This window comes from Streptomyces sp. NPDC058620, from assembly GCF_042717135.1.
Lineage (GTDB): Bacteria > Actinomycetota > Actinomycetes > Streptomycetales > Streptomycetaceae > Streptomyces.
This window is the reverse complement of sequence record NZ_JBHXQO010000049.1, coordinates 1-44,085: the sequence shown is the minus strand read 5'-3', so window position 1 is coordinate 44,085 and position 44,085 is coordinate 1. Positions and strand designations below refer to the sequence as shown.

The following is a 44,085-nucleotide window of genomic DNA, read 5'->3' as shown; positions in this document are numbered from 1 at the left end:
TCCAGTACCGCAGCAACCTAATCGACGGCTGCCTAGCCGAGACCGGCCTGACCATCAGATCTGCGTAACGACACCACGAGTTAAACCTCAGTAACAACGCGGCCACGGTGCTTTACGACGCCTCCGAAGGCGATAAAGTACTCGGCCTCGCGCTCGTAGCGGCAATACAGACAGCGGCATCCACTGAAAACGGTCATCGGCGTACCGATGCAGAGATCGACGAAGCCGGCGGAAAGGAAATCCGCTGCGAAATCCCGATCTCACCGAACACGAGCGGTCCATGGACACGAGGACGCACACCGCCGTCGACGACAGCCCCTCACCGGCATGCTGTCGCGAACAGTCCCGGCTCTCACTGAACCTCGGCCGCAGCAGACCCGGACACTCCGCAGCTGGACCACACTCGTCAGCCCAGAACAGTCCGGCAGGCATCGCCAGCTCCTACGTTGGTGTCACACGCCTGTCACCAACCCCCTGGACGCTCTCCCACCGCAGGACCCTGAACTGCACATACACGATTATCCTGGACCAGCTGGACCCTCATGGACGGTTTCTACGACATGTGCCATGTGGTACCCAGCGACGGGCCTATGACCAGGACCGGGGCATCTTCTGGCCCGTCAAAGCGGTATTTCAGGGTGTTCGGGGGTGTCTCGCTCACCCGTCCGACCCTCTCATCTGTCACGACAGCCCCTATGAGCGGGGTCCTGGTTGCAGCTGTCCGACCAGGTGAACGACCTCCCGGGCGGCCCAGCGTTTGAGGCAAGGACGATTTCGCGCCGGGGCCTGCCCTCCTTGATTCGGAGCTCGTGGTGGCCTTAAGCGCGTGGGTCGACCATCAGGCGCGTGTACACAATGCGGTGGAGTGCAGCATTTGCCTGACCGCCGCCGCCGCGGTTGAGGCGACGGGACTGCCGGCGCCCTGAGAAACGATCAAGGGGCTGACCCCGCACAGCGCGCGAAGGACGCCTCGCTGTCCAGCCGTGCAACCCCGATGCGGGTCTACTCCCAAACCGCCTCCCCCACAGGTCGACGACGGAGCGGCTTCGGAGCAGGCGACGCACCGGACATGAGCGTCCCCCTTCCGATCCGATGACGTGTCGTGTTGCCGGCACCGGGCCGCGTCGGTGTCGGCGGCGGCTGAATCCTGACCCAGTTTGGGCGGTCGAACTTTGCCCCACTGGGTCTGGTTGCTGTTGTTCAGTCTGTGTCGTGCCGGGGCCTTCATCGCCCGGGTCAGGAAGGACAGGTCGGCGGCGGTCTGACGGCCGGTTCGGGGCTTGTCGGGGCCGGCCTTGGTGGTAGTGGGTGACATCAGGAGACCTCCGGCTCGTCGTGTCCGCCGCCGCACTCGATGAGAGTGAACATACGTTCATGGGAGTCGAGTTGCCGTTGCTCGACCTCGACGAGGTCAGCAGCGGTGGCGTCGCCTGCCTGGCGGGCTGTCAGGGCCCGGGAGGCTTGCTGATGCCGGTAGTCACCGCGCAGGAGGGCCGCGGCGCGGGCATGGACGGGGTCGGTGATCGTCTGCTGTTTCGCCCAGCACCGCGGGTGGCGGGCGACTTCTGCTCCGCCGGGGGTGAGGGTGACGATGACCTCGTCGGTGTCCGTACGGACCTGGACTTTCTTGCCGATGGCCAGGAGGTGCACGGAGAAGTCGCAGGTGTCGACGCGAACGTAGTGGTCGCGGCCGATGCGGGTGGCGAAGCGCCACCAGCGCGGCGGATCGACGGGTGGCAGGGTGAGCATCTGGGCCCGGTCGGCTTCCCACCGGTCGATCGGGCGGGCGCCCAGGGTGCGGTGCTGGCGCCGGTTGGCGATGTTCAGCCAGGCGGTCACTGGGTGTTGAAGTCGTCCGGTCCGGTGAAGGTACGGCCGGGCAGCCAGGCACCGCGAATGACCCAACGGTCGAGCCCGCAGGGCGCGGGCACGTCCATGTCTGACCGAAGGGTCTCGCCCGCCCGCGTCAGACGCAGGACCGGCCGCCGAGAGCACGGGGGCTCCAGTGTGTCGACGACCGGTTCGCGGGGCTGCTCCCCTTCGCAACCGCCGACACTACCCCGCCTGGCCGGGGACCCTGGACGGCTCCGGTTCATGTGTGGAGTGTTGCCTCGCCCTTGACGAGGATGCCGGTGCGCTGGCCCGGGCGTACGGCGACGGGCCCGGCGACCCGGATGCCGACCGGGCTCTCCAGGCCGTCGACGGAGACGGTGACCATGGCGTCGTGGCCGTAGAAGGTCACGTCGGTGACGGTGCCCTGGGCGGCTGTCGCGGTTTCGGTGAGCTGGAGTTGCTCGGGTCGTAGCAGGACGGTGCCCTCGTTCCGGCCGACAGGGGGTGCCGCGAGGGGAAGGCGGCCGAGTGCGGTCGTTGCGGTGTCGTGGTCGGCGGTGCCGGGGATGAGTACGGCGTCGCCGACGAAGCGGGCCACCCAGGGGTCGGCGGGGCGGCGGTAGACCTCTTGCGGTGTGTCGCAGTGAGCCACGCGGCCGTCCCGTACGACGGCGACGAGGTCGGCCGTGGAGAGGGCTTCCTGCTGGTCGTGGGTGACCAGCAGGGCGGTGGCTCCGGTGGCGCGCAGGGCGGCTCGGACATCCGCCCTGACCCCGGCGCGCAGGGCGCTGTCGAGGGCGTTGAACGGTTCGTCCAGCAGGACCAGGGCCGGCTCCGGTGCCAAAGCGCGGGCCAGGGCGATGCGTTGTTGCTGGCCGCCGGAGAGCTCGTGCGGCATCCGGTCGCCGTAGCCGCCGAGGCCGACGAGTTCGAGCATCTCCTCCGTGCGGCTCCGGCGTTCGGCACGGTCGAGGCCGGTCAGCCCGAAGGCGACGTTGTGGGCGACGCTCAAGTGCGGGAAGAGAGCGCCCTCCTGGGGGACGATGCCGATGCGGCGGCGCTCTGGGGGAAGGTGCACTCCCGGACCCGCCAGGATGCGTCCGCCGACGGTGACGGTGCCCGTATCGGCGCGCAGGAAGCCGGCGACGACGCGGAGCAGGGTGGTCTTGCCGCAGCCGGAGGGGCCGAGGAGAGCGGCCAGGGTGCCGGCGGGGACGGTGAGGTCGAGTCCGCGCAGGACGGGCGCGTCCGGGCCGTAGGACTTCGACACGCCGGTGATCTGTACGTCGGTCATGTGCGGTGCCGCCCGAGGAGGTAGGAGGGGATGGCCGCCAACAGGATCAGCGCCGCGGCATAGGGGGCCGCCGCGGCGAACGAGCCGGTCCCGGTCTCCGTCCAGAGGCGGGTGGCGAGGGTGTCCATGCCGGTGGGACGCAGCAGGAGCGTTGCAGGGAGTTCCTTCATGCACACGACGAAGGTGAGGGCAGCTCCGGCGGCGACCCCGGGCGCGGCCAGCGGCACGGTGATCTCGCGCAGTACGCGCAGGGGGCTGCGGCCGAGTGAGCGGGCTACATCCTCCAGGACCGGCGGGGACTGGAGGACGGCGGCGCGGGTGGCGGCCACCGCGACGGGCAGGAAGAGCACGGCGTACGCGCAGACGAGCAGCGGTAGTTCCTGGTAGAGGGGTTCGGCGTAGCGGACCGCGAAGAAGACCAGGGACAGGGCAACGGTGATGCCGGGCAGGGCGTGCCCCGCGTAGGCGGACTGCTCCAGGAGGTGAGCGGTGCGGCCGCGGTGGCGGGCGGCGATGACCCCGACGGGCAGGGCGAGGAGCGTGGTGAGGGCGGCGCCCGCGGCGGCGACGCCGAGGGTGGTGCCGGCGGTGTCGAGGAGCCGGGCGGGGTCCCAGGTCGCGGAATTGCCCACGGTGAGCCAGTACCCGAGCGTGGCCAGCGGCATGAGGACGGCGATGGCGGTGACCGCCGTGCACCAGGCCAGGGCGGGTATCCGCCACTGGCCCAGCGTTGCGGGGACGGCTGGGCGTGCGGTGCCGGTCCCGGTCCTGGCGTGGCCCGCGCGGCCGCGGGTACGGGCCTCGGCGGCGACGAGCAGGATCGTCATCACGACCAGGACGACGCTCAGTGCGGCGGCCGGGGTGCGGTCGAAGCTGGCCCGGTACGAGGTGTAGATGCCGCGAGTGAATGTGTCGTAGCGCATCAGGGAGACGGCGCCGAAGTCGGAGAACACGTACAGCGCGACCAGTACGGCTCCCCCGGCCGCGGCGGGGCGCAACTGCGGCAGCGTGACGCGCAGGAAGGTCCGCAGCGGCCCGTGGCCGAGCGAGCGCGAGACCTCCTCTTGTGCCGGATCGGCCCCGCGCAGTGCGGCGGTGACGGGCAGGTAGACGTAGGGGAAGCTCACCAGCGTCAGCGCGAGGGCGGCGCCTTTGAAGCCCGCGAGGCCGGGGAACGCGGACAGCCAGGTGAAGGCGGCGACGTAGCTCGGCACGGCCAGGGGCAGGGTCACCAGAACCGACCAGGTCCGGGCGCCGGGCAGCGCGGTCCGTACGGTGAGCCAGGCCAGGGACACGCCCAGCAGGAGGGAGGCCGATACGACGACGGCGGCCAGTCCGAGACTGCGGCCGAGCAGCAGGGCCGTGCGCTCGTTGGCGATGACGTCCCAGGCGAACGCGGGACCTCGTTCCAGGGAACGTACGGCGAGGTAGCCGAGCGGCAGCAGCGCGAACAGCGCGGCGAGGGCCGCGGGAACGAGCAGGTCGGCGGGCGGGCGGCGCCCGGCACGCAGCCACCCGGCCGGCGCGGTGGCGCCTGCCGGGCAGGCTGCGGGATCCGCCGGTGCGACGGGATCCGTGGAGTGCATGAGGGTCAGACCATCCCGGCTTCCTGGAGCATCTTCAGGGTCTCCTGAAGCGATTCCAGCTTGCCGAGGTCGATCTTGGGCGCGTCGAGAGAGGCCAGCGGCGGCAGTTCCTTGACGGTACTGGTCACTCCGGCGGCCAGCGGGTACTCCTTGGTGTCCTCGGCGAAGTACTTCTGCGCCTTCTCCGAGAGCAGGAAGTCGACGGCCTTCTGCGCCACCGGCGCCTGGTCGCTGCCCTTGAGGATCCCCACTCCGGCCGAGTTGACGAGGGCGCCCGGGTCGCCGCCCGGCAGGAAGTGGATCTTCGCCTTGACCTCGCTCTCGCCCTTCTCGGCGACCTGCTCGTACCAGTAGTAGTGGTTGACCAGGCCGAGCGAGACCTCGCCCTTGCCGACACCTTCGAGGACCTTGAGGTTGTTGTCGTAGACCTTCGGCTCGTTGGCCTTGAGCCCCTTGAGCCAGGTGCGAGTGGCGTCGTCGCCCTCGAGGACGCGCATGCCGGTGACGAAAGCCTGGAAGGACGCGTTGGTCGGGACATAGCCGACCTTGCCCTTCCACTCCGGCTTGACCAGGTCGTGCACGGTGTCGGGAACCTTGGACACCTGGCCGGGGTTGTACGCGAGGACGCGGACACGCCCGGAGGTACCGACCCAGTCACCCGCGCCGCCGCGGAACGCCGGGTCGACCTTGTCGAGCGACGCCTGGGGCAGCTTCGCCAGCAAGCCCTTGGTGGAGAGGGCGCCGAGGGCGCCGGCGTCCTGGGAGAAGAACAGGCCCGCCTTGGTCTTGTCGCCCTCTTCCTGGATCTGGGCGGCGAGTTCGGCGCTCTCGCCGTAGCGGACGGCGATCGTGGTGCCGACGGCCTTCTCGAGCTCGTCGAGAAGCGGCTCGACCAGCTTCTCGTTCCGCCCGGAGTAGATCACGAGCCCGGCATCGTCCTCGTCGACGCCGCAGCCCGCGACGACGGGAAGGAGGAGCGCCGCCGTGGAGAGCGCGGCGAGACGATGGGCCAAGGGGCGTCGCATGGAAAGCCTTCCTGCACGTGCAGCGAGAACCTGTGTACGCCCAATAAGTAAGGTAAAGCTAACCTAAAGGTCAAGGGTGACGAACGCAACGTTTTGGCCGCATCGGGGTTCGGCGGAGCCGACCCTACCTGTGAATTCCCTATGGATCTTCCATGCCTCACCTGTGACTTCCCCGTGACTTTCCATGAGGTAAGGCTTTCCTAAGATGCGCTCATGACAGCCCCTTCCGCCCCGCTGCCAGGCACCAAGAACGTCCCCTTCGCCACCGAGCTCGCGACCCACGGCGACCGCACCGCGGTCATCACCGCCGACGGCCCCGTGAGCTACCGCGAGCTCGCCGCCCGAGTGGAAGCGACAGCCCATCGCCTGGGTCGCGAGCGCCGACTCGTCCTGGTGGTCGGCGCCAACACCGTCGAGGCACTCGTCGTCCATCTGGCGGCACTCTCGGCCGGACACCCGGTCCTGCTCGTGCCGGGTGACCACCCAGAAGCAGTGCAGTCCCTCATCGGCGCGTACAACCCGGACGTCGTGGCACGCCCCGATGCCGGCGGGGAGTGGCTGCTCGACGAGCGGCGTCCCGTCTCCGCGCACGACCTGCACCCGGACCTCGCCCTCCTTCTGAGCACGTCCGGCTCGACAGGGTCGCCGAAGCTGGTCCGGCTTTCACACGAGAACCTTCAGGCCAACGCGGAGTCCATAGCGGAGTACCTGGGAATCCGGGACACCGACCGTGCCGCCACGACCTTGCCCATGCACTACTGCTACGGCCTCTCCGTCATCCACAGCCATCTGCTGCACGGCGCCGCAGTGATCCTCACCGGCCTTTCGGTCGCCGACAGTTGCTTCTGGGACCTGTTCCGGACCGCCCACGGGACGACCTTCGCCGGTGTCCCGTACACCTTCGACCTACTCGACCGCGTCGGCTTCGCCGCGATGGACCTGCCCCACCTGCGCTACGTCACCCAGGCGGGCGGACGGCTCGCGCCCGACAGGGTCCGGCACTACGCGGCTCTCGGCCGCGCCGCCGGCTGGGAGCTGTTCGCGATGTACGGGCAGACCGAGGCCACGGCCCGCATGTCCTACCTGCCGCCCGGCCTCGCGGAAACCCACCCCGAGGCAGCCGGTGTTCCGATCCCCGGTGGATCCTTCCGCCTCGAACCGCTGGCCGACTGGCCCGAGGGCACCGGGGAGCTCGTGTACGCGGGGCCGAATGTCATGCTCGGCTACGCACAGACCCCCCACGACCTCGCCCTCGGGCGGACCCTGGACGAACTACACACGGGTGACATCGCGCGGCGCACTCCTGACGGACTGTACGAGATCGTCGGCCGACGCAGCCGGTTCGCGAAGATCCTCGGCCTGCGCATCGACCCCGCGCAGGTCGAGACGATGCTCGTACGGCACGGCGTCACCGCGCTGTGCGCCGCCGACGACGACGAGGCACTCGCGATCGCCGCTGTCGGCACACGTGCGGCCGACGCCCGCCGGATACGTGGCCTGGTGACGAGCGAGTGCGGCCTGCCGGCCCGCGCGGTCCGTGTCCACGTGCTGGCCGACCTCCCCCGTCTGCCCACGGGCAAGCCCGACTACCGCGCGGTGCGCGAACTTACCCGTCCGGCCGACTCCGCCCCATCGACGCCCAAGCAGATTCCGGGCAGCGGCCCTGAGGACCTGTGCCTGCTCTACGCACGCATCCTCGACCGGCCCGAAGTGACGCCGGAGAGCACCTTCGTCAGCCTGGGCGGTGACTCCCTCTCGTACGTCGAGATGTCACTCCACCTCGAGGAACGGCTCGGCCACCTGCCGACCGACTGGCACATCACGCCGATCCGGGAACTCAGGCCGCCGGAGGGACGGATCCCCGCGCGCAGGCGGGCGCTGGAGAGCAGTGTCGCCCTGCGCGCCATGGCGATCTTCTGCATCGTCGGCTCGCACATCCCCGTCTTCGGTATCAAGGGGGGAGCACACCTGCTCCTCGCCATCGCGGGCTACAACTTCGCCCGCTTCCACCTCACCACCGCCGAACGCGGCGAACGCATCCGGCGCGCCTGTCTCAGCATCGCGCGGGTCGCGGTGCCGACCATGATCTGGATCGGCTTCGTACTCCTCCTCAACGACGACTACACCCTGGCCAACCTCGCTCTCCTCGACAGCGTGTTCGGGCCCGAGGACAGCAAGACAGGCATGCACTTCTGGTTCATCGAGGCGCTGGTCTACATCCTCATCGTCGCCGTAGCCCTCCTGACGCTCCCTCTCGCGGACCGGGCAGAGCGCCGGTTCCCCTACGGCCTGCCCCTGACGCTCGCCGCTCTCGGCCTGCTCACCCGCTATGAACTGCTCGGCCTCCCCGACCGCGCCCAAATACCCGACGCGGTCACCGTCTTCTGGCTGTTCGCGCTCGGCTGGGCGGCGGCGAAGGCCAGCACCAAGGCACAGCGGGTCATTGTCACGGCCGCCGCTCTGGCCACGGTGCCCGGCTTCTTCCCCGGCGACCTCGGACGAGAAGCGATCATCATCACCACGTTCGCCGTGCTCGTGTGGGCGCCGTCCCTCCCCAGCCGCGAACGCGTCAACCAGGTCGCCGGCGTCCTGGCCACCAACTCCCTGTACATCTACCTGACCCACTGGCAGATCTTCCCGCTGATCGACGGGTTCTCCAGGCACTTGGCCTTCCTCGCCTCCCTGATCTTCGGCATCGCCTACGGCACCGCAGCAACCCGCCTGATGCGCGGACTGCCCTCGCGGCTTTCGCCGAACGGGCGCGCACGTCGCTCGACGGGGCAATCGCCACCAACAACGCGGCGGTGGCCGCCGCAGCTCAGCTCCTCGCGGAACGTTGCCAAGGAAGGGCTTTGAGCTGCTTGCGGAGTGTCCGCGGTCACGTCCCTGCGAACATCCCGAACACGGCTAAACCCGGCCTGAAAACTGGACCAGGACGGCGTCGACGTGCCGGGTACCGACCCCCTCGGCCGCACTGTTGATGCGCTCGGCCAGTAGCGGCCAGCGACGGTTCGGGTCCCCCGACCTGGTACGGAGTCCACAGAGCCAAAGGTTCTCGCCACGATCGTCGGCTCCGCGCGCTCTCCCCGCATCTGTTGCGTGTGCCGTCCGGAAGATCGCTTGGACGGCCCTTGCGCCGTAGCCACTACGCGCCTGCCCCATGGGCCGATCACTCCAAGACGGGTGGAGGTGACCTGCCGCAGCCTGGCTGAGCATCGCTCACCGAAGTTGGATCGTTGGACAGCGAATGGCGGAGCGGCAGGGACAGCAACGCAGAGTTACCTTGGGTGTCGCATAGTGCGCCTACGGAAATCGGGAGCTGTCATGAGCTAAGCGGTGTTCTTCTCCGACACCAACCACCAGGGCAAGAGCAAGGCGTTGGGCCCGGGCAAGTACGTCCTTGCCGAGGACTTCAACGACATCATCTCTTCCGTGCGCGTTCCCCCCGCCTGGACCGTCACGCTGTTCGACGGCCGTGACTTCAGCGGCGAAAAGCTCGAGCTCATCAAGGACGCACCCAGCCTCGGCGGCCGGATCAACGACCGCACCTCCTCTATCCTCATCACCGCCCCGGAGCCCCTCGGACACCTCTCCCCAGGAGAGGGGACGGTCCGAACGACCGTCCACGTCGTGTACTCATTGGCCTGAGTACCAAGGTACTCAAGTCAGTTGCGGTTGATGATCTGTACGCAGGCCGTACGGCTGGAGCCCTGGTAGCGGGCGCACAGATTGCCGCTGTCCATGAGGCGGCCGGGGACGACCGCGGCAACGAGCTGACCGTCGCGGCGGCGGGCGGTGATCGTGTGCTTGAGGCAGCGGCCGATTTCGCGGCGGGTCTTGCCCTCCTTGATCCGGCGCTCGTAGTAGTCCTGCGTGCGCGGGTCGACCCGCAGGCGAGTGAAGACGATCCGGTGGAGCGCGGCATTTGCCTGACGGTCCCCGCCGCGGTTGAGGCGACGGTACTGCCGGCGTCCCGAGGAACGCTCGACCGGGCTGACCCCGCACAGCGCGGCGAAGGATGCCTCGCTGGCCAGCCGTTCCGGGTTGTCTCCCACCGTGATCAGCAAGGTGACGGACGGCAGCCAGGCCGACAGGAGCCCGGCCCACGCGGCGCGGGTTTCCGTGGCCCGCAGGCCGTGGTCCGGTTCGTTGTCGAAGTCGGGGGCGGCGGCGTCCCAGTAGGCGGTGATGGCAGCGGAGTTCGTCATCCGTGGACCCTTTCAGCCGGCACTGACATCGCCCCGGTTCGATCGGCGTGGTGGGCGAGTGCGGCATGCGGGTCGGTGCTGGTGGTGGGGGCGTGGTCGGTGTGGACGGTCGCGGCGGTCAGCCGGGGTACGGCGTGGATGAGTGCGTGTTCGACGGCGACGGCCAGTTCGTGGGCCTGGACGACCGTGAGGTGTGCATCGACGACGATGTCGGCCTCGGCGCGCAGGGCGTGGCCGATCCACCGCATCCGTACCGGTCCGATGTCCAGCACTCCGCTCACCGCGCGCAGTGCGTGTTCCGCGGTGGTGACGAGGGTGGGGTCGACGGAGTCCATCAGGCGTCGGTAGACCTCGCGGGTGGCGTCCTTGAGGACGAACAGGATCGCGGCGGTGATGAGGAGTCCGACGACCGGGTCGGCTGCCTGCCAGCCGAGTGCCGCGCCGCCGGAGCCGAGGAGGACGGCGAGGGAGGTGAAACCGTCTGTGCGAGCGTGCAGGCCGTCGGCGACGAGGGCGGCGGAGCCGATCTTCCTTCCGGTGCGGATGCGGTAGCGGGCTACCCACTCGTTGCCGATGAACCCGGTCAGCGCCGCGGCGGAGACCGCCCAGAGATGGGTGATGTCGCGGGGGTTGAGGAGGCGGTCGACGGCAGCCCAGGCGGCCAGGGCGGCGGAGGCGGCGATGGTCGCCACGATGAGGATGCCGGCGAGGTCCTCGGCGCGGCCGTATCCGTACGTGTAGCGGCGGTTCGCCGCCCTGCGCCCGAGCAGGAACGCGATGCCCAGCGGGATCGCGGTCAGCGCGTCGGCGGCATTGTGGATCGTGTCGCCGAGCAGTGCCACCGACCCGGACAGGGCGACGATCACGGCCTGAACGACGGTGGTTGCGCCCAGGACGACGAGTGAGATCCACAGGGTGCGCATTCCCTCGCGGGAGGTCTCCATCGCCGTATCGATCTTGTCGGCGGCCTCGTGACTGTGCGGCGTGACCGCGTGCGCGAGCTGGTGGCGCAGCCGCCCGAGCCGGGAGCTCGTCGGCCCGTGCCGGTGGTCCTCACCCGTGTGACCGGGCTCGTGAGCCGCTACGGGTTCGTGGTGGTGGCCGTGTGCGTGGGTGTGCTGATTACCCTCCATGCCCGCCACCGTGGCACACGGATTCGCTTGCGGCTATGGCCGTCGTACCCGCTGTGACCAGGTGCGATGTGCTCGCAACAGCACGCCTGGGGCAGCAGGTCGACAACGTCGAGCTCAGCGAGCTCCCTCCTGACTGAGTGAGGCGGGAACGCTGGCTGGGGTGGTTGAGAAGTGGGCGAAAAATGTGCTGGGCGCCCCCGGACGGGGACGGATGACAGGGTTCGTATCATCGGTCGGCCGGGCATCGCTCATGATGGACCCGCCATGCCGTGGACGGTCTCATCTGCTCGTGCTGCGCACCGGACCGGCCAAGGGGCCAGGGACGGTGCGCCGCTCGTAGCTGTCCGCGCGGCGGTCTTCGCCGTGTCCGGCACCGCGCTCGGGGCCAGCTCTCACCACCTGGTCTCAGGCCAGGGACTGTCCTGGCGTTCCGGGCTGTTCGCTGCCGTGGCGCTGTTCCTGCTGGTCCTGCCCGTGGTGCGCCGGACGCGGTCGCTGGCCGTGGTGTGGGCTGCCACCGGGGCGGCCCAGGGCGGTATGCACTGGTGGTTGCAGTACGCCGCGCCGCACCCGGCTCCTGCCGCGCACGCCGTGCACCATGCGGCTCACCACTCCATGCCGCAGGCTCATCAGCTGGGGAACACCGGCCAGCACACCACCACGACCATGACGGCCTCCCACCTGGCAGTCGCGCTCCTGGTGGCCTGGGCCGTGCAGCACGCCGAAAGGGCATGCAGGGCAGCCGCTGCGGCCGGTGTTCTCCTGAAAGACCTGCTGTGCAGGATCCAGCCATCCGCCGAGCCACTCCCGATGAGAGTGCGGCAGGTTCCTCCTGCGGGATGCACGCGGGCACCGTTCCTGCCCGGCCACTGGGTCCTGCTGGCGCACGCGGTCGTGCGGCGAGGACCTCCCATGACGCCGGCGATCCCCGTCATCTGAGTCCTTCCGGTGTGCCTCGCGCGCACCGGCACACCGCATCTCCCCAAGGAGTTCCCGTGTCCCGTACCCACGCCCGCAGTGCCGTCGTCACGGCCGCCGTGCTCGCGGCCTTCGCCGCGGCGGCAGGCCCCGCGTCGGCCCACGTGGAGGTCGAGGCGGACGACGCCCGCGCCCTCTCCCAGAACGTCACCCTGAGCTTCGTCGCGGAGTCGGAGTCCGCATCGGCCGGCATCACCAAGCTGCAGGTGATCCTCCCCAAAGGCATGGCCCCCGGCGACATCACGTACAAGGAAGGCCCCAAGGGCTGGAAGTTCACAGCAGACGACGACGGGTACACAGTCGCGGGCCCGGCCGTCCCCGCGGGCGAGGACGCCGATTACGCCGTCACCGTCCGCCAACTGCCGGACGCCAAGTCGCTCCCCTTCAAGACCCTGCAGACCTACGGCGACGGGCGCATCGACCGCTGGATCGAACTGGAGAAGTCCTCCGACGGCCACGGCCACGGCGCCTCCGCACCCGTTCTCACCCTGAAGCCGGCCGCACCCGGAGCCGAACCGGTCAGCCCCAGCGCCGAGCCCACCACCCCGGCCCCCACCATACCCGCCCCCACTTCTTCCGCTGCGGCAGAGACGACCCCCGCAGTGGCTGCGGGCGACAAGAGCGACGGCGAAGGCGGAACCTCTCCCGCGCTGCCCATCGCCCTGGCCCTCGTGGCCATCGCCCTGGCAGGCGGCGCGTGGTGGTGGTTCAAGCGCCGCTCGAACACCACCGGCGCCTGACCAAGGTCAACTCGTCCTGGACAAATCCGGCTCCCGATCGACGGGCTGTGGCGGCACCGCCACACCTCAACCTCAACCGACCACGTCTCGCGGATGCCGGACGCCCCTCGGGTGGTGTCCGGCCCACGCGCGTTCAGCCTGCCCTCTGCCTGTATGAGCGCCCTTCCTGCCGGCCCGCATGATCCCTGGCCTGGGCGGTGGGGCGCGGCGAGTGACATGGGTGCGGGCCGGCGAGCGCGTCCTCTCCTCTTCGGAAAAGGTTCCCCACATGCTCGACCTACGGCGCCCAGGTGCCGCCCTCATACCGCTGACCGCCTTGTTCCTGGCCGCGGGTACCTCGTCGGCGTTCGCGCACGGCATCGGCCCCGCCGCCGGCAAGAGCGCGCCGGAGTTTCTCTGGCTCGGCACCACGCACATGCTCCTGGGCTGGGACCATCTACTCTTCGTCGCCGCCGTTCTCCTCCTGGCCGGCTCTGCCCGCCGTGCCGCCGCTCTGATCAGCCTGTTCGCCCTCGGCCATAGCACCACACTGCTGATCGCCACCCTCGCGAGCTGGCGGGTCAACCCCGTCGCCGTGGACGTCGTCGTCGCGCTGAGCCTCGTCTTCGCCGGCGTCGTCGGCCTGCTCGGCGCGGGCGAGCGCCCCTGGTTCGCGCCCACCGTCGCCTGCTTCGGCCTCGTACACGGCCTGGGACTGGCCACCCGTCTGCAGGACCTCCACCTGCCCGACGACGGTAAAGTCGCACGCGTGCTGACCTTCAACGTCGGCGTGGAGCTCGGACAGATGACCGCGATCGTCGTCTTCGTCGCCCTCGCCGCCGGGGCCCGCAATCTTTCCCCGCGACTGCGCCCCACAGGGCGCGTGCTCCGAGCCGCGCAGGTCGCTCTGGTGGCCTGCGGCGTGCTGGCCGCCGCAGCGCTGATCATCATCGGCAACCCGCCCGAGAAGGCACAGGCACTGGGCAACTGCCAAGTCCGCGACCGCACCGAGTCGTTCACCGGCGACTCCGGCCACCCGAAGGACTTCACGGAACCCGGCCAGCCCGCCCCCGAAGCCGGATTCGGCCACGTCATCGGCGACGGATACACCGTTGTCCAGTACCGGCCCCAGCTCACCACAGGCGACCTGGACGCACTACGCGGATACGTCACCAACCCCAAGTCCGGCCGCGTGGTCGGCGGACCCGCCCCCGACCAGAAGGACGCCATCAAGGCCATCAACGCCTACCGCACCCTGAGCTGCTCCGAGTTCGACCTCGATGCCCTACGGACGTTCATCCGCGAATGGGGAGCCGACCCCCGCTCGCGCCGAGCCGAGTAGGCACCGGGCCGACGGCGGGGAGAGCCTGGCGGACCGTTTGGCACGGGAAGCGCGGAGCGCAGAGTTGTCGGCGAGACATCCCGACACCAGGGAGCCCACAGTCAGGGTGGTGATGAGGTAGTGGTTTGCTTCGTACTCGACGGGCGGGATGTGCCCTATCTCACCGTGGAGTCGGCTGTGGTTGTACCAGTCGACCCACTCGGCGGTGGCGAGTTCGACATGGGCGAGCGTTCGCCACGGCCGCTGGGGCTTGATCAACTCGGTTTTGTAGAGCCCGATGGTCGATTCCATGAGGGCGTTGTTCAGGGCGTCACCGACCGAGCCGATGCTCGCCGCGATGCCGGCGACGTCGAGATGTTCGGCCAGCTTGAACGAGGTGTACTGCGACCCGGCATCCGAGTGCCGTATCAACTCCCCGCGCATGTAGGGGTGTTGGTCGCGATCACGTTGCCAAAGGGCCATCTCGAGCGCGTCCAGGACGAGCCGGGTCTCCTTCGTGGTTGCCGCTGACCAGCCGACGATGCGGCGGGAGAAGGTGTCCACGACGAAGGCGACGTAGACGACGCCGGTCCAGGTCGCCACGTGGGTGAAGTCTGCGGCCCAGCAGCGGTTCGGTGCGTCGGCGACGAAGTCGCGGTCGACCAGGTCCGGCGCCCTGGGTGCGGCCGGATCCGGGATCGTGGTGATCACCTTCTTGCCGCGAACAGCGCCGGTGATGCCGAGTTCGCGCATGAGGCGTTCGACGGTGCAACGGGCCACGGGATGACCCTGGCGGTTCAGGTGCCGCCAGATTTTCCTGGCGCCGTAGACGCGGTAGTTGGTGTCGTACGCCTCCTTGATCAGGGGTTTGAGTTCGGTGTCCCGGACGGTGCGGGCCGCGGGTGCGGCCTGGCGTTTGTGGTGGGCGTAGTAGGTGGAGGGGGCGATCTTGCAGTCGTGGTCGGTGAGGACCCGGCAGATCGGCTCGACGCCGCCGAAGCGGCCCTTGTGCTCGTCGATGAACGCTACGAGCGTGTGTGTGGCCGGTCGAGCTCGGCCGCGAAGAAGGACGCTGCCGCCTTGAGGATGTCGTTCGCCCGCTTCAACTCGGGGTTCTCCTTCTTGAGCCGCTCCAGCTCCGCAGACTCATCCGTCGTCGTGCCCGGCCGGGCGCCGGCGTCGATCTGGTCCTGCCGCACCCACTTGCGCAGCGTCTCGGTCGCGCCGATGCCGAGTTTCAACGCGACGGCCTTCATCGCGGACCACTCGGTGTCGTACTCCGGCCGCATCTCGGCGACCATGCGGACGGCTCGTTTGCGCAGCTCAAGCGGGTACTGGGAAGGACGTGCCATGACTCGATCCTCTCAAATGATCGAGTCCCTACCGAACCCGGAACGGTTCAGCGTTCTTGCCTTTGCCGTGCCCAGGAAGTCAGGTGCGTGGATCGGTGATGTCGTTTTCCATGGAGCGGGACGAGGGCGTGGTCGAGGCGCGGGATACGGGCACGCGATGTGGCCCCACCCCTCGGCCGAAGGCCGCCGTACGGAGGTAGGTGTACTGCCCTGAGCCGAGGCAGCCCCGTGAGGTTTTGGCGGCGCCGCTGCCTGTGCCGTAGTGGATGATGGTGGCGCCGGCCTGGGCCGCGGCCTCGACCAGGTGGTAGAAGAGCAGCTCGAAGTAGAGCGGCAGCCTGCGCTGGGCGGCATAGTCGAACCCGGCGCGGTGCGCGAACCAGCGGTCCTGGTGGACCACGATCAGCGCGAAGCCGATGATCTCGCCGTCGAGGCGGGCGGTGGCCGCCAGCGCGTCCGGACCGCAGGCGCCGAGCGCGCGCTCCAGGATGGCCGCGGAGCGTGCGGGGGTCCAGGCACTCATTCCGTACTTGCCGAGGAGTGTGGCCTCCAGCTCCGCGAAGCGGGGGATGTCGGCGGGTTCGAGCGGGGCTGTGGCGATCTGTACGCCGGCGTCGCGCACCGCTCGGCGTTCGGCGCCGATCCGGCGGCGGCGGTGGGCGGAGAACCCGGTGAGGTACTCCGCGAAGCCGCCCTGCGGCACCAGCAGCCAGTGGTAGCCCTCGGAGTGGAAGGAGCGGTAGCCGCGGCGGGTCAGCAGGGTCCGCAGCGCGGTGTCGTGCTCGTCGACGTGAAGGAAGGCGACGCTGCGCAGTCCCTCCTCGTCCGCCATACGCTCGGCGGCGCCCAGCAGGCGTTCGCCGGTGGCGTCGTGGCCGTCGCGGTTCAAGAGGGTGGTGCGGCCGAGGTGCCGCCCTCCGCAGACGAGGCCGGGCAGTAGGGCGTCGGTCAGGTCGCCGGGAAGGTCCGCGGCCAGTTCCTGTGCTCCCTGCCGCCCCTCTTCCGCGCACAGCCGCAGTACGGTGTCGGGGCGGCCGGCGAGCCACGGGGCATCCGCGTCGGCGACGGCGGTGGCCAGTGCACCGGCCAGGCCCTCGCCGTCGGTGAGGGTGAGATAACGCATGGCCGCGCCGGAGGTGTCCTCCGCCACGTCGAGCCAACGGGTCGCCAGGTAGGCGTTGTCGGGACCGGCGAGACGGTCCCAGGACGTGCGGGGAAGGTGCGCGGCCCGCCGGACGACGCCGAGCGCGGGGGGAAGGGCGGATACGCCGCCCGGGGTGGGCTGTTCGTGCGTCAGGCTAGGTGACGGGGGTCTTCGGTCGTCGCGTTCGGCGGTCCGGATGTCCACGTCCGGTGTGTGCATGGTGGTCTCCTCATCAGCGCCATGGCGGCCGGTGACGTCGCGTACGGGCTCGTCGGCCGGTCGGCCCCCGGAGCCGTCGGCGTGTCCCGTCGGCCGGTCTCTGCCGGTTGAACCGTTTCTGCTGTTCGATGGCGCCGTGCCGTGAGGCCCTTCCCATGACGGCGTGCCGCAGGTCCGCGCAGGTACCGCACGCCCCGACGGGATGGGGTCGCCGTACGAGGCGTACCTGGGCGGGTGGGGCAGAGCGCAGAACGTGGGCGGAGCGGGCGTAGCGCCCCGCGGGGCGCAGAGGAAGGGGTACCGCACCGGCACACGGCGGAAGGGCCGGGATCAGGGGCGCGGGGCGGGACGAACCGCAGCGAAGGTGGTCGTGTCGTCACCTGCGGCGCGGTGGCGAGGACAACGTAGGGCAGTGCCGTGCGGCGACGCAAGCGCCCGTATGCCAGGAAAGGGACGTCACGCCGCTGTCGTCGCGCGTCGGCGGATATCAGCAGCAAACCGCTGGGAGAGGTGACCTGCCGCTTTGCCGGGAGATTCCTGATGTTTCCCCAACTCGCGTACACCTCAAGACTTTTCGTGTCTCTTCACCCGCTCTCCGTCCCCTCTCGCCCGCTTGCGGCGCTCCCGTGCCGCCTCTAGCATCGTCGCGCTCCCGGCAGGACCCGGGTGGCGTCGTCCCGCACCTCGGAGACCGCCGCCCACAGGGCCCCGTCGTGGGTGTGCGCCGCACCACGGTCCCGTGCCGTCACGGGGCCGCGCCCCCTGAAAGGCACTGGTGATGGTCGGACCACCCCGTTCCACCGCCGGCGGAGGCGAGGTGGGCGCCCTGCGCCTGCTGCTGGCCGCCCAGGCGCTGAGCCAGCTCGGTTTCCGTCTGCTGGGATTGGCGATGCCACTCCTTGCGACCACTACCCTGCACGCTTCCGCCTTTGAGGTCAGCGCCGTCGCGGCCTGCCAGACGGCGGCGTTCCTCGTCATCGGGCTGCCCGCGGGCGTGTGGGTGGACCGTATGCGCAAGCGGACGGTGATGATCGCTTCTGACCTCGGCCGCGCCGTGGCCCTGGGCAGCATTCCGGTGGCGTGGAGCCTGGGCACCCTCGACGTGCTCCACCTGTGCGCCGTCTCCCTCGTCACCGGCATCCTCACGGTCTTCTTCGACGTCGCCGAGCAGAGCTACCTGCCGCACGTGGTCGGCGGTGACGGCCTCGTGGCCGCCAACGCCCGGCTGATCGGCGTCGAGGAGGTCGCGGGCGTGGTCGGCCCCAGCGCAGGCGGTCTGCTCATCCAGCTGGTGACCGCGCCTCTCGCGATCGTCGCGACGGCAGTGGGGTACGTGTGGTCCGCCCTGTTCGTCGCCCTGATCCGCCGGCCGGAACCGCTTCCGCCCCGCAAGGACCGCCCCAGGCTGCTCCGGGGTGTCGCCGAGGGCGTGCGAGTGGTGACGCGGGACGCGCTGCTGCGGCCCATCGTGCTGTGCTCCACGACGATGACCCTGTTCTGGAGCATGTCCTACGCGATGCTCCTGGTCCTGCTCGCCCGCGATCTCGCGGTGCCCGCGACCACGGTGGGTCTGCTGCTGACGGCGGGGAGCCTCGGAGGCGTCCTCGCCACGCTCGTGGTGCGCCGCCTCATCGAGAGGCTGGGGGACGCGACGGCGGTGAAGTACAGCGTCGCGTGCGGCGCCCCGCTCACCCTGCTCGCCGCACTCGTCCAGCCAGGGTGGCAGCTTGCGCTGGTCAGCGTCGCGCTGTTCGGGCTGGGCGCGGCGCTCGTCGTCTACAACGTGGCCCAGGTCAGTTTCCGCCAGCGGACTGTGCCGCCCGACCTCCTGGGCCGGGTCAACGCCACCGTGCGGTTCTTCGCCTGGGGGGCACGCCCCATCGGCAGCCTCTGCGGTGGTGTGCTGGCCGAACTGTTCGGTGCCCGGGGCGCAGTGCTCACGGGGGCGATCGGCACCTCGCTCGCCTTCCTTTGGCTATTCCTCTCCCCGCTGCGCCGGATGCGGACCCTGCCGACCGGCCCGCCCTCCGGCGAACCCCTGGCGGTCACCTGACTGGGGCCGGCCGTGCCTGCCCCGCCGCATCACCGGGGCCGAGCCGGGTCGCTTGGCCCCGCCCCCGTACGCCCGACGAACGGAAGCCCTACCGTGACCGACGCACTCCCCCCGACCGACGCGACCGGCGCCCCTGCGATCGTGTGGATCACCAACCCTGACAACTACGACCCCCGACGCCACCTCCTGCTGCAGAAGGAGGGCTCCGACCGCGTGAACCTTTTCGAGCGCAACGGTCTGCCCGTGCGGGTGGTGCACTCCGGGGACCTCGTGCCGGCATGGTCCGGCGGGACGCCGCGCCTGTACCTGGACGAGGAGGACCTGATCGGCGGCGGTCACGCCTTCCTGTTGTCGGACTGGACGTGGGACGCCGGCATCGGCCGTCACGTCCAGGCGATCACGCGGACCATCAAAGCGGCCGGCCGGGTGCTCCTCAACGACGGAATCCGTGACGCCGAGTCGCTGGGATCGGACAAACTCGCGATGTGCCACGAGGCGGCGGCGCTCGGGATTCCGGTCCCGCCGACGGTCGCGGTCCCCTTCGGGCGGTACGCCCGCCGGGTGCTGCCGGTGGTCAACAGGGAGCTGGGCACCGGTCCCTACGTGGTCAAACCCCGGGCCATGGCCATGGGCTTCGGGGTGCTGAAGGCCGAGGGCCCCGAGCAGCTGACCGCCGCGGTCGACCTCCTCACCCCGGCGGCACTGGGCGCGGTGGTGCAGCCGTTCCAGGAGAACGACGGCGACGTGCGAGTGTATGTACACCGGAAGCACGCGGTCGCCGTAATGCTGCGCCGCCCGAAGGAAGGCTCCTACCTCGCCAACGTGAGCGAGGGCGGCTCCGGCGTGTCCTTCGACGGCGACGACGAGGTGCGCACGCTCAGCGAACGGCTGGCCGCGGGGGTTGACGCGGACTACCTGTGCGTGGACTGGCTCCTCACCCGTGAGGGACCGGTCTTCAACGAGTGGATGACGGTCTCAGCAGCCTACGAGGACCTGCCGGAGCCGGACCGCTCCCGGGTGGCGGCGGCGCTCGTCACCTATGTACGGGACCGGATCGCCGCAGGCTCCTGACGAGCCCCGTCCGGGGCGTACCCATGGCGGGTCGCCCCGGACGACCTCAGCGCGGACCGGCTGTCAGTGTGCAGGGAGACGAGCGTCCACTCGACAGATTGGGGCTTCATCGGCCGACTTTCCGTGAACGCCTCATTGAGCTTTTTCAGAGTGGCCACTGATGGGGCAACGGCGCGACTGGCCACAACGCACGAGGGCACCCGTGCCGTTGAGGGAGGTGTTCGACGTCTCAAGGCGATGCCCTCTTCCTTCTGAGCGCAGTGTGCTGAGCGTCCTACACCCTGGCGGGACCGCGCGTCCTCGCGGGCATCGATCCGCTGAAAGCCACAACGTACGCGACGTGCGCGGGTGCCGTGCTCCTCGGCGCCCTGGCGGCGTCTGACGCGGTCGACGTGGCGTGGAGCGAACTGCCGGCCGGCGTCTGGCTGAACACCGCCTTCCTGGCGATCGGTTGCCGCGGCCGTGGCGAACCTTCTCTACTACCGGGGAATCGGAACCGTGGGTCCGGCCAAGGCATCCCTCATGATGTTCAACGTGCCCGTCATCAACACCATGTGCGCCACCCTTCTCCTGGGCGAGTCCTTCGGCCGGCTCCAAGGCACGGGGGCTCTGGTACTGATGACGGGCACCGTGCTCGCCGCGACGCAGGGCAAACTGCCCCGGCGCTCGGCTGGCACCGAGGCGCAGCCTTCCACGGCCGGCAAGTCGACGGAGCTCGAGGGCGCACCGGCCGGGAGTGCCTGACGGAGCGTGCCCGGCGGGTAGCGGGCAGTCCTGCCCGCTACAGAGTGTGTTGCAGAAGGCTGGGAGGCGGGTATTCCTCCTGCATGGGTGGGGTGTGCGGGCTGAGGCGTTGTGGGTGGAAACGTTCACCGGGCTACGGATGCGGGGGTCGGCCATGCTGCCTGCCGCTGGCGGACCGGGTGCAGCTGGTGGCGGTCTACTACCGGGCCAACCTCACGATGCGGCAGCTCGCGCCGCTGGTTGGTGCTCGCCGGCCACCGAGTGCCGGGGCGCGTCCACCGGCTGCGGCCGCTTCTTGCGATCGAGCCGGCCACACGCCCGGCTGACGCAGTGGAAAGGCTGTGGATGGTGGACGGCACCCTGATCCCTGTCCGGGACCGGAAGGTCGGCGCCTCCTCGCGCAACTACCGCTTCTCCGCGAACGTGCAGGTCATTATCGACGCCGACACGAGACTCGTCACCGCGAACGCCCGCCCGGTACCCGGCAACACCGCGGATGCCAAGGCATGGCGGAACTCCGGCCTCGCTGACATCTGCCAGGGCGTGACCGTGCTCGGTGGCGGCGCCTACATCAACACCGGCCTCGTCATCCCCCACCGCAAACAGCCCGAACGCCCGCTCCCGCCCGGACAAGAATCGGACAACGCGGAGCATCGACGCGTACGGGCCCGCGTGGAACCCGCCTTCGCCCTCATGAAGCACTACAGGATCCTCCGCGACTGCCTGCAACGCGGCAACGGCCTCCACTACGCAGTCCAAGCCGTCGCCGCACTCCACAACCACGCCCTGGCCGCATGATCGACACGGCCACAGACCCCGGCTCCATGTGCCCAGCCCAAGGCTTCTGCAACACGCTTCAGCGGCAACGAAGCGCCCAGGCGGGTCACCAGGACGACCGGGTACAGTGCGCGCGCCGGCACTCCGGTCGGCCGAGGAGGGGCAGCGTGACCGACACCAGCGAAACCCGATCCGCGGACGGGGCGGCAGACGCGACGCAGGAGACTCGACTGCACCGCCTGATGCGCTACGTCCCTCTGATCGCGCCCGTCCTGCTGTGGGCCGTGCCCTGCTGGGTACTTCTGCTCGCCGGGCAGCACTGGCCGCTCCCCGTGGCGCTGGGCGGCACCGCCCTGTTCGTCCTCGGTCTGATCGCCATGCCGCTCGCGATGATGCGCGGCCACGGCCGACGGCAGCAGGACCGGGCGGCGATCGTCGGAGACATACTCCTCGGGGTCAGCTGGGTGCTGTTCACCTGGTCCGTCCTGCTCGGTGTCCTGCTGCGGCTCGCCCTGACCGTGGCCGGCGTGGCCGACGGGCAGAACCGGGCCCGGATCGTCACCTGGGCCGTCCTCGGCGTGGCCGCCGTCCTGCTCGCCTGGGGATACGCCGAGGCCCGCCGGGTGCCCCGGGTGCGCCGGCTCGACGTGCAACTCCCGCGCCTGGGGGCCGGACTGGACGGCATCCGCGTCGCTCTCATCACCGACACCCACTACGGCCCGCTCGACCGCGCCCGCTGGTCGGAGCGGGTCTGCGCGAAGGTCAACACCCTGGAGGCCGACCTGGTCTGCCACACCGGTGACATCGCGGACGGCACGGCCGAACGCCGCCGTGCCCAGGCCGCCCCGCTGGGCACCGTGCGAGCCACCAGGGCCCGCGTCTACGTCACCGGGAACCACGAGTACTACAGCGAGGCCCAGGGCTGGGTGGACCTGATGGACGAGCTGGGCTGGGAGCCCCTGCGCAACCGTCATCTACTGCTCGAACGCGGCGGGGACACGCTTGTGGTCGCTGGCGTGGACGACGTCACCGCCGAGTCCTCCGGCCTGGCCGGTCACCGCGCCCACCTGGCCGGAGCTCTGAACGGCGCCGACCCCGACCTGCCTGTCCTGCTCCTGGCCCACCAGCCCAAGTTCGTCGACCGGGCCGCGGCGGGCGGCGTCGACCTCCAGCTCTCGGGCCACACCCACGGCGGCCAGATCTGGCCCTTCCACCACCTCGTCCGCATCGACCAGCCCATAGTGGCCGGCCTCAGCCGCCACGGCTCCCGCACCCTCCTCTACACCAGCCGGGGCACCGGCTTCTGGGGCCCGCCGTTCCGCGTCTTCGCCCCCAGCGAGATCACCCTCCTGGTACTCCGCTCCCCGCAGCGGCCTCCCACCCATTCCCTATGAGCGGGGTTCTGGCTGTAGCTGCTTGACCAGGCGGAAGACCTCGCGGGCTGCGTAGCGTTTGAGGCACCGGCCGATTTCGCTGCGGGTCTTGCCCTCCTTGATCCGGCGCTCGTAGTAGTCCTGCGTGCGCGGGTCGACCCGCAGGCGAGTGAAGACGATCCGGTGGAGCGCGGCATTTGCCTGACGGTCCCCGCCGCGGTTGAGGCGACGGTACTGCCGGCGCCCCGAGGAACGCTCAACCGGGCTGACCCCGCACAGCACGGCGAAGGACGCCTCGTTATCCAGCCGTTCCGGGTTGTCTCCCACCGTGATCAGCAAAGTGACGGCCGCGTCCGGACCGATCCCCACCACATCGAGCAGCTGCGGGGCGTACCGGTTCACGAGTCGGGCCAGACGAGCGTCCACATCCCGAATCTGCTCGGAGAGCTGGCCGATCCGGTGAGCCAGCAGACCCAGCGTGATCCGAGTGGCCCGCAACACCGCCTCCTCGCCGACCCCTTCCTGACCGCTCGCGTCGGCGAACCGTGCGCAGGTACGGAAGAGTTCGGCATTGCCCAGTCCCGCCAGTTCCTCCCGCAAGGCGGGGCCGGCGGTAATCAAGACGGCCTTGAGCTGGTTGATGGCCTGCGTGCGGGCTTTCACGGCCGACGCCTTCGTGAGTTTGTACATTCTCGCGATCTGTACCGGCCCGTCGCCCGATTTGGCCCGGGCGCGGGCCCGCCCGCTCAATACGGCTCGCGCCGCGTTCTGGGCATCGAGCGGATCCGATTTGCCTGCGCGGCGTGCGGCGCCCGCGCGGGCTGAACGACGGCCTGCTGAGGTACGGGCTGAAGGACCTGCTGGGGCTGGACCGGCTGCATGTGCTGGGCTGCGGGACCGGGGCGGGCGGCGTGACCTGCGCTCTCGCGGCCGGCTGCGACGGCACCTGGCTCTGCGTCGGCTGCTGCGGCACCTGGCCGGGCACGGGCTGCTGCGGGTTCTGCGCGGGCTGCGGGGTCGTCTCAGTCACTTCGCTCACTCGCTCCCGGTTACTGAGCCGCCCGCCGGTCCCGGCTCAGGGGGTCGCCGCGGATACGACATAGACGACAGGGCTGGCCGGATCGGTCATGTTGACGGTGATGTTCCGCGTGGGGCGCGGGTCCTTGTTGGTGTGGGTCACACCGGCCCAGTACACGCCCGGGCCGAAGTACCAGCCGGTGATCTTTATGTCCCGCGGGCTGATGGTGACCGCGCCGGGCTTCAGGGCGGCCCGCCCCGTACCGATGCCGCTCAGGAAGCGGTCGAGTCCGGCGGACGTCGTACGGAACTTCACGTACATCCGGCTGGCTTTCCAGTTGTTGGTCTCGTAGTACTGGACCCCCGTCGCGTTGCCGGGGATCGGGATCTCGAAGATCCGCCGCTGCATGCCGGACGGCCAGTCCTCGCGCAGGCCCTGCGCGGCCGCCTCGGCCTCCTTGTCCTTGCCGGAGCGGCGGCTCTGGCCCGCGGAGATCACCAGGTAGCCCGCCGGGATGCCGATGAGCAGCACGATCGTGATCGCCGTGATCAGCCGGCGGCGGATCATCCTGCGCCGGTCCTGCGGGGGCGGGCCGTCGCCGTCGCCGGACGGCGAGTTCTGGCGCGGCGCGGCGGCGTGCTCGGCTGCGGTCATGGTCGGAGGTCCCCAGGTGCTGCGGATACGGAGTACGGAAGGCCGGAGGCGGAGCGGCGCGGATCAGTCGAGGGTGCGGGCGCTCCGCGTGCTGCGGATGGTGCTCGCCGCCTGGTCGTAGATCTGCGCGTACCGCTCGTACCGCTCGACCCGGCGGCGGTTGGCGCGGCGGAATCTGCGGGCGACCAGGCGGGCCAGGTCGGCGGCGCCGACCATACCCGCCTCTGGGCCGAGCTGGGCCTTCGCGATGCGGGCCTCGGGGCGGTAGCCGCGGCCGGTGAGGTGCCGCTTGAAGGCGTCCCGGGCGGGGCCGATCAGGAGGTCGTCCGCGGCGCTGACGCCGCCTCCGATGACGAAGCAGGACGGGTCGAGTGCGGCGGCGAGATTGGCGATGCCGACGCCGAGCCACTGGCCGATGTCCTGGAGGAGTTCGATGCACATCGCATCGCCCTCACGGGCCAGTTCGGTGATGAGCGGCCCGGTGATGTCGGGGATGTTGCCCTTGACCCGCTCGATGATGCTGTGGGCCACCGGGGAGTCCGCGGCGGCCAGTTCCCTGGCCTCGCGCACGAGGGCGTTGCCGGAGCTGTACTGCTCCCAGCAGCCGCGGTTCCCGCACGGGCAGCGGTGCCCGCCCGGCACCACCTGCATGTGGCCGAACTCACCCGCGACACCGTACTTTCCGCGCTTGACGTGCCCGTCCTCCAGGATCGCGCCGCCGATGCCGGTGCCCAGCGTGATCATGACGAGGTGGTCCTCGCCGCGGCCCGCGCCGAAGCGCCATTCCGCCCAGGCCGCCGTGTTGGCGTCGTTGTCCACCATGACGGGGACGACGAGGCGGGACGCGATGGCGTCGCGCAGGGGTTCGTCGCGCCAGGCGAGGTGCGGGGCGAAGAGGACCTTGGAACGGTCGGCGTCGACCCAGCCCGCCGCGCCGATCCCGACTGCGTGCACATCGTGCCGGTCGGAGAGGTCCAGGACCAGCTCGACGATGGTGTCCTCGACGACCTTGGGACTCTTGGACTTGTCGGGCGTCTCGGTGCGCAGCTGTTCCAGGATGTTGCCGTCGGCGTCGACGACGCCGGCCATCACCTTCGTACCGCCGATGTCGATGCCGACGGTCGGAACCCGGGGCGCCGTCAGGTGCGAGCGCCGCTCCCGCGTGCCTACGGTCTTCAGGACGGTGGCGCGGGCGGAGCCGCGGTGTGCGAAGTCGCGGTACGTGCTCATCGTCCCTGCGTCGGTCGGGGGGCCGGTGCGTGGTGCCGCCGGCGGCGGACTGCGCCCGCCGTGGTCGATTCTGCCATTGCCTGCCGGTGTCCGTACGGCACCGTTTCGTCCTCAGTCCCCTGCCGGGCCCGATTCCGGTCCGGTGGCGCGTTCCAGCTCGTGGCTCAGCTCCTCCAGCTCGCTGCCGCCCGCCATCTGCCTGGTCAGCTCGTCCAGCGTGATGCCGTCCCGGGTGTGACTGCCGGACATGACGCCGCGCTTGAGCAGGACGAACCGGTCGCCCACGAGGTAGGCGTGGTGAGGGTTGTGCGTGATCAGGACCACGCCGAGGCCCGCGTCCCGGGCGGCCGCGACGTACTTCAGCACGACACCGGACTGCTTCACACCGAGCGCCGCCGTGGGCTCGTCGAGGACGAGGACCTTGGCGCCGAAGTGCACGGCACGGGCGATCGCCACGCACTGGCGCTCACCGCCGGACAGGGTGCCGATCGGCTGGTCGACGTCGCGCAGGTCGATTCCCATGCGCAGCAGGGCCGCGCGGGTCGTCTCGCGCATCAGCTGGACGTCGAGGCGCTTGAACGGTCCTGCGCCCTTCGTCGGCTCCGAGCCGAGGAAGAAGTTCCGCCAGACCGGCATGAGCGGTACGACCGCGAGGTCCTGGTAGACGGTGGCGATGCCACGGTCCAGGGCGTCGCGCGGGTTGGCGAGGGTGGTCTGCTCGCCGTCGATCAGGAAGGTGCCGCCGTCGTGCCGGTGCAGCCCCGCGATGATCTTGATGAGGGTGGACTTGCCGGCGCCGTTGTCGCCGAGCACGCAGGTGATCTCTCCCGCGTGGACCTCCAGCGAGACGTGTTCGAGCGCCTTGATGCTGCCGTAGTACTTGCTGACGTCGTCGAGTTCGACGAGTGCCTGGGTCGCGGTCATTTCGTCGCCTCCGCGCGCTTGCGCACCCATGCGTTGAGCAGGGTGGCCAGGAGCAGCATCGCTCCGAGGAAGAACTTGAACCAGTCGGGGTTCCACTCCGCGTACACGATGCCCTTGCTGGTCATGCCGAAGATGAACGCGCCGACCGCCGAGCCGATCGCGGAGCCGTAGCCGCCGGTGATCAGGCATCCGCCGATGACGGCCGCGATGATGTACGTCAGCTCGTTGCCGACGCCCTCGCCGGACTGCACCACGTCGTAGCTGAACAGCAGGTGCTGTCCGGAGACCCAGGCGGCGAAGGCCACCCCGAGGTACAGCCCGATCTTCGTCCGGATCACGGGTACACCCACGGCCCGCGCGGCGTCGGCCTCGCCGCCGACCGCGAAGATCCAGTTGCCGAAGCGGGTGCGGAGCAGGATCCAGGTGGCGATCGCGACGAGCACGAACCACCACAGGATGGTGACCTTCAGCTCCATGCCGCCGATGGACAGCTGGGAGGCGAAGACCTTGCGGGCCGACTCGAAGCCCTCCATGTCACCGATCGACTTCGTCGAGACGGTGCCGCTGATCAGCTTGGTGAAGCCGAGGTTGAGACCCGTCAGCATCAGGAACGTACCGAGCGTGATGATGAAGCTCGGCAGTTTGGTGCGGGTCAGCATGAAGCCGTTGAACGCGCCGAACGCCAGGGTGACCAGCAGGGAGACGAGGACGCCGACCCAGACGTTGGCCGTCATCTGGTAGCTGAACATCGAGGAGATCAGCGCCGAGCTGGTCACCAGCACACCGGCGGAGAGGTCGAACTCGCCGCCGATCATCAGGAGCGCCACCGGCGCGGCCATGATCCCGATGGTGGAGGCCGCGTACAGCACCGTACCGAAGCTGGAGGTCTGGAGGAAGCTGTCGGCGACGACCGCGAAGAAGAGGAAGACGGCCGCGGCGCCGACGACCGAGCCGAGTTCCGGGCGGCCGAGGAGTCTGCGCAGCGGCGAGGTGCGCAGCAGCCGCTCGTCGGAGTTGCCGGGTGCGGGGGCCGGAGCCGCTGGTTGCCCGGTCGCTGTCATCGGGTCCCCCGCTTCGTGTATTCGGCGAGCTCGGGCGCGTCGTCGGCGGTGATGATCTGCGGTCCGGTCAGGACGGGCAGACCGCCGCCGAGCACGTTGCGGTTGTAGCGGTAGAGCCAGAGCAGGTCGACGGCCTCGTACCCCTGGAGGTAGGGCTGCTGGTCGACGGCGAAGCCGAGCGTGCCGTCCTTCAGCGCGGTGGCGACCTTGGCGTTCAGGTCGAAGGTGTCGACCTCGGCCTTGCTGCCCGCCGTCTTTTTCGCCTGCACGGCGGCGTCGGCGAACGGCGCACCGAGCGTGACGACCGCGTCGATGCTCTTGTCGGCCTGGAGCTTGGCCTCGATGGACGCCTGCACGTCGGGCATGTTGGTGCCGTCGACGTAGAGGTTCTGCATCGTGCCGTCGAAGGACTTCTTGGCTCCCGCGCAGCGCTGCTCGTGGCCGACGTTGCCCTGTTCGTGCAGGACGCACAGCGCCTTCTCGCGGTTCCGCTGGTCGAGCTCGTCACCGACGGCCTCACCGGCGATGGACTCGTCCTGCCCAATGTGGGTCAGGGCGCCGAACTCCTTGGACTCCGCGGAGCCGGAGTTGACGGTGATCACCAGGATGCCGGCCTTGGTGGCCTTGGCGACCACGGCCTTCATGGCGTCCGGCTTGGCGAGCGTGACGATCAGACCGTCGACCTTCTTGTCGATGGCCGCCTGGACGAGCTGGGCCTGCTGCTGCGCCTCGTCGTGGTGCGAGTAGAGGAAGTTGATGTTGTCCTTCACCGCTGCCTGCTCGGCACCGCTCTGGACGATGTCCCAGAAGGTGTCGCCGTCGCCCGAGTGGGTGACCATGGCGAAGGTCCACCGCGGTGTGTTCACCGCGGACCGGCCCTCGGCGGCCTGTGCCGCGCGCTCTTCCGCCCGCTTGCCGCCGGTGCTGCTGCATCCCACGAGGGAAGCCCCGAGCACCGCTGCCAGCACGGCACCCATCGCACGTACCCCTGTCCGAACCCTTGCCACGACGCCGTGCCCTTCTAGTGCTGCTCGCTGTGCTGCTTGGTGGAGCCGGGGAGAGCGCGCTCCCGGCCCGGCTGCCCAAGTATCCCCGAGGGGGTGTCCGCCTCGCCCGGCAGGGGCGTGGCGGTGCGGCGGCACGATGCCGCACCGGGCGGTCACCGGGTGCCGCGCGCGGTGTATTTCTCCAGCTGCGGTACGTCCTTCGCGGTGACGATCGCGGGTCCGGTGAGCACCGGCTTCCCGCCGCCGATGACGTTGCCGTTGGTCCTGTTGAGCCAGATCTCGTCGACGGCGAGGTAGCCCTGGAGGTAGGGCTGCTGGTCGACGGCGAAGCCGACCTCCTCGGCCTTGAGCCGCTTGACCACCTCGGCGTTGAGGTCGAAGGTGTCGACCTCGGCGGTGGAGCCGGAGCCCTCCTTGGCCTTGACGGAGGCGGCGGCGAACGGGGCGCCGAGGGTGACGATCGCGTCGATGTCCTTGTCCGCCTGGAGCTTCGCCTCGATGGACGAGGTGGAGGCCGGCATGTTGGTGCCTTCGACGTTGAGGTTCTCGACCTGGCCCCCGAAGGTCCTCTTCACCCCGGCGCAGCGCTCTTCGAGTGACACGTTGCCCTGTTCGTGGATCACGCAGAGCGCCTTCTTCCTGCCCCGGTTGTCGAGCTCCTCGCCGACGGCCTCGCCCGCGACGGTCTCGTCCTGGCCGATGTGGCTGAGCGCGCCGACCTCCGCGGAGAACTGCGCGCCGGAGTTGATGGTGACGACGGGGATACCCGCCGCCGCGGCCTTGGCCACGACGGCCTTGACGGCCTCGGGTTTGGCGAGGGTGACGATGATGCCGTCGACCTTCTGGTCGATGGCTGCCTGGACGAGCTGGGCCTGTTCCCTGCCCTCCTTGTCGGCGGAGTACAGGAACTCGACGTTGTCCTTGGCCGCGGCCTGTTCGGCGCCGCTCTGCACGATGTCCCAGAAGGTGTCGCCCTGCCCGGAGTGCGTGACCATCGCGATCTTCATCCGGGGGGTGGAGACGGCCTTCCCCCCTCCCCCGCCACCGCTGCCGGACCTGTCCTCGGAGTCCTTGCCGCCGGACCCGCTGCATCCGGCGAGGGCGAGGGCGCATATGGCGATCAGGACTGTTGCCGTGCGAGTCGTGCGCATGGTGGGTCCGCCTTCTCTCCCGGCCGCCCGAGTGCGGCTGGGGGAGTTCTAGCGGCGTTGCAGGACCACCGTCAAGAGTTTGTCCGAACATTCTGACGCACCTGGGGCCCGGGAGCGGTGTCTCAGGGGCGTACGAGCAGCTGGAAGTCGAACGAGTAGCGCGAGGCCCGGTAGACGTGTGAGCCGAATTCGACCGCCCGCCCGGTGTCGTCGAACGTGGTGCGCTGCATGGTCAGGAGCGGCGCCCCCTCGGACTCCGCGAGCCGCGCCGCCTCCCCCGCTGTGGCGGCCCGCGCCCCAACAGACTGCCGGGCGCTGTGCAGGGTGATCCCGCAGGCGCGCATCATCCGGTAGAGCCCGGTGGATTCCAGCTCTTCGGTGGAGAGACCGAGCAGCCCGGGGGGCAGGTGATTGCGCAGCAGCGCCATGGGTTCGTCGTGTGCGGACCGCAGGCGTTCGACGAGGTGGACCTCGCTGCCTTCGGCGACGCCGAGCGCGGCGGCGACCTCGGCGGTGGCGGGTTCGACGGTGTTGCGCAGGACGAGGGTGGCGGGGCGCTGGCCGGCCTTCTCCAGGTCGTCGTAGAGCGAGCTGAGTTCGAGCGGGCGCCGGACCTGGCTGTGCACGACCTGCGTACCGACGCCCCGGCGGCGGACCATCAGCCCCTTGTCCACGAGCGACTGGATGGCCTGGCGGACCGTGGGGCGGGACAGGCCGAGCCGGGACGCGAGTTCGATCTCGTTGCCGAGGAGGCTGCCGGGGGCCAGCCGGCCCTGCTCGACGGCCGCCTCCAGCTGCTGCGACAGCTGGAAGTAGAGCGGCACCGGGCTGGTGCGGTCCACGCTCAGCGGGAGCGGCTGGTCGGTTCCTTGTGTGGGCACGGAACGAGCTTAGTTCGATTGTCCTGACAAAGCCATGCCGTTCCGAACGGGCGCACGACCCGTTCGGGTGGCCTGTTCATTTGTCAGGACAAACGCTTGACATGACGACAGGGCGACGCCACCTTGGGGCCATGCGCATCGGACTCATCGGAACGGGACGAATCGGCACCTTCCACGCGGAGGTGCTCAGCCGCCACCCCGCCGTGGATTCACTGGTGCTGGCCGACGCCGAACCGGAACGCGCGGCCCTGACCGCCGCCCGTACGGGTGCGACGGCGGCCTCGGTGGACGCACTCTTCGCCCGCGGCGCCGCCCTTGACGCGCTGGTGATCACCTCGGCGACCGCCGCCCACGCCGAACTCATCTCCCGTGCCGCCAGGTCCGGCCTCCCCGCCTTCTGCGAGAAACCGATCGCCGTCGACCTGCCGGGCACGCTGGGCGCCCTGGCCGAGGTCGAATCGGCGGGCACGGTCCTGCAACTGGGCTTCATGCGGCGCTTCGACGCCGGGTACGGCGCGGCCCGCGCCGCCGTACGGGAGGGGCGGCTCGGCCGGCTGCACACGGTGCGCGCGATCACCTCGGACCCCGCACCGCCGCCCGCCGCCTACCTCCCGCTCTCCGGGGGCCTGTACCGGGACTGCCTCGTCCATGACTTCGACATGGTGCGGTGGGTGACGGGCCGCGAGGTGGCGCAGGTGTACGCGACGGGGTCGGACGCCGGCCCCGCGATGTTCCGCGAGGCGGGTGACGTCGACGCGGCGGCGGTGCTGCTGACCCTGGACGACGGGACGCTCGTGACGGCGACGGCGACCCGGTGCAACGGCGCCGGGTACGACGTACGCATGGAGCTGGCGGGCGAGCTGGACCAGATCGCGGTCGGGCTGGACGACCGTACGCCCCTCACCTCGGCGGAGCCGCAGGGTCCCGGAGCCCCGCCGAAGCCGTGGCCCGGCTTCCTGGAGCGGTTCGCCCCGGCGTACGAGGCGGAGCTGGACGCGTTCGTCCGGGTGGTCCGGGGCGAGCTGGCGAATCCGTGCGACGGGCGGGAGGCGCTGCACGCGTTGCGGATCGCGGAGGCGTGCGAGTGGTCGCGGCGGGACCGTCGGCCGGTGGACCTGAGCGAGGTCCCGGGCGGCTGAACGGCGCCCGGGGCCCCGTGCCCTCATCGCCGGACGGGCTCAATCGGTTGGGGGCGGCATGCTCACCACGTCACCGGCAGACTCAGCGGCCCCCGGATCAGCATCCCCGTACGCCACCGCAGCTTCGACGGATCGGCGTCGAGCCGCAGGTCCGGGCAGCGCTCCAGCAGCGACCTGATCGCGATCCGCGCCTCGATCCGGGCCAGGGGTGCGCCGAGGCAGTAGTGGATGCCGTGCCCGAAGGCGACGTGCCCCCGTGCGTCCCGCGTGATGTCGAAGCGGTCGGGGTCCGCGTAGCGGGCGGGGTCCCGGTTGGCGTCCGCCATCGCGACGAGAACGAGCTCGCCCCCGCCGGGGATCACCGTGCCGCCCACGTCGAGCGGTTCGGTGGTGAAGCGGTACGTGGGGGTCTCGACCGGACCCTCGTAGCGCAGGGTCTCCTCCACCGCGTTGTCGATCAGGCCGAAGTCGGCGCGCAGAGCGGCCAGTTGCCCCGGGTGGTTGAGCAGCGCGAGCACACCGTTGGAGATCAGGTTGACCGTGGTCTCGTGACCCGCGACCAGCAGCAGCCAGGCCATGCCCATCAGCTCGTCGCCGGAGAGCCGGTCACCGTCGCCGTCGTCGTCCGCCGTGTGGATCAGCGCACTCATCAGGTCGTCGCCGGGCTCGGAGCGCTTCTGTTCGATGAGCCCGGCCAGAAAGGCGGTCATCGACGTGGTCGCCGAGACGCGCTCCTGCGCGTCGAGCGACGACACGGCGATGTTGGACCACTGGCGGAACGCCTGCCGGTCGAGGAACGGCACCCCGAGGAGTTCGCAGATGACGGACATCGGCAGCGGGAAGGCCAAAGCCTCCACCAGGTCGGTGCCACGCCCGGGACCCGCGAGCATGGTGTCGAGCAGTTCGTCCGTCAACACCTGAATGCGTGGAGCTAGTTGATCCATCCGGCGCGGGGTGAACTCCCGGGTCACCAGCTTGCGCAACCGCGTGTGCACGGGAGCGTCCGAGCTGAGCATGGACGTTCCGGCCGACACCTTGCTGACACCCAGCGCGGGTGAGGCCCGGCGCCATTCCTTGGACAGCCGCTGGTCGGCCAGGAGTTCACGGCCGGCCTCGTATCCGACGACGAGCCACGCGGGCGTGCCCTCCGGCATCAGAATCCGGTGGACGGGACCGAGCGCCCGCAGTTCCGCGTAGACGGGGTAGGGGTCGCGGGTGAAGTCCTCGCCGAGCGCGGCGAGGTCGACGAGCGATTCGGTGGTCAACGCGGGTCCCTTCAGGGCTGCTTGGCGGACAGAACGGTCCCTTGCGCGACGGCGCAGAGGGTCTGTTCGCCGTCGTCGCCGACGGTGAACAGGTCACAGCGGACCACGGCCTGGCGGCGGCCGGAGTGCACGACGGTGGCACGGGCGGACAGGGTGTGTCCGGTGGCCGGACGGACGTACTGGATGGAGAACCCGCCGGTCAGTACGGCGGGGCCGAGCGTGGTGCCCGCCGCGAAGGTGATCGCGTTGTCGGCGGCGTAGGCCAGCACGCCGCCGTGCAGGAAGCCGTTCTGCTGCTGGAGTTCGGGCCGGACGTCGACGTCGAGGGTCGCCCCGCCGTCCCCGAAGGCCGTGATGCGTGCCCCGACGAGGACGCTGAACGGCTGGCTGTCGAGGACCTTCTGTGCCGACCGGAGATCGAGTGCGCTCATGACCGGTGCTCCTGCCTCACCAGCGCACCGGCAACCGCCGGACCCCTCGCATGAGCAGGCCCGGCAGCCAGTCGGGCTCGCCGCCCTCCGGGTCGCGTGCCAGTTCCGGGCACCGCTCCAGCAGCGTACGGATCGCGATCCGGCCCTCCATCCGGGCGAGCGGCGCGCCCAGGCAGAAGTGGATGCCGTGGCCGAAGGCCAGGTGTCCCCTGGCCTCGCGGCGGATGTCGAAGGCGTCCGGTTCCGGGTAGCGGACGGGGTCGCGGTCGGCGGAGGCCAGGGCGACGAGCACCGCCTCGCCCGCCGGAATGACGGTCGGGCCGATCCGCACCGGCTCGCGGGTGAAACGGAAGGTCGCGGTCTCCACCGGTCCGTCGTAGCGGAGCATCTCCTCGACCGCACCGTCGATGAGACCGGGATCGGCACGGAGCAGGGCCAGTTGTTCCGGGTGGTCGAGCAGCGCGCGTACCCCGTTGGAGATCAGGTTGACGGTCGTCTCGTGACCTGCCACCAGCAACAGGAAGGCCATGCCCACGAGTTCGTCGGGCGACAGCCGGTCGCCGCCGTCGTCGCGTGCCTCGATGAGGGCGCTCATCAGGTCCTGGCCGGGCGCGCGGCGCTTGTCCTCGATCAGCTCGACGAGGTAAGCGCCCATGGCACGGACCGCTTCGCCCTCCTGCTCGGCCGATGACGGTGCGACGATGCCGCCCGACATCAGCCGGAACGCGTACCGGTCCAGGTCCGGTACGCCGATGAGCTCGCAGATGACCGTCATCGGCAGCGGGAAGGCAAGTGCGTCCACGAGATCGGCGCGCCCGGCGGGGAGCATCGCGTCGAGCAACTGGTCGGTGACCTGCTGGACCCGTGGCCGCAGTGCTTCGACGCGGCGTGCGGTGAACTCCCGGGCGACGAGTTTGCGCAGCCGGGTGTGGTGCGGTGCGTCCATCTCCAGCATGTTCGCGTTGATCGAGCCCGCGGAGGCCGACCAGGTGTCGCCCGTGCGCCAGTCCTTGCTGAAGCGCTGGTCCGCGAGGGCGGCCCTGGCCTCCTCGTATCCGACGATCAGCCAGATCCGGTCGAAGCCCTCGGCGCGGAGTGTGTGCACGGGGCCCTCGGCGCGCATCTTCGCGTAGTACGGATACGGATTGGCCGTGAAATCGTGTGCCTCGCGCAAATCGACCATTGCCATGGCCGGCCCCCTTCCGGTCCGATCGGTTCAGCGTATGCCGCCGCCTCCGCCCGCGTCCTCGTCGAGCAGGCCCGCGTCGTGGATCAACAACGCGATCTGGACACGGTTGTTGAGCCCGAGCTTGGCGAGGATGCGGGAGACGTGCGTCTTCACGGTGGCCACGCTCAGGTAGAGCGCGGCGGCGATCTCCGCGTTGGAAGCGCCCCGTCCGACCGCGAGCGCCACGGCCTGTTCGCGCTCGGCGAGCCCGGCGAGCCGTTGCCTCGCCCGGTCCGTGCGGCCCGCGCGGTCGTCCGGTGCGCCGCCCGCGGCACGGGCCATGAGCTGCCGGGTGACGGCGGGCGAGAGGACCGGATCACCGGCGGCGACGCGCCGCACGGACTCGACGATCTGGGCGGGCGGGGTGTCTTTCAGGACAAAGCCCGCCGCCCCGGCGCGGATGGCGCGCAGCACCTGCTCGTCGGCGTGGAAGGTGGTGAGGACGACGACTTCGGGGGCGTCGGGGCGGCGCCGTACGGCCTCGGTGGCGGTGAGCCCGTCCATGACGGGCATCCGGATGTCCATCAGCACGACGTCGGGGCGCAGCCGGTCGACGAGCTCTTCGACCTCGGTGCCGTCGGCGCCCTCGCCCACGATGTCGATGGAGTCGGCCCCGCCGAGCATCAGGGTGAGCCCGGCGCGTACGAGCGGGTCGTCGTCGACGATGAGCAGCCGGACCGGTTGCGCCACCGGGGGCGTCGGGGTGTTCATGCCGCCCACGGTAGCCAGGCCCGGACGCCGAACCCGCCATCGGGTTCCGGGCCGTGGCCGAGGTGGCCCCCCGTGAGAGTGGCGCGTTCGGTGAGACCGATGAGGCCCTGGCCCGAGCCGGGGACCCGTTCGAAGGGTTCGACGGGGGCGGGGTTGCGTGCCTCGACCGTGAGCCCCTCGCCGGGCCCGCCGGTCAGGGTGAGGTTGACCTCGGTGCCCGGTGCGTGCTTACGGGCGTTGGTGAGGCACTCCTGGGCGATGCGGTAGACGGTGCGGCCCAGGGCGGCGGGGGCCGCCGCGGGGTCGGCGACTCGGTTGTCGAGGGTGACCTTCGTGCCGGCGAGACGGGACTCGGCGACCAGGGCGTCCAGGCTGAGGAGGGTGGGCTGCGGCCGGTCGCCCTCGTCGCCTTCGCCTGGGGCGCGCAGGACACCGATGATCTCGCGGAGGTCCTGGAGTGCCTCGTGGGCGCTGTCCCGGATGACTCCGGCGGCCCGGGCTACCTCGGCCGGGGGTGCGTCCGGCCGGAACTCCAGGGCGCCCGCGTGGACGCTGAGGAGCGTCAGCCGGTGGGCGAGGACGTCGTGCATCTCGCGGGCGATGGCCTCGCGGGCCAGCCGCTGGGCCTGTTCCGCGCGGAGGGCGGCCTCGGCCTCGGCGCGGCGGGCGCGTTCACGGAGGGTGAGGACGAGCCGGCGTCCGGACCGTACGACCATGCCCCAGCTGAGGACCAGCAGGATGAGGAGGACGCCGACGACGATGGAGGCGATGAACGAGACGCCCGGGTCGGGTCGCAGCCACGGTTGCAGGGGTGCGGCGGCCAGGGCGCCGGCGCCGACGAGCGCGACCGGCTTGAACGGCCGGTGCACGGCCAGGCTGAACAGGGCGATCAGCAGGGCTCCGGCCGCCACGGGCTCGACGATGCCGACGACCGTGAGGGTCACGGCGAGCGCGACGGGCCACCGCCTGCGGACCCACAGCGCGCAGCAGGCCGCGGCGCCGATCAGCGCGTCGACGAAGACGAGCGCGTCAGGTGTCGTCCGGTCCGCCTCCACCGTGCCGATGGCGAGCATGCCGACGCCCGCCGCACAGAGGAAGGCGGTGATGTCGACCGCCCAGTCCCGCACCGTGCGGCGCGGCCTGTCCCGGTCGCCGGGCAGTTCGGGGTCCGCCATCGCCGACGGCAGCAGCCAGCGGTAGTCCGTTCGCGTCATGCCTGCAACGCTACGCAGGCCGGAGCCCCGGAACGGGCGCCGGACGCCGGGAAGCGACCGAAGTCGTACAGCTCGGAGACTTTCGGAGCGGCCTCGCAGACCGGTGGCCGATGCAGGCGTGCGACCGTACGCGCAAGGCTCGGCGCATGAAGAAATTCGTCGAGTCGGTGGGCTTTGTCGTCTTCGTTCAGGGCATGGCCGGACTGCTGCACGAGTGGACGGGATGGTTCCGGCTCTGGACGGTGGTGCGGCGGGTCGACTTCCTCGGTGGGAACGCGACGTTCGTCCATATCGTGCTCGTGGTGACGGGCGTCGCGGTGATGATCGCGGCCGACGCGATCAAGGAGTGACGGCGGCGCTGTCCGCGCTGCGACGCCCCCACGCGGTCCCGGCCAGCACCAGCGCGGCGCCCAGCACTCCGAGTAGGCCGAGCCGCTCCCCGCCGATGGAGATGCCCACGGCGGCGGCCCACAGGGGTTCCGTACCGAGCAGAAGACTGACCCGGGACGGCGAGGTGCGGCGTACGGACCACATCTGCACGAAGAACGCGAAGAGCGTGCAGAAGACGGAGAGGAACACCAGCCCCGCCCACTCCCGGACGCCGAAGTCCGCGGCCACGGTCCACGGCGCCGCTCCGGTGCCGGGAAGGGCCGCGAGAACGGCGAAGACGGCGACGGCGCCGCCGAGCTGAACGGTCGTCAGCGACAGCGAGTCGGCGTCCTGGACGGACTTGATCCGGGCCATCAGCAGCACGTGGACGGTACGGGCGAGGGCGGCCAGCAGCATGAGGACATCGCCCGTCGAGGGGCTGGTGAAGCCGCCGCCCTGGGTGAGGAGGAGTACGCCCGCGACCGAGAACCCGGCCGCGGCGAGGAAGGCCCCGGGCGGCCTGATCCTCGTCACGGCGGCCTCGGCGAGCGGGGTGAAGATCATCGTGAGGCTGATGATGAGCCCAGCGTTGGTCGCGGAGGTGTGGACGACGCCGTACGTCTCCAGCAGGAAGATCCCGCTGAGTACGAGCCCGAGCAGACCGGCGCCGCGCCACTGCGCCGCGCTCAGCGCGCGGAGCCTGCGCCATCCGGCGGCCACCAGGACGGGCAGCACGATCGCGAACCGCAGGACGAGGACGGCGATGACGGTGTGGGTCGTCGTGATGCCCTTGGCCGCGAGATAGCTCGAACCCCAGACGGCGGCGACGACCAGCACTGGCAGATCGGTGAGCCACGCGCGGCGCGGCGGCGCGAGGGTGGGCATGGCAATCGAGGACACCTGGATCTCCTGGTTCTCCACAGAGGAACGGATGTGTGGAGACCTCGCCGGCTCGCACGCGGAACGATCACCGTACCGGCCGGGCCCGGCCTGCGGGAACACCCGTCTCACGGGCCGGATCCCGGTTCGCCTCGACCGTGCGCGCGCGCCGGCCGAGCGGTACGCCGAGGGGTGAGCGGGGATCACGCGTCCTCCATGGCCCACTCCTCCGCTCACTCCTCGACTCACTCCTCAGCGGGGATGGAGCCGAACTCCGGCCGTCCGGCGGGCCGGTAGGTGTGGATCGCGACGCCACTGGGTGTCGTCCTGGAGCCGGTGAGTTCGAAGGCGGTGGGCAGACCGCCGTCCGGGAACAGCCGTTGCCCGTGCCCCAGGAAGACCGGGTAGACCAGCAGGTTGTACTCGTCGATCAGGCCGTGCTCCATCAGGGAGGCGGCCAGCGTGCCACTGCCGTGGATCTGCAGTTCGCCGCCCTCGGTCCGCTCCTTCAGCCGGGCCACCTCGGCGGCGACGTCGGTGGACACCACGGTCGTGTGCTCCCACGCCGGCTGCTGCCCGAGAGTCGTGGACACGACGTACTTCGGCAGGGCGTTGAGGCGGCTCGCGACCGGGTCGTCGGGGTCGGTCACCTTGGGCCAGTAGCCCGCGAAGATGTCGTACGTACGCCGCCCCAGGAGGAAGGCGGCCGACCGGCCGAACAGCTCGTTGACGAACTGCATCATGCCCTCGTCCACGAAGGGCACGACCCAGCCGCCGAACTCGAATCCGTCTCTGCGGTCCTCGTCGGGGCCTCCCGGGCCCTGCATGACGCCGTCCAGGGACAGGAAGGTGGTGAGGGTCAGTTTCGCCATGGCTCTTCTCCTCCGGAGATCCCGCCGGCCGACTGCCGGCCCCGCGCCCGCACTACTTCTGACCCCACTGTCACCCGTAACTCATCGGTCCACCCGGTGCGCGTACGAGGGGTGGGCGTCCGTTTCCCGCCGGTATCCCTGGCTCGCGAGGACTTTCCTGGTTCTCGTCGCCAGTACGGCGGCGCTCACCGAGTGGCAAGGAACCCCGATATGACCAGCAGCAACAGGACCGCACTCGTCACCGGCGGCAGCCGGGGCATCGGCGCGGCCACCGCCCTCCGGCTCGCGCAGGAGGGGGTCGACGTGGCGCTGACCTACGTGCACGACGAGGCGGGTGCCCAGGCCGTCGTCCGCAAGATCGAGGGGTACGGCCGCCGGGCCGTCGCCCTGCGTGCCGACGCCGCCGACGCCGCGTCGCCCGAGGCCGCCGTGAACGGCGCCGCCGATGCCCTGGGCCGCCTCGACATCCTCGTCAACAACGCCGGGATCGGCGTCCTCGGACCCATCGCCTCGCTCACGGACGCCGACATCGACCGGGTCCTCGCCGTGAACGTACGGGCCGTGTTCCTCGCCTGCCGCGCGGCGGCCGGCCGGATGAGCGACGGGGGCCGCATCATCTCCGTCGGTACGGCCCTGAGCAGGTACGCGGGCGGTCCCGGCGGGACGCTCTACGCGATGAGCAAGTCCGCCCTCGCGGGTCTCACCAAGCCGCTCGCCCGTGAGCTCGGCCCGCGCGGCATCACGGTGAACCTGATCCAGCCCGGGCCGGTCGACACCGACCTCAACCCGGCCGACGGCCCGTTCGCGGCGGGTCAGCGCGCGGCCACGGCGCTGGACCGGTTCGGCACGACCGACGAGGTCGCTTCCCTGATCGCGTACCTGGCGAGCGACGACGCGGCGTACATCACCGGTACGGAGGTGGTGGTGGACGGCGGCCACGCCGCGTGACCCACCGACCCGCCGGGCGGGGCAGGCCGGCTCCCGGCCCGCGCCGCCCGGCGGGTCGTCCTACGCCGGCCGGGCAGCCACGCGAACGGAAGGGGAGACCATGTCCGGCAGCACCGGTTCGGCGGCGACCCCGAGGCGCACGAGGAGTTCTGGCCTCGGTGCGCGAGCGGGGCGGGAGCAGGGCGCGATCCGGCGCCGCCGCGTCAGCGGTTGCGGGGCGTGACCTCGGCCATGCGGCCCCAACCCTCGCCCGGCAGATCGACGTTGATGATCTCCGGCACCTCGGACACCAGCTCGGACATCGTCTCCATCGCCGCCGCGAAGTGCGCGGACTTCACATGCGCCTCGCCCGCCTCCGGTGAGGCGAAGGCTTCGAGCAGGACGAACTGGTCCGGGTTCTCGACGCTGTACGACCACTCGAAGAACAGGTTTCCCGGCTCCTCGCGGGTGGCCAGGGTGAAGTCGTGCACGGCCGGGAGCCAGTTGTCCCGCTCGGCGCTGCGCACGGTGAATTTGACGGCGATGAAGATCATGGAAACTCCTGGTCGGTACGTCCGGCGGGTCCCCATTCAAGCCCGTTCGGCCATCGAGGACAAAACGGCGACCGCCGTGCGTGCCGAACGCTTCTCAGCCCCCCAGTTCGCGGTGGCGTGCGGCCAGCGCCGCCGTGCCCTCCTCGGTCAGCGAGCCGAAGAGCCGCAGCCGTGAGATTCCGCCGTCCGGGAAGATGTCGATCCGGACGTGGGTGCCGACGACGGCCTCCGGCAGGACGAAGCGGTGGTTGGTGTCGGGCTGGAGCCGGGTCCGGGGCAGGAGCTCGGCCCAGTCGCCGGTGTCGCCGTCCCGCACCGAGAGCGTCGCCCAGCCCGCCGAGTTGCCCTTGAGGTAAGCGGTGTCGATCTCGACGGCGCCGATCCGGGACCGCGCGGCCAGCCGGTAGCGAATCCAGTCGTTGCCCCGGTCGCGGCGGCGCCGGGTCTCCCAGCCGTCGTCCATCTTGTGGGAGCGGCCGGGCTGGATCGTGTTCGTGGCCGGGGAGTAGAAGCGGTCGGATGCGTCCTCGACCTGTGTGCCGTTCTCCAGGGCCGCGAGGTCGAAGGTGCCGAGCGCGGCCAGCCAGGCGGGGTCGGGGGCCACTTCCCCGTACACCCGCAGGCGGGCTATCCCGCCGTCCGGGTGCTGGTTGACCCGCAGGTGGGTGAAGCGCTGCTCGGTTTCGACGACGAAGCCGTTGGCCGCGTGGCCGCCGACGGCCGTACGGGGGACGAGGGTTGTCCACTTCACGTCCGGCGCGAGCAGTTCCTCGGGCGAAGGGGCGCCGGCCAGGGAGACCGCCTGGACGGAAACCGCCTGCGGGTAGTTCCCCCGGAAGTGCGCGGTGTCGACGACCAGTCCGCGTACGACGCCGGGTGCCCCGAGCCGGACGAGCGCCCAGTCGTGGTCCTCCGCGGTCGGGTGGGGCCGCGCGGCGCTCGCGCCGCGACGGCGCCGGGTCTCCCAGCCGTCCATGATCTTGCCCTTGTGCCCGAAGCGCTCGGGGTCGAAGGCGGCGGGTCCGGGCTTCAGCAGATTCTCGCGCTCGGCGAAGAACTCGTCGTTGGCGGCGATCACTCCGGCGCCGAGGCGGCGGTCGGCGAGGTCGACGAGCCGGCTGAAGGGGAAGTCCGCGGTGCGGTAGTCGGCGTACGGGTCGCCGCCGCCGTACGGGTTCGCGTCACCGGTGAAGTGCGGGATCGCCGTCATGGTCAGGAGTTCCTTTCGAGCAGTCGGCCGGTGGGTTCGGCGAGGACGCCCTCGTCCGCGATCCGTACGCCGCGCAGCCAGGTGGACTTCACGACGCCGTGCAGGGTCTTGCCCGCGTAGGCGGTGACCTGGTTGCGGTGGAAGAGCGCGGCCGGGTCGACGGCGAAGGTCTCGTCGGGGGCGAGGACGGCGAAGTCGGCGTCGCGGCCGGCCTCGATGGCGCCCTTGCGGGTCAGTCCGGCCAGTTCGGCGGGGGCGGCGGACATCCAGCGCACCACGTCGTCGAGGGCGTGGCCGCGCCTGCGGGCCTCGGTCCAGATGGCGGGGAGGCCGAGCTGGAGGGAGGAGATGCCGCCCCACGCGGAGGCGAAGTCCGGCGTCTTGAGGTCGGTGGTGCAGGGCGAGTGGTCGGAGACGATGCAGTCGATCGTGCCGTCGGCGAGCCCCTGCCACAGCGCGTCCTGGTTGGCGGCCTCCCGGATGGGCGGACAGCATTTGAACTCCGTCGCCCCGTCCGGGACCTCCTCGGCGGTGAGGGTGAGGAAGTGCGGGCAGGACTCGACGGAGACCCGGACGCCCTCGCGCTTGGCGGCGGCGATCGGCTCCAGCGCGTCGCTGGACGACAGGTGCAGGACGTGGACGCGGGCGTTCAGCCGCCTGGCCTGCGCGATGAGGCCGACGATCGCGGTGTTCTCCGCGTCGCGCGGACGGGAGGCGAGGAAGTCGGCGTACGCGGGCCCGCCGCGCTGCGGGGCGGACTCCAGGTGGTGCGGGTCCTCGGCGTGCACGATCAGCAGCCCGCCGAGGTCCGAGACCTCGGCCATGGAGCGGGCCAGCTGCTCCTGGTCCAGCTCCGGGAACTCCTCGACGCCCGAGGGGGAAAGGAAGCACTTGAAGCCGAAGACCCCGGCCTCGTACAGGGGACGCAGGTCCTTGGTGTTGGACGGGATCGCGCCGCCCCAGAAGCCCGTGTCGACGTGCACCTTGGGTGCGGCCACCTGCTGCTTGGTCCGCAGGTGGCCGACGGTCGTGGTCGGCGGGAGGGAGTTGAGCGGCATGTCGAGGAGGGTGGTGATGCCGCCCGCGGCGGCTGCGCGGGTGGCGGTGAAGAAGCCCTCCCACTCGGTGCGGCCCGGGTCGTTCACATGCACATGGGTGTCGACGAGGCCGGGCATCAGGACGTCGTCGCCGAAGTCCTCCAGGCGGGCGCCCTCGGGCACCTCGGTGTCGTACGGAAGGACGGCGTCGATCGTCCCGTCGGCGACGGCGACCATCGCGGGGCGCGTCCCTCCGGGGGTGACGACGCGCGTCGAGCGCAGTACCAGGTTCACGTCCGCACCGGACACCCGTGCTCCTCACTTCGCGGTTTCAACGAACTGTTGAAGGAGTCTTCATCGGGGATTCTTCCTCGTCAAGACCTTCACTGTGCCCGCCGGACAGCGAGCCGACCACCGGTGAGGGCGCCTGGAGGTTTCCACGAAGTAAAAGGATAATTCCGTAGTGCGGAATGTAACATGGACCAGGAGGAGCCTCCGGTGACCGCCCCGCCGACCTGCGGCACCGGACAGAACAGCCCCTGACCGGCAAGGACGCCGCTCCGGGAACAGTGGGCCGATCGGGAACCGCCCGGTAGGCTGGCGCCTTGCTGTTCCGCATCGAAAGGACCGTTGACGTGCCGCCGTCCCACGCCAGCACATCCGACTCCAAGCCCGCCGGCCCCAGCGGCGGTGTGCAGTCCCTTGAACGCGCCTTCGATCTGCTGGAACGGATGGCGGACGCCGGGGGCGAGGTCGGGCTGAGCGAGCTCTCCGCGAGCAGCGGACTGCCCCTGCCGACCATTCACCGGCTGATGCGCACCCTGGTCGTGTGCGGCTACGTCCGTCAGCAGCCCAACCGCCGCTACGCGCTCGGCCCGCGGCTGATCCGGCTCGGCGAGTCCGCGTCCCGGCTGCTCGGCACCTGGGCCCGCCCGTACCTCCAGCGCCTGGTCGAGGAGACCGGCGAGACGGCGAACATGGCACTGCTGGACGGCGACGAGATCGTGTACGTCGCCCAGGTCCCCTCGAAGCACTCGATGCGCATGTTCACGGAGGTGGGCCGCCGGGTCCTCCCCCACTCCACGGGTGTGGGCAAGGCCCTCCTGGCGAACACCCCGGCCGACGAGGTGCGGGCCCTGCTCGCCCGCACGGGCATGCCGGCCGCGACCGAGAAGACCATCACCACTCCGGACGGCTTCCTCGACGCACTGGAGCTGGTACGCAGAGCCGGTTACGCGGTGGACGACAACGAGCAGGAGATCGGGGTGCGTTGCCTGGCGGTCTCCGTACCCAACTCCCCCACGTCGGCGGCGATCTCCATCTCGGGTCCCGCGGGGCGGGTGACGGAGGCGGCGACGGAGCGGATCGTGCCGATCCTCCAGCAGGTCGCGAAGGAGCTCTCCGAGGCGCTGGCGAGCAGCGGCACCACGAGCTGAGGCCGCGTCCCGGGCCTCGGGACGGTCCTGATCCTCGATCGCCGGGCGGGCCCGATG

At 70.5% G+C, this 44,085-nt stretch carries 38 protein-coding genes and 3 pseudogenes; 15 read left to right on the top strand and 26 right to left on the bottom strand.

The window, feature by feature from the left end:
* Positions 1-1,314: 1,314 nt before the first annotated feature.
* The 4 genes from ACFWSK_RS30195 to ACFWSK_RS30180 form a co-directional block, all read right to left on the bottom strand.
* Entirely contained in the window at positions 1,315-1,839 is a 525-nt protein-coding gene (locus ACFWSK_RS30195; protein ID WP_383792996.1) for a hypothetical protein, read from the bottom strand.
* Positions 1,840-2,092: 253 nt separating this feature from the next.
* A complete protein-coding gene (locus ACFWSK_RS30190) occupies positions 2,093-3,127 on the bottom strand; it encodes an ABC transporter ATP-binding protein (protein ID WP_383792994.1) in 1,035 nt (344 codons plus the stop codon).
* Positions 3,124-4,713: an ABC transporter permease gene (locus ACFWSK_RS30185; RefSeq protein WP_383792992.1), complete on the bottom strand. Its 1,590-nt coding sequence runs from the start codon at positions 4,711-4,713 to the stop codon at positions 3,124-3,126. The genes ACFWSK_RS30190 and ACFWSK_RS30185 overlap by 4 nt, the downstream gene beginning before the upstream one ends.
* 5 nt (positions 4,714-4,718) lie before the next feature.
* Entirely contained in the window at positions 4,719-5,738 is a 1,020-nt protein-coding gene (locus tag ACFWSK_RS30180) for an iron ABC transporter substrate-binding protein (protein WP_383792989.1), read from the bottom strand.
* 213 nt (positions 5,739-5,951) lie between these two features.
* Between ACFWSK_RS30180 and ACFWSK_RS30175 the strand changes: the two genes are divergently transcribed.
* Both ACFWSK_RS30175 and ACFWSK_RS30170 read left to right on the top strand, forming a co-directional pair.
* Positions 5,952-8,594: an AMP-binding protein gene (locus ACFWSK_RS30175; protein WP_383792986.1), complete on the top strand. Its 2,643-nt coding sequence runs from the start codon at positions 5,952-5,954 to the stop codon at positions 8,592-8,594.
* Positions 8,595-9,074: 480 nt separating this feature from the next.
* Entirely contained in the window at positions 9,075-9,386 is a 312-nt protein-coding gene (locus ACFWSK_RS30170; RefSeq protein ID WP_383792982.1) for a hypothetical protein, read from the top strand.
* A gap of 17 nt (positions 9,387-9,403) precedes the next feature.
* Here the strand turns inward: ACFWSK_RS30170 and ACFWSK_RS30165 are convergent.
* Together ACFWSK_RS30165 and ACFWSK_RS30160 are read right to left on the bottom strand one after the other, a co-directional pair.
* Positions 9,404-9,805, bottom strand: a pseudogene (locus ACFWSK_RS30165) (transposase); the annotation flags it as partial.
* A 137-nt stretch (positions 9,806-9,942) separates the two neighbouring features.
* On the bottom strand, positions 9,943-11,079 hold the full coding sequence (locus ACFWSK_RS30160) for a cation diffusion facilitator family transporter (protein WP_383792979.1): 1,137 nt from the start codon (positions 11,077-11,079) through the stop codon (positions 9,943-9,945).
* Between the two features lie 264 nt (positions 11,080-11,343).
* Between ACFWSK_RS30160 and ACFWSK_RS30155 the strand changes: the two genes are divergently transcribed.
* The 3 genes from ACFWSK_RS30155 to ACFWSK_RS30145 all read left to right on the top strand — a co-directional run bounded on the left by ACFWSK_RS30155 (position 11,344) and on the right by ACFWSK_RS30145 (position 14,118).
* The gene (locus tag ACFWSK_RS30155; protein ID WP_383792976.1) at positions 11,344-12,018 is read left to right on the top strand and encodes a hypothetical protein; all 675 of its coding nucleotides are present in this window, start codon (positions 11,344-11,346) and stop codon (positions 12,016-12,018) included.
* 56 nt (positions 12,019-12,074) lie between these two features.
* A complete protein-coding gene (locus ACFWSK_RS30150; RefSeq protein WP_383792974.1) occupies positions 12,075-12,797 on the top strand; it encodes a DUF1775 domain-containing protein in 723 nt (240 codons plus the stop codon).
* A gap of 268 nt (positions 12,798-13,065) precedes the next feature.
* A complete protein-coding gene (locus ACFWSK_RS30145; RefSeq protein ID WP_383792971.1) occupies positions 13,066-14,118 on the top strand; it encodes a HupE/UreJ family protein in 1,053 nt (350 codons plus the stop codon).
* 117 nt (positions 14,119-14,235) lie between these two features.
* Here the strand turns inward: ACFWSK_RS30145 and ACFWSK_RS30140 are convergent.
* Positions 14,236-15,449: pseudogene (locus ACFWSK_RS30140) on the bottom strand (IS3 family transposase); the annotation flags it as partial.
* Positions 15,450-15,528: 79 nt separating this feature from the next.
* On the bottom strand, positions 15,529-16,812 hold the full coding sequence (locus ACFWSK_RS30135; RefSeq protein ID WP_383792968.1) for a GNAT family N-acetyltransferase: 1,284 nt from the start codon (positions 16,810-16,812) through the stop codon (positions 15,529-15,531).
* A gap of 778 nt (positions 16,813-17,590) precedes the next feature.
* Here ACFWSK_RS30135 and ACFWSK_RS30130 point away from each other — a divergent pair.
* The 5 genes and pseudogenes from ACFWSK_RS30130 to ACFWSK_RS30110 all read left to right on the top strand — a co-directional run bounded on the left by ACFWSK_RS30130 (position 17,591) and on the right by ACFWSK_RS30110 (position 22,851).
* Complete coding sequence (locus tag ACFWSK_RS30130; protein WP_383792965.1) at positions 17,591-18,865, top strand: MFS transporter; 1,275 nt, start codon at positions 17,591-17,593, stop codon at positions 18,863-18,865.
* Positions 18,866-18,958: 93 nt separating this feature from the next.
* On the top strand, positions 18,959-19,936 hold the full coding sequence (locus tag ACFWSK_RS30125; protein ID WP_383792962.1) for a RimK family alpha-L-glutamate ligase: 978 nt from the start codon (positions 18,959-18,961) through the stop codon (positions 19,934-19,936).
* Between the two features lie 462 nt (positions 19,937-20,398).
* A complete protein-coding gene (locus tag ACFWSK_RS30120; RefSeq protein ID WP_383792958.1) occupies positions 20,399-20,680 on the top strand; it encodes a DMT family transporter in 282 nt (93 codons plus the stop codon).
* 139 nt (positions 20,681-20,819) lie between these two features.
* A pseudogene (locus tag ACFWSK_RS30115) lies at positions 20,820-21,478 on the top strand (transposase family protein).
* A gap of 146 nt (positions 21,479-21,624) precedes the next feature.
* Positions 21,625-22,851, top strand: coding sequence for a metallophosphoesterase (locus ACFWSK_RS30110; protein WP_383792955.1), 1,227 nt, complete (start codon positions 21,625-21,627; stop codon positions 22,849-22,851).
* On the opposite strand, the gene ACFWSK_RS30105 is transcribed toward ACFWSK_RS30110, so the two are convergent.
* Complete coding sequence (locus tag ACFWSK_RS30105; protein ID WP_383792953.1) at positions 22,846-23,493, bottom strand: transposase; 648 nt, start codon at positions 23,491-23,493, stop codon at positions 22,846-22,848. The genes ACFWSK_RS30110 and ACFWSK_RS30105 overlap by 6 nt on opposite strands.
* Positions 23,494-23,633: 140 nt before the next feature.
* On the opposite strand from ACFWSK_RS30105, the gene ACFWSK_RS30100 reads away from it, so the two are divergent.
* Positions 23,634-23,933, top strand: a complete 300-nt coding sequence (locus tag ACFWSK_RS30100) for a hypothetical protein (protein WP_383792951.1) — start codon at positions 23,634-23,636, stop codon at positions 23,931-23,933.
* Here ACFWSK_RS30100 and ACFWSK_RS30095 read toward each other — a convergent pair.
* From ACFWSK_RS30095 to ACFWSK_RS30065, 7 genes are all read right to left on the bottom strand, one after another.
* The gene (locus ACFWSK_RS30095; protein WP_383792948.1) at positions 23,906-24,502 is read right to left on the bottom strand and encodes a hypothetical protein; all 597 of its coding nucleotides are present in this window, start codon (positions 24,500-24,502) and stop codon (positions 23,906-23,908) included. The two genes, ACFWSK_RS30100 and ACFWSK_RS30095, sit on opposite strands and share 28 nt — an antisense overlap.
* Before the next feature lie 63 nt (positions 24,503-24,565).
* A complete protein-coding gene (locus tag ACFWSK_RS30090) occupies positions 24,566-25,732 on the bottom strand; it encodes an ROK family glucokinase (RefSeq protein ID WP_383792945.1) in 1,167 nt (388 codons plus the stop codon).
* 111 nt (positions 25,733-25,843) lie between these two features.
* Positions 25,844-26,686 carry an ATP-binding cassette domain-containing protein gene (locus tag ACFWSK_RS30085; RefSeq protein WP_383792942.1) on the bottom strand — a complete coding sequence of 281 codons (843 nt, stop codon included), beginning with the start codon at positions 26,684-26,686 and terminating at the stop codon, positions 25,844-25,846.
* On the bottom strand, positions 26,653-27,717 hold the full coding sequence (locus tag ACFWSK_RS30080; protein WP_383792939.1) for an ABC transporter permease: 1,065 nt from the start codon (positions 27,715-27,717) through the stop codon (positions 26,653-26,655). The genes ACFWSK_RS30085 and ACFWSK_RS30080 overlap by 34 nt, the downstream gene beginning before the upstream one ends.
* Positions 27,714-28,694: a substrate-binding domain-containing protein gene (locus tag ACFWSK_RS30075; protein WP_383792938.1), complete on the bottom strand. Its 981-nt coding sequence runs from the start codon at positions 28,692-28,694 to the stop codon at positions 27,714-27,716. The genes ACFWSK_RS30080 and ACFWSK_RS30075 overlap by 4 nt, the downstream gene beginning before the upstream one ends.
* Before the next feature lie 182 nt (positions 28,695-28,876).
* Entirely contained in the window at positions 28,877-29,875 is a 999-nt protein-coding gene (locus ACFWSK_RS30070) for a sugar ABC transporter substrate-binding protein (RefSeq protein ID WP_383792935.1), read from the bottom strand.
* A 122-nt stretch (positions 29,876-29,997) separates the two neighbouring features.
* Positions 29,998-30,756, bottom strand: coding sequence for a GntR family transcriptional regulator (locus tag ACFWSK_RS30065; RefSeq protein WP_383792932.1), 759 nt, complete (start codon positions 30,754-30,756; stop codon positions 29,998-30,000).
* Between the two features lie 131 nt (positions 30,757-30,887).
* Between ACFWSK_RS30065 and ACFWSK_RS30060 the strand changes: the two genes are divergently transcribed.
* On the top strand, positions 30,888-31,895 hold the full coding sequence (locus ACFWSK_RS30060; RefSeq protein ID WP_383792929.1) for a Gfo/Idh/MocA family oxidoreductase: 1,008 nt from the start codon (positions 30,888-30,890) through the stop codon (positions 31,893-31,895).
* A 62-nt stretch (positions 31,896-31,957) separates the two neighbouring features.
* Here the strand turns inward: ACFWSK_RS30060 and ACFWSK_RS30055 are convergent, their stop codons facing one another.
* Genes ACFWSK_RS30055 through ACFWSK_RS30035 form a run of 5 tightly spaced genes read right to left on the bottom strand, consistent with a single transcriptional unit; the run spans position 31,958 to position 36,744 of the window.
* Positions 31,958-33,160 (bottom strand): cytochrome P450, encoded by a 1,203-nt coding sequence (locus ACFWSK_RS30055; protein ID WP_383792925.1) that lies wholly within the window; start codon positions 33,158-33,160, stop codon positions 31,958-31,960.
* A gap of 11 nt (positions 33,161-33,171) precedes the next feature.
* Entirely contained in the window at positions 33,172-33,591 is a 420-nt protein-coding gene (locus ACFWSK_RS30050) for a PaaI family thioesterase (protein ID WP_383792922.1), read from the bottom strand.
* Positions 33,592-33,607: 16 nt separating this feature from the next.
* Positions 33,608-34,780 carry a cytochrome P450 gene (locus ACFWSK_RS30045; protein ID WP_383792920.1) on the bottom strand — a complete coding sequence of 391 codons (1,173 nt, stop codon included), beginning with the start codon at positions 34,778-34,780 and terminating at the stop codon, positions 33,608-33,610.
* 27 nt (positions 34,781-34,807) lie between these two features.
* Positions 34,808-35,530 (bottom strand): response regulator, encoded by a 723-nt coding sequence (locus tag ACFWSK_RS30040; RefSeq protein WP_383792917.1) that lies wholly within the window; start codon positions 35,528-35,530, stop codon positions 34,808-34,810.
* Entirely contained in the window at positions 35,527-36,744 is a 1,218-nt protein-coding gene (locus tag ACFWSK_RS30035; RefSeq protein ID WP_383792915.1) for a sensor histidine kinase, read from the bottom strand. The genes ACFWSK_RS30040 and ACFWSK_RS30035 overlap by 4 nt, the downstream gene beginning before the upstream one ends.
* A 146-nt stretch (positions 36,745-36,890) precedes the next feature.
* Here ACFWSK_RS30035 and ACFWSK_RS30030 point away from each other — a divergent pair, with 146 nt between their 5' ends.
* On the top strand, positions 36,891-37,094 hold the full coding sequence (locus ACFWSK_RS30030) for a hypothetical protein (RefSeq protein ID WP_383792912.1): 204 nt from the start codon (positions 36,891-36,893) through the stop codon (positions 37,092-37,094).
* Here the strand turns inward: ACFWSK_RS30030 and ACFWSK_RS30025 are convergent.
* Both ACFWSK_RS30025 and ACFWSK_RS30020 read right to left on the bottom strand, forming a co-directional pair.
* Positions 37,084-37,998, bottom strand: a complete 915-nt coding sequence (locus tag ACFWSK_RS30025; protein ID WP_383792998.1) for a DMT family transporter — start codon at positions 37,996-37,998, stop codon at positions 37,084-37,086. The genes ACFWSK_RS30030 and ACFWSK_RS30025 overlap by 11 nt on opposite strands.
* A 239-nt stretch (positions 37,999-38,237) precedes the next feature.
* Positions 38,238-38,864: a dihydrofolate reductase family protein gene (locus ACFWSK_RS30020; protein WP_383792909.1), complete on the bottom strand. Its 627-nt coding sequence runs from the start codon at positions 38,862-38,864 to the stop codon at positions 38,238-38,240.
* 210 nt (positions 38,865-39,074) lie between these two features.
* Here ACFWSK_RS30020 and ACFWSK_RS30015 point away from each other — a divergent pair, with 210 nt between their 5' ends.
* Positions 39,075-39,812, top strand: a complete 738-nt coding sequence (locus ACFWSK_RS30015) for an SDR family oxidoreductase (RefSeq protein WP_383792906.1) — start codon at positions 39,075-39,077, stop codon at positions 39,810-39,812.
* 203 nt (positions 39,813-40,015) lie between these two features.
* Here ACFWSK_RS30015 and ACFWSK_RS30010 read toward each other — a convergent pair whose 3' ends face one another.
* The 3 genes from ACFWSK_RS30010 to allB all read right to left on the bottom strand — a co-directional run bounded on the left by ACFWSK_RS30010 (position 40,016) and on the right by allB (position 42,901).
* Entirely contained in the window at positions 40,016-40,345 is a 330-nt protein-coding gene (locus ACFWSK_RS30010) for a putative quinol monooxygenase (protein ID WP_383792904.1), read from the bottom strand.
* Positions 40,346-40,439: 94 nt separating this feature from the next.
* Positions 40,440-41,555, bottom strand: a complete 1,116-nt coding sequence (gene alc / locus ACFWSK_RS30005) for an allantoicase (protein WP_383792901.1) — start codon at positions 41,553-41,555, stop codon at positions 40,440-40,442.
* Positions 41,556-41,557: 2 nt separating this feature from the next.
* On the bottom strand, positions 41,558-42,901 hold the full coding sequence (gene allB / locus ACFWSK_RS30000) for an allantoinase AllB (protein WP_383792898.1): 1,344 nt from the start codon (positions 42,899-42,901) through the stop codon (positions 41,558-41,560).
* 326 nt (positions 42,902-43,227) lie between these two features.
* Between allB and ACFWSK_RS29995 the strand changes: the two genes are divergently transcribed.
* Positions 43,228-44,028, top strand: a complete 801-nt coding sequence (locus ACFWSK_RS29995) for an IclR family transcriptional regulator (RefSeq protein ID WP_383792895.1) — start codon at positions 43,228-43,230, stop codon at positions 44,026-44,028.
* Positions 44,029-44,085: the final 57 nt, after the last annotated feature.

Excerpts from the sequence above, each read along its gene's own strand:
- ACFWSK_RS30190 (WP_383792994.1), bottom strand. The coding sequence starts at position 3,127 with ATGACCGACGTACAGATCACCGGCGTGTCGAAGTCCTACGGCCCGGAC.
- ACFWSK_RS30185 (WP_383792992.1), bottom strand. The coding sequence starts at position 4,713 with ATGCACTCCACGGATCCCGTCGCACCGGCGGATCCCGCAGCCTGCCCG.
- ACFWSK_RS30180 (WP_383792989.1), bottom strand. The coding sequence starts at position 5,738 with ATGCGACGCCCCTTGGCCCATCGTCTCGCCGCGCTCTCCACGGCGGCG.
- ACFWSK_RS30175 (WP_383792986.1), top strand. The coding sequence starts at position 5,952 with ATGACAGCCCCTTCCGCCCCGCTGCCAGGCACCAAGAACGTCCCCTTC.
- ACFWSK_RS30160 (WP_383792979.1), bottom strand. The coding sequence starts at position 11,079 with ATGGAGGGTAATCAGCACACCCACGCACACGGCCACCACCACGAACCC.
- ACFWSK_RS30155 (WP_383792976.1), top strand. The coding sequence starts at position 11,344 with ATGCCGTGGACGGTCTCATCTGCTCGTGCTGCGCACCGGACCGGCCAA.
- ACFWSK_RS30145 (WP_383792971.1), top strand. The coding sequence starts at position 13,066 with ATGCTCGACCTACGGCGCCCAGGTGCCGCCCTCATACCGCTGACCGCC.
- ACFWSK_RS30135 (WP_383792968.1), bottom strand. The coding sequence starts at position 16,812 with ATGCACACACCGGACGTGGACATCCGGACCGCCGAACGCGACGACCGA.
- ACFWSK_RS30130 (WP_383792965.1), top strand. The coding sequence starts at position 17,591 with ATGGTCGGACCACCCCGTTCCACCGCCGGCGGAGGCGAGGTGGGCGCC.
- ACFWSK_RS30095 (WP_383792948.1), bottom strand. The coding sequence starts at position 24,502 with ATGACCGCAGCCGAGCACGCCGCCGCGCCGCGCCAGAACTCGCCGTCC.
- ACFWSK_RS30090 (WP_383792945.1), bottom strand. The coding sequence starts at position 25,732 with ATGAGCACGTACCGCGACTTCGCACACCGCGGCTCCGCCCGCGCCACC.
- ACFWSK_RS30085 (WP_383792942.1), bottom strand. The coding sequence starts at position 26,686 with ATGGGTGCGCAAGCGCGCGGAGGCGACGAAATGACCGCGACCCAGGCA.
- ACFWSK_RS30080 (WP_383792939.1), bottom strand. The coding sequence starts at position 27,717 with ATGACAGCGACCGGGCAACCAGCGGCTCCGGCCCCCGCACCCGGCAAC.
- ACFWSK_RS30075 (WP_383792938.1), bottom strand. The coding sequence starts at position 28,694 with ATGGGTGCCGTGCTGGCAGCGGTGCTCGGGGCTTCCCTCGTGGGATGC.
- ACFWSK_RS30070 (WP_383792935.1), bottom strand. The coding sequence starts at position 29,875 with ATGCGCACGACTCGCACGGCAACAGTCCTGATCGCCATATGCGCCCTC.
- ACFWSK_RS30060 (WP_383792929.1), top strand. The coding sequence starts at position 30,888 with ATGCGCATCGGACTCATCGGAACGGGACGAATCGGCACCTTCCACGCG.
- ACFWSK_RS30050 (WP_383792922.1), bottom strand. The coding sequence starts at position 33,591 with ATGAGCGCACTCGATCTCCGGTCGGCACAGAAGGTCCTCGACAGCCAG.
- ACFWSK_RS30045 (WP_383792920.1), bottom strand. The coding sequence starts at position 34,780 with ATGGCAATGGTCGATTTGCGCGAGGCACACGATTTCACGGCCAATCCG.
- ACFWSK_RS30040 (WP_383792917.1), bottom strand. The coding sequence starts at position 35,530 with ATGAACACCCCGACGCCCCCGGTGGCGCAACCGGTCCGGCTGCTCATC.
- ACFWSK_RS30035 (WP_383792915.1), bottom strand. The coding sequence starts at position 36,744 with ATGACGCGAACGGACTACCGCTGGCTGCTGCCGTCGGCGATGGCGGAC.
- ACFWSK_RS30030 (WP_383792912.1), top strand. The coding sequence starts at position 36,891 with ATGAAGAAATTCGTCGAGTCGGTGGGCTTTGTCGTCTTCGTTCAGGGC.
- ACFWSK_RS30025 (WP_383792998.1), bottom strand. The coding sequence starts at position 37,998 with ATGCCCACCCTCGCGCCGCCGCGCCGCGCGTGGCTCACCGATCTGCCA.
- ACFWSK_RS30020 (WP_383792909.1), bottom strand. The coding sequence starts at position 38,864 with ATGGCGAAACTGACCCTCACCACCTTCCTGTCCCTGGACGGCGTCATG.
- ACFWSK_RS30015 (WP_383792906.1), top strand. The coding sequence starts at position 39,075 with ATGACCAGCAGCAACAGGACCGCACTCGTCACCGGCGGCAGCCGGGGC.
- ACFWSK_RS30010 (WP_383792904.1), bottom strand. The coding sequence starts at position 40,345 with ATGATCTTCATCGCCGTCAAATTCACCGTGCGCAGCGCCGAGCGGGAC.
- alc (WP_383792901.1), bottom strand. The coding sequence starts at position 41,555 with ATGACGGCGATCCCGCACTTCACCGGTGACGCGAACCCGTACGGCGGC.